This window comes from Amycolatopsis sp. M39 (assembly GCF_001651785.1).
GTDB lineage: Bacteria > Actinomycetota > Actinomycetes > Mycobacteriales > Pseudonocardiaceae > Amycolatopsis > Amycolatopsis rubida.
In genome coordinates, this window is sequence record NZ_LWSF01000042.1 from 1 (window position 1) to 50,284 (window position 50,284).

Consider the following 50,284-nt stretch of genomic DNA (forward strand, 5'->3'; position numbering starts at 1 on the left):
ACCACCGACACACCCAACCGACCACCAGGTTCCACAACACCCTCTCAGAGTCCCCCTCACGTACCAGCGGCCGGGGCGAGCAGCGCGGCGACCGGGAGCGTCAGCCCGCTTGCACCTTCTGCGCCGCCTTCGCGTAGCCGTCGGCCAGGCCGAAGACCTTCTGCGCGTACTCCGTCGAGTTGTTGTACGACAGGATCCCCGCCCACCAGCCCGCCGGGCTGGCCATGTCGCGGCCGCCCGCGCACAGGTAGCGGGCGGCGGTGAGGGCGGCGTCGTCGATCTGCTGCGGATCGGCGCGGCCGTCGCCGGTGGCGTCCGACGCCCATTTCCGCCAGGTGCCCGGAATGAACTGCATCGGGCCGACCGCGCGGTCGGCGACCGGGTCTCCGTCGAGCTGGCCGCCGTCGGTGTCGCCGATCGCGCGGACTCCGGAGGAGCCGTCGAGCGGCACGCCGATGATCGGCTTCGACGGGCGGCCGTCCGCGCCGAGGACCGCTCCGCCGTACTGGCCGTGGTTGGACTCGATGCGGCCGATGCCGGCGAGCGTCGCCCAGGAGATGTGGCAGCCGCGGTCGACCTCGCGCATCGCGAGTTCCGCGTTGCCGTACGCGCGCACCGCCCTCGCCGGGATGCCGGTGACCGGCGCGACCTTGTCCGCCCAGGCCTGCAGCGGGTCGCCGCCGGTCGGGCGCGCCGACTGCGGTGCGGTGCCCTGGTCCGCCGCCCCGCCCGCGGCGACGGCGTTGACCGGCGCGATCGAACCGGGTTTGACGTCGACCGCCTTGACGCTCAGCGCCGGGATGTCCGTCGTGGTCGGGCTGGCCTCCGGGGCGGCCGCCCTGGTGACGATCCAGACCCCGCCGCCCGCGACCGCGAGCACCGCGACGACGACGGCGAGCCGCACCGCGAGCGCGGCGCCATGACCGCGACGGGCGGGCGAGGGGGCGGCAGCGGGAGCCGCGGTCTCGTCCCCGGTCCGCGCGGTGTCGGGGGTCTGTCCGGTGGCGGGCACGAAACTCCGGTCCTCCAGCATGGCTTGGGGTTCGCAACACACAACGAGCCCGCGCAGGTTAGCGTTACGCACGCATCGCCATGGTCCCCGCCACGCCGGTTCACCCGGCCGGGTAGTCCGGTTCCGTCAGGTGGACGGTTGACGCCGCACAAACACCGCCAGCCCCAGGCCGAGGCGGGTGTGATCGAAGCGGCCTCCGGCGCGGTTCGCCGACCGGCCGCGCCAAGCGCTTCGACCGCTGATGGGGTGGCGGCACCGCCGAAGAGAACGTCCGCCGCATGCGGCTTCGGGCACTCCCGATCAAGAAATGCCTTCCGCCGCACCGCGACGGGCGCTTCGCCGTGGTGCCTGGCCGATTCGCCGGCCAGGCACCACAGCTGTCAACCAGGCTTCTTCCCGCGCGAGCCGCGCGGGACGAACGATCAGGCAGGCTTCTGCTGCCGCGCCAAGCGCGCGACGCACCACGCGGGCGCGCTGCCCCGGCGGAGATGCTGCAGCACCGTCATCGGGCCGAGCCGCCGAGCGAGGTCGGACGGCGCGAGACCGGCCGCCCGGTAGTCGAGGGCACGCTGGTCCAGCGGGCTGATCCCGGCGTCCCACCACTGCTGCGCTTCGGCGACGTCGCCGACCATCTGCCACCAGCCCGCGGCGGCGACGAGCAGGTCTTCCGGGACCTCCGGCAGCCGGGCGCGCATCGCGTCGAGGTAGCCGGGGTCGGCGGCCTCGACCGGGGCCCAGCGGGCGGGTCCGGACCGGGCGCGCTGGCCGGGGATGCCGGGCGGAGCGGCCGGCGCGTCGGCCAGCCAGGCCGAGGCGATGCGGTCGACCTCCTGCTCCTCAGGGGTCTTCTCGCGCTCGGCCGACCACTGCCGGATCAACGCGTCCACTCCGGGATCTCCGGTCATCCCTGCCTCCTCATCGGTCCCCGACGGGCAGGCATTGCGATCGCCTGCCCCGTTGCGCGTCCACGATTGGCTCCCCACGCGTGACCGGGCCGAAAACCCGCCGTGACCCGGTTCCCGGGGGATCGGAGAACCGGCTGATCACGCAATGTGAGCACCGTAGGGCGGCACCCGCTTTCTCCGCCATACCCCGGACCCCGGAAATTCCGTGACCAGGCGGTTTCACGGGCCAATCCACCCGGATGGTCGAGCGAAGTGCCCGAATCCCGGGATCCGGTGACAAAGCGTGACTAGTTGGCCGGACGGCGCTCGAAAGCGGTCCGGCGAGGGGAAACCGGGGTCAGGCGAAGAGGCTCTTGAAGAAGGTGACGATCGCTTCGGCGCCGTCCTTGAGCCAGCCGAGCACGCGGTGCACGAAGGCCGCGGAGTTGGTGGGCTGCGTGATCAGGAAGAACAGCACGAGCGCGACCACTCCGACGACGACGATCTTCTTCAGGCCGCTCGACATGGTTTCGTTCCCCTCCGCTCCCCCGGCGCCCGGACCGGCGCCGGCCCCGCCTCGGCAGAGTCGGCTCCCACTGTAGTGACGGCACGCCGGATTGGCCCGTCGCAGGCCCCGATCCAGCCAGAAAGCTCACGGCCGGGTGACCCTGGTCACCATCGGGTGAGCCGGGCCAGGAGGCCGCCCCCGGTACGCTCCGGCGATGGACGACGGCCCAGTGACTCTCCGCCCGGTGCGCGAGTCCGACCTCGGTCTGCTGGAGGCCCTGACCAACGACCCGGAGACGGTCGGCGAGCACCAGTGGTTCGGCTGGCACGACCCCGGCTACGTCCGGCGGCTCTGGCGCGAAAACGGCATGCTGACCACCGACAACGGCATGCTCGTCCCCACGCTCGGCGAACGCCCGCTCGGGCTCGTGTCGTGGCATCGCACGCGGACCGGCCCGCACACCTACTGCTGGAACATCGGCATGGTCCTGCTGCCGGAGGCGCGCGGGCACGGCCTCGGCGCGCAGGCGCAGCGGCAGCTCGCGCGCTACCTGTTCGCGCACACGCAGTTCAACCGCGTCGAGGCCAGCACCGAGGTCGGCAACCGGGCCGGGCAGCGTTCGCTGGAGAAGGCCGGGTTCACCCGCGAGGGCGTCCTGCGCGGGTTCGACTTCCGCGACGGGCAGTGGCGCGATCACATCCTTTACTCGGTGATCCGGTCCGATCTGCCCTCGTGAGTGTTGATCGCGGTTCTAACCGTGATCAGCACTCACGACACCCGCCTCCCTCAACCCCGCCACGCCCTCGCTGTCGTACCCCAGCTCCGCCAGCACCTCCGCGGTGTCCGAGCCCTTCTCGTGCGGTGCTTCCGGCGTGGCCGCGGGCGTCCGGTCGAACCGCGGCGCCGGAGCGGGCTGCACCGTGCCGCCGATGTCCACGAACGTCCCGCGCGCCGCGTTCTGCGGATGCTCGGCGGCTTCCCACGGCGACAGCACCGCGGTGAGGCACGCGTCGGTGCCTTCCGCCCGCGCGACCAGTTCGTCGCGCGTGAACCGGCCGACCGCGCCGGCCAGGATCTCGCGCAGCCGCGGCCACTGGCTCGGGTCGACGTGCGCCGGCAGGTCTTCGTTCTCCAGCCCGAGCACCTTGACCAGGTCGGCCCAGAACCGCATCTCGATCGCGCCGATGGCGACGTACTTGCCGTCCGCGGTCTCGTAGGTGTCGTAGAACGGGGCTCCGCCGTCGAGGAGGTTCTCGCCGCGTTCCCCCGGCCACACGCCCGCCGCGCGCATCCCGTGCAGGCTCGTGGTCAGCAGCGCCGCGCCTTCCACCATCGACGCGTCCACGACCTGGCCGCGCCCGGACGTCGTGCGCTCGTGCAGCGCGGCCAGCACGCCCATGGCGAGCATCAGGCCGCCTCCGCCGAAGTCGCCGACCAGGTTGAGCGGCGGCACCGGGCGTTCGCCTGCCCGGCCGATCGGGTCGAGCGCGCCGGCCACGCCGATGTAGTTGATGTCGTGCCCGGCCGCCGACGCGAGCGGACCGTCCTGGCCCCAGCCGGTCATCCGGCCGTAGACGAGCCGCGGGTTGCGTGCGTGCACCTGCTCCGGGCCGATGCCCATCCGTTCCGCGACGCCCGGCCGGAAGCCTTCGATCAGCACGTCGGCGCGTTCGGCCAGCTTCAGCACCAACTCGACGCCCTCGGGCGTTTTCGTGTTCACCCCGACGGAGCGCCTGCCGCGGGCGAGCGGGTCGTTCGGGATGCCGAGCACGTCGGAGCCCGGGGTGGCGCGGTCGACGCGGATCACGTCGGCGCCGAGGTCGGCCAGGACCATGCAGGCGAACGGAGCAGGCGCGAGCCCGGCCAGCTCCACCACCCGCAGCCCGGCGAGCGGACCTTGCTTCACGGGGAATCCTTTCGCAGCAACGAGTTCAGAGCGTGCGGGAGATGATTTCCTTCATGATCTCGCTGGTGCCGCCGAAGATCCGCGAGATCCGCACGTCCGCCCAGGCCCGCGCGATCGGGTACTCGGTCATGTAGCCGTAGCCGCCGAACAGCTGCAGGCAGTCGTCCACGACCTTGTTCACCCGCTCGGTGGTCCACAGTTTCGCCATCGCCGCGCCCTGCACGTCGAGTTCGCCGCGCAGGTGCCGTTCGATGCACTGGTCGAGGAACGCGCGCGACACCGCGGCTTCCGTCGCCGCCTCGGCGAGCTTGAACTTCGTGTTCTGGAAGGTGAAGATCGGGCGGCCGAACGCCGTGCGCTCCTTGGTGTAGTCGATGGTCAGGTTCACCGCGGCTTCCAGACCGGCCACCGCGGTCACCGCGATGATCAGCCGTTCCTGCGGCAGCTGCAGCATCAGCTGGACGAAGCCCTGGCCCTCGGCGTCGCCGAGCAGGTTCGCCGCGGGCACGCGGACGTCGTCGAAGAACAGCTCGGCGGTGTCCTGCCCCTTGAGCCCGACCTTGTCGAGCACGCGGCCGCGGCGGAAGCCCGGGGTGTCGGTCTCGACCACGATCAGCGAGACGCCCTGCGCGCCGGCGTCCGGGTCGGTCTTGCACGCGACCACGACGAGGTCGGAGTGGAAACCGTTGGTGATGAACGTTTTCGCGCCGTTGATCACGTAGTGGTCGCCGTCTCGGACCGCGCGCGTCTTGATGTTCTGAAGGTCTGAACCAGTGCCCGGCTCGGTCATCGCGACCGCGCCGACCATCTCGCCGGTGGCCATCTTCGGCAGCCACTCGCGCTTGCGCTCCTCCGACGCGTACGCCAGGATGTAGTGCGCGACGATTCCACTGTGGACAGTGACGCCCCACGCACTGTCCCCGGCGCGGGCCTGCTCCTCGTACAGCACGGCTTCGTGCGCGAAGGTGCCGCCGCCCCCGCCGTACTCCTCCGGGATCGACAGGCACAGCAGGCCGAGTTCGCCCGCCTTGGTCCAGATTTCCCGGTCGAGCTTCTTCTCCGCCGCCCAGCGCTCCTGGTTCGGCACGAATTCCTTCTGCAGGAACGACCGGGCGAGCTCCCGGAGGTCTTCGAGTTCGGTGCTGCTCCACGAGCTCTTCTGGGTCTGCAACGGCACGGCTGGGCCTCCCGCGAACTGGAAAACATGACGCTTGGCAGGTAAGTTCTAGCCGGAATGTACATCCCATCCGTCCGGTAGGTAAAGCAGGAGCCGCGATGACCGAGGTCGCCCGGGGACACCGCACCCAGGCCGAACGCCGCGAGCAGACGCGCACCGCCCTGCTGGACGCGACGATCGACTGCCTGGTCGACATCGGGTACTCGCGGGCGTCGGTGCAGGAGATCTGCACCCGCGCGGGAGTCTCGAAGGGCGCGGTGCAGCACTACTTCGCCACGAAGGCGGAGCTGATGGCAGCCGCGGTCGAGCACCTCACCACGAAGCTGCGCACCCAGCTCGCCGCCTCGCTCGGTTCGCTGCCGGGCGGCGCGTCCGGCGTCGCAGCGGCGATCGACCTGCTGTGGGAGGGCTATTCAGGCACGCTGTCCACCGCGGTCACCGAGCTGTGGGTCGCCGCCCGCACTGACCCGGAACTGCGCGCCGCGATCCGGCCGGTCGACCGCGCGCTGGGCCGGGCGACGCTGGAGCACATCAGCGAGGTCGCCGGCGACCTGCCGAAAGAGCGTGCCGAGATGCTGTTCTGGCTCACCGTGAACCTCACCCGGGGCCTCGCCCTGGACGCCGAGCTGGGCGGCGACCCGCGTCGGCGCCGTCAGCTGCTGGAGGAGTGGAAGCGGATCGCCGTGCTGCTGTACTCGGGCGACTAGTGTCCATACCGCCGGTATGGTGTACTCGTCGGTAACACCCGGCCCCGCACGGAAGAAGGTGCGCTCGATGACGAGTACGACCCCGGCGAACCTCACCGGCCAGCCCCTGCCCGCAACCGTCGGCGGCGTAGCAGGCGCCCCGTCCGCGTCCCGCGCGGCCGCACTCGCGGCCCGCGCGACCGGCGGTGCCGACAACGCACCGGTGCAGATGACCGCGCCTTTCACCGGCCAGCCGATCACCTCTCTCCCCCAGGCCGACGACGCCGAAGTGCGCGCCGCTTTCGCCTCCGCCCGCGACGCACAACGCGAGTGGGCAGCGCTGCCGGCGACCCGGCGTCAGCAATTCCTCATGCGACTGCACGACCTGGTGCTCGCTCGCCAAGCGGAAGTCCTCGATCTGGTCCAGGTCGAGGCGGGCAAGGCCCGGATCGACGCGTTCGACGAGGTCAGCGCCACCGTGCTGGTCGCGGCTTACTACGGCAAGCACAGCGCGAAAATCCTCTCCCCGCGCCGCGCGCCCGGCGTGATCCCGGTCCTGACGCGAGCAGGCGAACTGCGGCACCCCAAAGGCGTCGTCGGAATCATCTCTCCCTGGAACTACCCGCTGGCCCTGACCGCGATGGACGTCTTCCCCGCCCTCGCCGCCGGGAACGCAGTCGTGCAGAAACCGGACAACCAGACCGCGCTGTCCGCGCTGTGGCTGCAGGAACTGGCGGAAGAGGCAGGTCTGCCCTCCGGCCTGTGGCGCATCGTGCTGGGCCGAGGTTCCCGAATCGGCGACGCCCTGCTGGAAGAATGCGACTACCTGTGCTTCACCGGCTCCACCCCGACCGGCAAGGACCTGGCAGGCCGCATCGCCCAGCGACTCACCAGCTATTCGCTCGAACTGGGCGGCAAGAACCCCATGATCGTCCTGCCGGACGCGGACATCGCCAAGACCGCCGCCGGCGCCGTCACCGCGTGCTTCTCGTCCGCGGGCCAGCTGTGCGTTTCGGTGGAGCGGATCTATGTGCACGACAGCATCCGCGAGGAGTTCACCCGAGAGTTCGTGGCCAGGACAGCAGCAGTGCGCCTGGGCGGCGCACTGGACTACCACGCCGGAATGGGTTCGCTGACGTCGACGAGCCAACTGGAAACCGTGACCGCGCACGTGGAAGACGCCCGGGCGAAAGGCGCTCGCGTACTGACCGGCGGACGCCCCCGACCAGACCTCGGCCCGCTGTTCTACGAACCAACCGTGCTCACGGACGTGCGGCCAGGAATGACCCCGTTCGCCTCGGAAACCTTCGGCCCAGTGGTGTCGATCTACGGATTCAGCGACATCACTGACGCGATCGAGCGCGCAAACGACACCCCGTTCGGCCTGAACGCCAGCGTATGGACCCGAAACGGCCGTGCGGGCTGGGAAGTAGGCGCACGCCTGAAGGCAGGCACGGTCAACGTCAACGAGGGCTACGCGGCAACGTTCGGCACAGTCGGCGTCCCCATGGGCGGCATGAAGGAATCCGGTGCCGGGCGACGGAATGGTTCTGAGGGTCTGCTGAAGTACACGGAACCGCAGTCGATCGCCCTACAGCGCGGCCTGGCCTTGCGCCCGCCCAAGGGAGTGCCGGGCTCGTTGTGGGCCCGCTTCATGACGCTGAGCATGAAACTCCTGCGCCACCTCCCCGGCCGCTGAGCTGGTCGTGAGGGCCACCCACACAGCCGCTGATTCCCTCAGGGTTCCCCTCACGACCCTCGACGGTCCCGCCCCGCGCCCCGCCGGGATGCGCCCACCGCGGCCGATGCACCCAGCAGTCGAGGCACCCAGCCCCTCCCCCGCACCCCGATACGAAGCCTCCCTGCGGGCGGCGGGTGCTTGTCAAGGCATCTTTCCCGCCTTGACAAGCACCCGCCGCCCGTCAGCACAATCAAGCTTCGGGGTGCCCCACGCAACCACCCGGGCGCGATGTCGCCCCCAGAGCGACGAGCCGCTCACTCCGGAGCAGTAAGCAACCCCCGCTCGTAAGCGATCGCCACAGCCTCAGCCCGCCGGCTGGCCCCCAGCTTCGCCATCACCCGGGAAAGATGCACACTCACCGTCTTCTCGCTGATGTACAACTCCTCCCCCACCTGCCGATTGGTCCGCCCCAGCGCGACCCGCTCCAGCACATCCCGCTCCCGGTCCGTCAGCGGATTCACCTGCGGCCGAGCAACGGGAACCGCCTCGACCCCGGACAACTCGACCCGAGCCCGGCGCGCCACATCCCGCACCGCATCCCGCAACGGAACAGCGTCCAGCTTCACCGCCACCGAATGCGCCGCCTCCAGGGCTTCCGCCGCCCCCGGCCGTCCAGCGGCCAGCAACGCCTCCCCCTGGCGCCACCGGCACACAGCCTGTTCGTAAACCGCCCCATACGAATAAGCCCCGGCCGCCGCACCCCACAGCTCAGGATCAGCCGGACCCTCCAGCCCGGACGCGGCAGCCTCCATCCGGGCCAGCCAAGCCCGCCCCTCCGGCCCCATAGACCCTGACCGGGGGTGCCCTTCGGCAGCGCAACGCCGCCCATGCTCCAGAAGCCGCCGCCCAGCAGCCACAAACGCGTCGGCCGCGGCCAGATCCCCCTTGGCCCGGGCCTCCGCGGCCAACGCCGCCGCCGACGGAATCGCCAGCGCCACAATCCGGATCCCGCCGAGCAGCGCGGTCTCGACCTTCTCCAGCCAAGACACCACTTCGTCGGTAATCCGCAGTGCCTCGGCGTGTTCGCCACGCCAAGCAGCCAGCTCGATCGCAGCGTCGCCCGCCGACAAGGCGATCTGCAGATCCGCCGTCCACTGCTGCCGAAGCCCCGGCAACGCCTTGGCCGCGTCCGCGAACCGCCCGCGTCCCACCAGGAACAGCACCCAGTTGGCCAGAATCCGCGCGGCGACCGCACTGGACACCCCCCGCCGGGCGCGCCCCGCAGCGTCCTCCTTCGGCCAATCTCCGCTGAGGTACCGCAGATAAAGGAGCCGAGCGCGCAACTCCAGCCCGTACGCGCTCCAGGTAAGCCCGACCGCCTCGGCTCTCTCGACCCCGCGCGCGGCGTGAGCGAGCGCTAGATCCATCTCCGCCTGGTCGTCGTAGCTGAGGGCGAGGAAGTACATCGCCCGAATCTCGACGTTCAAGGCACCGGCGTTGTGCGCCTTGCCCTCGGCCTCGCACAACCGCTGACGAGCCTCGACCGGATCACCTGCGCCGTCGGCCAACGTGCCCAGCGTGACCAGCGCCGACGCCTCAGCACCTACCGCCCCGACAGCGCGCGCGTCAGCGACCGCGGTGTGCGCACTGGCCAGCGCCTCGTCCGGCTGATCGAGCAGCCGCTGGAACCCGGCCCGCGAAGCCAGCACCCAGGCCCGCGCCCCGCTCGGCTCCCGATCCGCGACCAGCTCCCAGGCCCGCTCGATCGCCTGAACCGCCTCGTCGAACGTGCCTTCCAAGGTGAGCAGCGTTTCCGCCAGCCGACGCCACACCTTCGCCGCGTGTTCTGGCGACGCGTCCGGTTTGAGAGCTTCGGTCGCTGACCGCGCGTACGCCACCGCGCGCTCCGGCTCGCCCGACGTCCCGGCGAAGTACGACGCCTCGCTGAGCAGCTTCAGTTCGCTAATGCCTTCCGGACGGTTCTCCGGGGCCACCGCGTCCCAAATGGACTGTGCCTGCTCGATATGCCGCAGCGCGGCGCCCGGCGCGCCAAGCTTTTCCGCTTCGTTCGCGGCACGCAGCAACGCGGACAGGGCAGTGTCGAAGTCCCGGCTTTCCAGACTGTGGAAGGCGAGCTTCGCGTCGTGGCCGCGACCCTGCGGCATCGACTGAATCCGCGCGGCGTACCCCGCGTGCATCCGCGTGCGCTCGCCGGGCAGCAGATCGCCATAGACCGCTTCCTGCAGAAGAGCGTGCCGGAAGGTGTAGAAACCGCTCTCGATGACCAGGACGTGGTGCTGCACGGCTTCCCGCAGCGCCTCGTCCAACTCCAAGTCGCCGATCCCCGCCACTTGCGCGAGCGCGGCATGCGACACCGACTCGTTCGCCACCGAGATGACCCGCAGCACCCGGCGCGTCTCCGCGGGGAAGCGTTCGAGCCGGGCGAGGAGGACTTCGGCGAGCCCGGCGGGGAGATCCTGACAGTCGGCGCCGGTGGCGAGGAGTTCCTCGACGAAGAACGGATTGCCCTCGGACCGTTCGGCGATGTCCGCGACCACGTCCGGCGACAGCGGTTCCTCGGCCAGCGCCGCGACGAACGCCCGCGCGTCAGCCGGTCCGAACGGCGCGAGCGTGAGCTGTTCCACGGTGTTCAGCCGGACCAGCTCGGACAGCAGGCCGCGCAGCGGATGCCTGCGGTGGACGTCCTCCTCGCGGTAGCTGCCGACGACCAGCAGCCGCTGCGCGCGCAGGCGGCTGAGCAGGAAGGACAGCAGGTTGCGGGTGGAGGAATCCGCCCAGTGCAGGTCTTCGAGCAGGACGACCACCGGCTGCTCCTGGCCGACCTCGGTCAGCACCCCCAGCACCGCGTCGAACAGCTGGAGCTGGCCGAGGTCCTGCTCGGGCCGCACCCGGCGGAAGCCCTCGCGTTCCCCTTCCGAAACCTGCCCGTGGTCGCCGGTGGCCGCGGGCTGCGGTTCGCCGCCTTGCGGCAGCAGCATCCCGAGCGCGGACCGCGCCCGCACCGCGGCCGACACCGCGGGATCGGCCGACGACCCGAACGGAGCCAGCGCCTCGGCGAAGGGCAGGTAGGGCAGACCGCCGTCGCGCACGTCGATGCACCGGCCGGTGAGCACGAGCCCGCCGCAGCCCGTGACGTGCTCCCCGAGCGCGGTGAGCAGGCGGGTCTTGCCGACCCCGGCATCACCCGCGATCAGCACCGCACCTGCTTCTCCGCGTTCAGCGCGCGCGAAGGCCGCGCGCAGCCGCCGCATCTCCTGTGTGCGGGCGACGAGCGGAATACCAGAACCGAGACGAGGCACGAGATGCATTCTCACCTACACCCCCGACAGTTCCGACATGGATTTCGCCGTGGCGGCCGGTGATCTCCGTCCGACCGGCGGACGAAGGACCCTTCAGGCGACCGGTGCGGGCTCTCCGGGGACCGGCTTTTCCGGGTGGTCCCGGTCTGATGGGCGCGGGGACCGCAGCGAGCTTCCGGCGGGAAGGGAGCCGGATGGCTCGCGGTGGCGCGTCCGATCGGGACGCACCCCATGCCCCATTCGGCGCGCGAGACGCACCCGATGCGGCATGGGGGCAGTCGCGGCGGAGGAGCACCTCGCGCGGGCGATGCGGGATCGGGTCCCTGCTCGGCGAGCGAAGCGGTCCCGGTCCCGAACCGGCGGCGAGCGGTCCGGTTCCCCGTCCCGCCGGGCGAAGCCGGACAAGATCCGGCAGGCGGCACTCGCCCAGGATCCGATCGGGCAGGCAAGGCAGCGAAGCGGAGCCAGACCCGCCCCCCGGACGAAGCCGAACAAGAACCGGCGGGCGGCACTCGCCCAGGACCCGGCCGGGCAGCGGCGCGGCTCCAGATCCGGCCCCGGACGAAGCCGAACAAGAACCGGCGGGCGGCACTCGCCCAGGACCCGGCCGGGCAAGCAAGGCAGCGAAGCGGAGCCAGATCCGGCCCCGGACGAAGCCGAACAAGATCCGGCGGGCGGAGCGGCCGCCCCGGAAACCCGGTTCCGGCTCAGCCGCCCCGCCCGGCCCCCTTACCGTCCCCGACCCGGTCCCGGGGCTCATGCGCTATGTCGCGCCCTGGCCTCCGGCACCGTCGCCGTGCGCCTTTCCTGGCGGGGCACCTCGACGTTCGTGATGCGGTGCGCGCGCACCCAGCGCACGACCCGGTTGCCCCGGCTCATGCGCGCGTGGCGGGCGGCGCGGCGCAGTTCGGCCATCCGGTAGTCGACCTCGGCGCGGGTGGCGTCCCAGTGGTAGTCGCTCATCGTGTTCTCCCCAGCGAGTGGTCGTTCCTTGACGACGTCCACTTTCGTGCTGAGGGACCGCCCCGGGCATCAGGTGATCGCCTACACCCGGACGCGAAAAGACCCCTTACCCGCGCTTTCGACTAGGGAAGTCCAGGTCGAGCGGGGTAAGGGGTCTCCGTGCCGCGATCAGCCGGGCGAACGGATCAAGCCTGCCCCTGGCCGCGCACCGCGTCCAGCAGCGCCTGCCAACCGGCGGCGGGCAGGCGGAACGCTCCGCCTTCCGGGTCTTTGGAATCGCGCACCGCGGCGCCGCCTGCGACGAAGGCGACCTCGACGCAGTCGTTGCCGCCGCCGCTGTAGCTGCTCTTGCGCCACTGGGCACCGGAAAGGTCGGCCATCATGGTCCCCACATCCTCACTGTCTCGGGTCGGTGTTCCTCGGTTTCTGAACCACGGCGGCCTGTTCGGCGAACCGGCCGGCCGCGTCGGTGATCAGCGCCACCGAATCGTCCGGTTTCAGCGCTGCTGCGCGCAGATGGTCGAACATCAGCGCGTAGCGCCGGACGTCGTCGGGCTGTTCGAGGTACAGGCCGCTGGAAGTGCTGTCGTCGACGTAGACCACGTCGGGATCGGCCTGCTCGGGGAAGCCCATGATGAGGAACGGTCCCTCCATGCCGGGGTGCGCCCCGGCTCCGAACGGCACCACCTGGACGGTCACGTTCGGCTTTTCCGCCATCGCGGTGATCCGGTACAGCTGCTCGGCCATCACCTCGGGGCTGTCGACCACGCGGTGCAGCACCGCCTCGTCGATCACCGCCCAGTACTCGACCGGCGGGTCGTCGGCCAGCAGCTGCTGGCGCGCCATCCGCGCGGCGACCCGGCGGCGGGTCTCGGACTCTTCGGCGTCCGGGCGCAGCGCGCGGATCACCGAGAACGCGTAGCGCTCGGTCTGCAGCAAGCCCGGAACCAGCAGCGCCTGGAACGCGCGCAGCGAGCTCGCGTCGGCTTCGAGGCCGACGAAGGTGCCGGTGAAGACTTCGTTGTACGCGTGCCACCAGCCGCGTTTGCGCGCTTCGCGCGCCAGCTGGACGAGCGCCTCCTGCTCGTCGCCGGTGATGCCGTACAGCGCGAGCATGTCCCTCGCGTCGCGCGGGGTGACGCCGACGTGGCCGGTCTCGATGCGGCTCACTTTGGACGCCGAGCACTCCAGCTTTTCGCCGACCTCGTCGATGGTCAGATCGGCGGCTTCGCGCAGCCTCCGCAGCTCGCTCGCGAGGCGCCGGCGGCGAACGGTCGGTCCCTGGCCTCTCGCCACGGCAGCACCTCCGGTCCGTATTGTTGCCCGCACTGCATATCTAACCAGGTGATCGACTTGTCAGTGGAGTAATCACACCGGCGAATTCCGGCGGGCGCTCCGGGAAGTCGCCGAGACCTCGTTCCGACCTGCATTATGCAGAGTGCGCTTGTACTCTGGCATCCTGCGGGCCGAGACGCGGATCCAGCCGCGCCGACCGCCCTGAGCAGCGTAGACGACGGCCGTCCGGGGCCATTCGCGACTACCGCGAAAACCGGATGACGTGGTGTCCGGGGCCGCCCCCCGACCGGCCCCGGGCACCTTCCTTCACCTCGCGGGTATTACCCAAACGTGTTTCCCCGCGCAATTCCGCCACGCCCGCGTGGCAGTTTTCGGTGTTTTCCTCTGCGGACAGCCACGCTGAGTGGTCGTCGGTCCTTATCGGACCCGCAGCAGTCCTTCTTGGACCACGGTGGCGACATGCAGGCCGTCGCGGGTGAAAAACCGTCCGGTGGCGAGCCCGCGGGCACCCGAAGCGCTCGGCGACGTGCTGTCGTAGAGGAACCACTCGTCAGCCCGGAAGGGACGGTGGAACCAGAGCGCGTGGTCGAGGCTCGCGCCGAGCACCTTGTCGACGTCCCAGTACACGCCGTGCCGTGCGAGCACCGAGTCAAGCAGCGTCATGTCCGAAGCGTAGGTGAGCACGCAGACGTGCAGCAGCTGGTTGTCGGCCAGTGCGCCGTCGGCCCGCATCCAGACGCGGTGGTGCGCCGGGCGTTCGCCGGTGGTGCGGGTGACCCACGGCGGCTCGCCGACGTAGCGGATGTCGATCGGCCGCGGGATCTCGCTGAAGCGCAGGCCGTAGCCCGCGGTCAGCTCGGGGAAGGTCGGCAGCGATTCGGGATCGGGCACGCCGGCCGGCATCGTCTCGGCGTGGTCGATGCCCGGCTCGTCCTTCTGGAAGGACGCGGACAGGGAGAAAATCGCCTTGCCGTGCTGGACGGCGACGACGCGCCGGGTGGTGAACGAGCGGCCGTCGCGGATGCGGTCCACTTCGTACACGATCGGGACGCTCGGGTCGCCGCCGCGGATGAAGTAGGCGTGCAGCGAATGGACCCGCCGCTCCTCCGGAACGGTCCGGCCCGCCGCGACGAGCGCCTGCCCGGCGACCTGCCCGCCGAACACCCGCACCGACGAGTGGGCGGGCGAGACGCCGCGGTAGATGTTCTCTTCGATCTTCTCCAGGTCGAGCAGCGCGACGAGCTTGTCCAGCACCGGCTGCCCGCCGCCACCGGGGCTCGTGTCGAGTTCGGTGGCGGCTTCCCTGGCCATCTCAGTCATGCCGAAAATTTACAGTGGCGCGCAGCGCCTCCGTTGAGGGTGGCGGAGGGGAGGAAGGCGAAGCCTCTGCAACCGGGTTCCGGCAGGTCCCTTATGCGTGGTCGTCTTCACCGAGCCGGTGGACGTGGATCAGGTTGGTCGACCCGACGGTCCCGGGCGGCGAGCCCGCGACGATCACCACGAGGTCGCCGCGCTGGTACTTGCCCATTTCGAGCATCGCGTGGTCGACCTGCTGGATCATCTGGTCGGTGGAGTCCACCCTCGGCACGATCTGCGTCGTGGTGCCCCAGGTCAGCGCCAGCTGGCTGCGGACGCTCTGCTCCGGCGTGAACGCCATCAGCGGCAGCCGCGTGTGCAGCCGCGCGAGGCGGCGCACGGTGTCCCCGGACTGGGTGAACGCGACCAGCGCCTTGGCGTTGAGCCGCTCGCCGATGTCGCGGGCGGCGTAGGAGATCACGCCCCGCTTGGTGCGCGGCACGTGCGACAGCGGCGGCACGACCGGCGAATCCGTCTCGACGGCCTCGACGATCCGGCCCATGGTCTGGACCGTCTCGATCGGGTACCGGCCGACGCTCGTCTCGCCGGACAGCATCACCGCGTCCGCGCCGTCGAGGACCGCGTTGGCGACGTCGGAGGCCTCGGCGCGGGTCGGGCGGGAGTTGCTGATCATCGACTCCAGCATCTGCGTGGCGACGATGACCGGCTTCGCGTTCTCGCGGCAGATCTGGATGGCGCGCTTCTGCACCAGCGGGACCTGCTCAAGCGGCAGCTCGACGCCGAGGTCGCCGCGGGCGACCATCACCGCGTCGAAGGCCAGCACGATGGCCTCGAGGTTGTAGACCGCCTCGGGCTTCTCGATCTTCGCGACGACCGGCAGCCGTCCCTTGCCTACGCGGTCCATCACCTGGTGCACGAGGTCGATGTCGGCGGGCGAGCGCACGAAGGACAGTGCGATGAAGTCGACGCCCAGCTGCAGCGCGAACTCCAGGTCCTCGATGTCCTTGCCGGACAGCGCGGGCACCGAGACGTCCATCCCGGGCAGCGACACGCCCTTGTTGTTGCTGACCGGGCCGCCCTCGGTCACCTCGCACACGACGTCCGGGCCCTCGACGTCCTTGACCACCAGGCCGACCTTGCCGTCGTCGACCAGCAGCCGGTCGCCCGGCTTGGCGTCCCTGGCGAGTCCCTGGTAGGTGGTCGAGACCCGGTCGTGGGTGCCCGCGACGTCCTCGACGGTGATCCGGACGACGTCGCCGGTGCGCCACTCCGCCGATCCGCTGGCGAACGTGCCCAGCCGGATCTTCGGTCCCTGCAGGTCGGCGAGGATCCCCACCGCCCGGCCACTTTCGGCGGCCGCGGACCGGACCAGGTCGTAGACCTGCTTGTGGTCGCTGTGGCTGCCGTGGCTGAAGTTCATCCTCGCGACGTCCATCCCGGCGTCGACGAGTGCCCGCATCTTCTCCGGGGTGGAGGTCGCGGGACCCAATGTACAAACGATCTTCGCGCGTCGGCTCACGTCCGGAGAGCCTAGTCGCTCGGGCCGCTCGCGTCTGTACCGATCCCGAAACTCCGGCCGGAGATCGCGGGAAGGATTCAGTCCGGGCACCGGCGAGCGCTGGGCGCCGCCGCCTCCCCGCCGGTCCGGAACCACCCGCGCGGGGGATGCCCGGATCAGCGGCACGGCTGCTCGCTCGCCCCCACGCGGTCGCGTGCCCACTCGTTGAACTTCCGCAGCTGGCGCCACGATTTCCGGACTCGGTCCAGCGCCTCGCGCTCGTGCAGGAAGTCGTCCGGCTCCCAGCCGCGTACGGCGTACACCGAGCGGTGCCGCAGCAGGTCGAGGCGCGGATGGTCCTCGGCGAACCCGCGCGGTTTGGACTTCAGCCGGTCGCCGAGAATTTCCCAGCCCGCCTTGCACAGGCTCGCCAGGATCTTCTCCAGCGCGGGCCCGTGCAGTTCGGTGTCGACCGCCGTGCGGTACCGGGCCAGCTGGTCCGGGGCCAGGTGGAAGCAGCCGCCGCCGACGCGCAGCCCGGCCGGGCCGACCTCGACGTAATAGGCTCCCCCGCCGCGGCCGGACTCGATCACGCCGCCGCAGTGGGTCTTGTACGGCGTCTTGTCCTTGGCGAACCGGACGTCGCGATAGGGCCGGAACACCTTCGCCTCCCCGAAGCCCGCGCCGAACTCCGGCTCCAGTTCGGCCAGCAGCGCCTCCATCGGAGCCCGGACGTGCTCCTTGTAGATCGCCACGTGGTCGTCCCAGTAGGCCTTGGTGTTGTCCGCGAGCAGCCCGTCGTAGAACTCGACGGCGTGCTCCCCGAATCCGCTGAACTTCACCCGCAGCACGATAAACCGGGGCGCCGACAGAACCGGCGCCCCGGCTGCGTCGAGCGGGCTTACTTGGCGAGTGCCGTGATCAGCTCGCCGTTCGAGGTGTCGCCGGACAACTCCCAGAAGAAGGTGCCGCCGAGACCCTGGGACCTCGCGTAGGAGGTCTTGCCCGCGATGGTCGACGGGGTGTCGTAGCTCCACCAGTTCGAACCGCATTTGGCGTACGCGGTGCCCGCGACGGTTCCGGTCGCCGGGCAGCTGGTCTTCAGGATCTTGTAGTCCTCGATGCCCGGCTCGTACTTGCCAGGGGCCGGTCCGGTCGCGGTGCCGCCCGGCGCGCTCTGCGTGACGCCGGTCCAGCCGCGGCCGTAGAAACCGATGCCCAGCAGCAGCTTCGACGCCGGGACGCCCTTGCTCTTGAGCTTCTGGATGGCCGCGTCCGAATAGAAGCCCTGCGTCGGCAGGCCGTTGTACGACGTCAGCGGCGAGTGCGGCGCGGTCGGGCCCTGCGCGGCCCAGCCGCCGAAGAAGTCGTACGTCATCACGTTGTACCAGTCGACGTACTGCGCGGCACCCGCGTAATCGGCGACGTCGAGCTTGCCGCCGTCGCTGCCGTCGGCGGTGATCGCGGCGGTGACGAGCTTCGACGAGCCGAACTTCGCCCGGACTGCCGCGAGCAGCTTCTTCAACGCGTCGGGACCGCTCGTGTCACACGTGAGACCACAAGCGTTCGGGTACTCCCAGTCGAGGTCGATGCCGTCGAACAGCCCGGCCCAGCGCTTGTCGTTGACCAGGTTGTAGCAGGAATTCGCGAAGGCTTCCGGGTTCTTCGCGGCCTGGCCGAAGCCGCCGGACCAGGTCCAGCCGCCGAACGACCAGATGATCTTCAGCCCGGGGTGCTTGGCCTTCAGCTTCTTGAGCTGGTTGAAACTGCCCGCGAGCGGCTGGTCCCAGGTGTCGGCGACGCCGTCGACGCTGCCCGCCGCGTCGTAGGTTTTCTGGTAGTCGGCCCACGCGTCGCCGATCGCGCAGCCGCCGTTCGCGACGTTGCCGAAGGCGAAGTTGAGGTGCGTGAGCTTGTTCGCCGACCCGGACGTTTCGACGTTCTTCACGTGGTAGTCGCGGTCGTAGATGCCCCAGTCGGTGAAGTAGCCGACCACCTTGCCGGACGCGGCCTCGGTTCTCGCGGGCGCGGCCGTCGACGCGGCGGGGACGAGCGCGGCCGCGGCGGCGAACGCCGCGGTCGCCAAAGCCAGCAGGCGTGTTCTGCGCAAGCGAAGCATCGTTGCTCCCTTCAGGAGTCACCGTCGGTGACGAACTGGCAACGGCAGGGACAAAGGCACCGTAAGTGGACTAGACCACCAGGTCAATGGTTTAGACCATAAAACGGACATTCGGCGGTACGCGCATTCCTTGACAGGCATATGCGCCGCGAGGCAGATTTCCGGGGTGATGCAGACCTTCGACGTGCTGGCCGAACCCCGCCGCCGCGCGCTGCTCGACCTGCTGCTGGAGGGCGAGCGGTCGGTCGGCGAACTGGTGGCCGAACTGCGGCTCAGCCAGCCCGCCGTGTCCAAGCACCTGCGCGTCCTGCGCGAGGCCGGGCTGGTGAGCGTGCGGGTGTCCGCGCAGCGCCGCTGTTACCGGCTGCGTGCCGAGCCGCTGGCCGAAGTGGACGCGTGGCTCGCGCCCTACCGGCAGTTCTGGGCGAACCGGCTCGACGCGCTCGAACAGCGGCTCGACGAAACCGAGTGAGGAGCACGCCGTGATCCGAGTGGACGGCCGGACCCTGCGGTGTGCCGACGTGGTCACGGCGGCACACACCGAAGGCCCGCTGGCGATCGACGTGTCCATCGCCGCGCTGCGCGCCGCCGAGCACTCGTGGAAGCTGGCCGAGGACCTGAGCACCCGGCGAGTGGTCTACGGCCGCACCACCGGCGTCGGCGCGAACAAGGACGACGCGGTGGACGAGCCCGCCGAACACGGCCTTCGCCTGCTGCGCAGCCACGCCGGCGGCAGCGGCGAACTGCTGCCGGACGGCCAGATCCGCGCGATGCTGCTGATCCGGCTCAACCAGCTGCTGGCCGGCCGGTCCGGAATCAGCCCGGAACTGATCGGTGCGCTCGCCGAAGCCGTGCGCACCGGAGCACTGCCCGTGGTGCACCGGCTGGGCGCGATCGGCACCGGAGACCTCGCTCCTCTCGCGGAAACCGCGCTCGCGTTGGCTGGGGAACGCGATTGGGCGATCGGCGCGGTGCCACCGGTTCCGGTGCACGCGGGCGACGCGTTGGCGTTCATGAGCAGCAACGCCGCGACGCTCGCCGAAGCGACTCTCGCCGCGATGAGCCTGGACACGCTCACCCGCGCGAGCCACGCCGTCGCCGCGCTCACGTACGTGGCTCTCGACGGCAACCCCGAGGCGTACGCGACGCCTGTGCACGAAGCGCGTCCGCACGCCGGACAGGTGGCGTGCGCAGCCGAGATGCGTCGGCTGTTGGGCATGCACGGCACGCCCAAGCCGGGGCGTCGGCTTCAGGATCCCTTCGGGCTGCGCGCTTTTCCTCAGGTGCAGGGTCCCGCGTTGGACGCGATCCACTATCTGCGTGACGTGCTCGCCGTGGAGATCAATGCCAGTACGGAAAATCCGATGATCTCCACGGTGCACGGCGACGCGTACCACCACGCGCACTTCCACACCGCGTATGTCTCGACTGCACTCGACCAAGCCCGCGCGACGGTGCATCAGGTCGCGGAGCTGTCCGTGGCCCGGTTGGGGGACTTGGTGGAACCGGAATTCACCGGCTTGCGGCCGTTCCTCGCGGTCGGGCCGCCGGGGAGTTCCGGGGTGATGATCCTGGAGTACGTGGCGCACGACGCGCTGACCGAACTGCGGCAGGCGGCGTTGCCCGCGACGCTCGGGACTGCGGTGGTGTCGCGTGGGATCGAGGACCACGCGAGCTTCTCGACCCAGGCCGCCCGGGCAGCTGCCGCGGCTGCGGCGGCTTATCGGCAGGTGCTGGCTTGCGAACTGGTGGCGGCGGTACGGGCGTTGCGGATCCGGAGGGCGGAGCTGGTGGATCTGCCGGTGCGGGCGGCGTTCGCGGCTGCGGCGGGGGTGCTGGACGAGCGGCTGGAGGATCGGCCGTTGACTGAGGACATCGCGAAAGCTGCTGGGGTGCTCGACGAACTGGCTCGGATCTGACTGACCACAGTGGGCATTCGCTCCCACCGACGTCCGTGCGGGGAAATCTGCTTCCCCCGGGGTTCCCCGCACGGACGGATCACTCCTCCGCCAAGGCATCCCGCCGCAAAGCCGTGAACAACTCCTCCGCCCGCTCCCGCTCCCGAGCCGCGGCCACAGAGTCCCCGAGGCGGTCCGACAGCTCGGCGTGCGCCGCACTGACCCGTGCGAGCAGATAAGGCGAAGCCATCCGTTCCGCCAACGAACGCGCCTCCGCCATACTCTCCTCCGCCGAGGAAAGGATCCCGCACCGGAGAAAAGCCAGCCCCTGCACCCGGAAAGCATCCGTGCGGGCCAGGATGTGGTCGATATGCTCAGTACACGCGACAGCCTCCGCAGCGGTCTCCCCGGCGGCAACCGGGTCACCGGCGGCCAGTTGCGCTTCGGCGAGGAACGGCAAGGCGTCGGTCATCTGCCAGCTCCGTTCCCCTCGCAGCGCGAGCAAAGGCAGCAACCTCCGTACTCCTCGCTCAGGGCGGCCCGCGCGCACGTCGTTCTCCGCCAGCTGGGCGGACGCGTTGCAGATAATGTCGGCATTGTCGCTTTCCTGGCCCAGTCGGATCACTTGGGCCAGGTCGTCGGCTGCCGCGTCGTAGCGGCCGCAAGCTGACCGCAGGCCGCCGCGCCCGATGAGGGCCATCGCGCCGCACATGGGCGAGCGGCCGTGTCCGGCCAGTTCCAGTGCCTGGCTGAACCGCCGTCGGGCGTCGNGGGCGTCGCCCCAGCGGCCGACGTAGATCGCGCTCGCGCCGACGTTGCAGACCGATCGGCTGAGCAATTCCCGGTCGCCGAGTTCTTCGGCCAGCCGGAGGATTCGCGCGAACTGGCGGTCGGCCCGGGCCAGTTCGCCGCGGTAGTGGTGCAGCACGGCGACCCCGGTCAGCGCGCGGACGACGATCTCCCGGTCGCCGCACAGCTCCGCGGTGGCCGCGGCGGTGTGCAGATCCGCCAGCGCTTCCTCGTTGCGGCCGAGCAGGCGCAGCGCGAGTCCGCGGCGCAGGTGTCCGCCCGCTAGGCCATGCTCGTCTCCCGCCGAACCTGCCGCGACGATCGCGGCCGTGGAGACCTCGACGGATTCTCGGTAGCGCGTGCTCTGGTAGAGATTCGCGGCGCGAGCCAGCCGTAGCCGTACGGCCGATCCGCCGGGCCGGTCCTCGGTCAGCGTCGGAGCGATCCGGGCCAAGCCCTCGCGCGGAGTACCGCGTTGGTAGTGCAGGTAGCCGATCCTCGCGATCACGAGACGTTGCCGTTCCTCGTCGCCTTCCTTGCGGTACACCAAAAGCGCCCGTTCGGCGGCGGCGAGCGCGGCGTCGTACCGACCGGCGGCGGCGAGCGCGTCCGCCCAGGCTTCGGCGGCTTCGGCGACCGCGGCCTGGGAACCGGTGCGGTCCAGCAGGTCGGCCAACGCACCCAGGTGCTGGGCGGCCGTGTCGTGCGCGGCTTGCCTGCTGGCTTTTTCCGCTGCGTGCCGCAAGGTCTGCGCGGCGCGTTCGGTGTCCTGTGCGTGCGTGTAGTGGTAGGCCGCCGCCGCGCCGCCCAATGCCTCGGCGAGCCTGCGGTGCAGCACATGCCGACGGCTCGGCGGCAGGTCCGCGTTCACTACCTCGGCGACCAGTTCATGCGTGAGCCGGACACCCTCGGCGTTCTCGTCCAGCAGCCGCGCGGTGTGCGCGGGAGCCAGCACTTCGGACAATTCGGCCGGATCCAGCCCGGCAGCCGCGGCCAGGACGTCCGGGTCCATCCGCTGCTGCCCCACTGCCAGCAGGGTGAGCACTTCGGCCGTGCGTTCGGGCAGCGAACCGACCTGCCGCCGCACCGCGTGTGCGAGCCCCCACGGCAGTTCCGCGGGCGGTTTGCCGGATCTGCCCAGTACGTGCCCCAGTTGGACCAGGAACAACGGGAGTCCGCCGGCGAGCCGGAGCACCCGGTCGCGGGCGGACTGCCCGACCTCGGTTCCGGCACTGTGGTGCAACAGCGTCGTCGCGTCGTCGTCCGCCAGCGGGGCCAGCGAATGCTGTGTCAGCAAACCTTTCCGGTACAAATCGAGCAGCGTGTCGGCCAACGGCTCGGCCGCGGCGATTTCGGTGTCGCGGTAGGCGGCGAGGAAGCGGACGCGGTCCGGCCGGACGTCCTGGACCAGCGAAGCCAGCAGCGCCAGTCCGTCCGGACCGGCCCATTGCAGGTCGTCCAGGATCACGAGCACGCCACGGCGCCGCGCCAGCGTGTCGAGAAACCGCGCTGCTTCGGCGAACATCAGCCAGCGGGCAGGAGCCGGTTCGGCGGTGCGCTGTTCGGGAAGCAGGAACGCCAGACCACCTCCGGCGGGATGCTCGGAAACGTGCCGCGCGAACGCTTCGGAGAGCGGCGCGTACGGCTCTCCGCCATACCGGGAGCACGCCGTCGAGAGCACCGCCGTTCCCCGCGCTTCGGCCAGCGTCGCGGCTTCGGCGAGCAGCCGGGTCTTGCCGATTCCGGTTTGTCCCGCGAAGACCAGAAACGGCCTGCCTGTGCCGGAAATGTGCTTGTCCAGCAAGGCGTGTTCCTCGGTGCGGCCGATGAGGTCCGGTGCCGGCCGAGGCGGCGGGACGGGGTGGTCCGGCGGCTGTCGCCTGCCGCGCCGGGCGGCTGCGAGCAGTTCCGCCCGGCTGTCCTCGGGCAGCGCGAGACCGTCGGCGAGCAGCTGCACGGTGACTCGCCGCGGATGCCGTTGCCCGCGTTCGAGATTCCCCACGCCGCGCGTGCTCAGCCCGCAGCGCTGCGCCAGTTGTTCCTGGGTCAGCCCGGCCGCCCGGCGCAACCGGACCAGCGTCCGGTCGAACGTTTCCGTCGCGCCGTCCGGCATGTCCCGCACCTCCCGCCGGTCCATGGTCGCTCGCCCGGGGACGGGCGGCCATCCTCCGAAGGTCGGGTTCCTCCTCCCGGCACAACGGCCGGTTGTGCCGGTTGTTCCTGGTTCCGCACCGCCTCGGTGAAATCCAATGGCGGCACCGCTTTTCGCCCGTCTTCCGGGCAGCGGCGTACGAGGAAGGACGCGATGATGCGTGCAGGAATGACCTTGAGACGGCTGGCCGCCGCCGGTGCCGCGCTCGCTCTCGGAGCGGGGGTGGCGGCGATCTCGGCCCCGGCCGCGGACGCCGGACCCCAGCTGAGCCCGGCGTCGTGTGCCAACGCGCCCGCCGGTTACGCGAAATGCCAGGCCGTGCAACTGGTTTCGTCCGGAGCCCGCCCGGCCAGCGCGATGAGCCCGGCCGACCTGCAGAAGGCCTACGGCGTCGCCGGGATGAAGAGCGGCGGCACCACCGTCGCGATCGTCGACGCCTTCGACGATCCGGGCATCGAGAAGGACCTGAACGACTACCGGTCGCACTGGAACCTGGGCTCCTGCACCAAGGCGAACGGCTGCCTGACTGTGGTCGGCCAGGACGGCACGAGCACGCTTCCGTCCAAGACCGACTCCGGCTGGGCGACCGAGATGGCCATCGACGTCGACGCGGTCAGCGCGCTCTGCCCGGACTGCAAGATCCTGCTGGTGGAGGGCAACAGCAACGAGGACAGCGACCTCGCGGCGGCGGTCGACAGCGCGGTCCGGCTCGGCGCGAAGATCGTGTCGAACAGCTACGCCGACCATGAAAGCGCGATCCCCTCAGACGCCGAGCAGCACTACAACCACCCGGGCGTCGCCATCCTCGGCGCCACCGGCGACTGGGGCAGCGAAAGCGGTGCCCAGGCCGAATACCCGGCGACCTCGCCCGAGGTGGTCGCGGTCGGCGGCACCACGCTGACCGCGTCCGGCGGCGGCTACTCCGAAACCGCCTGGAACAAGGCGGGCAGCGGCTGTTCGAGCAAGTTCAGCAAGCCCGCGTTCCAGAACGGGATCAGCACCGCGTGCGACAATCGGGCCACTTCGGACATTTCAGCCGACGCGGATCCCAACAGCGGCATCACGATCTACGTCAACGGCCAGCAGTCGCAGTACGGCGGCACCAGCCTCGCCACCCCGATCGTCGCCGGCATCTGGGCACTCGCGGGCACGCCGAAGGACGGCGACAACGCCGCGTCGTACCCGTACGCGCACACCGGCGACTTCAACGACGTCACCTCGGGCAGCAACGGCAGCTGCGGCACCGTGATCTGCAACGCGGGCACCGGCTGGGACGGCCCGACCGGCCTCGGCACCCCGCACGGCGTCACCGGCCTCACCCCCGGCGGCGGCACCAACGGCAAGCTGAGCGTCAGCAACCCGGGCACCCAGAACAGCGTGGTGGGCAAGGCGGTTTCGCTGAAGGTCACAGCCTCCGGCGGCACCTCGCCCTACACCTACTCGGCGGACGGCCTCCCGGCCGGGCTGGCCATCGACGGCAAGACCGGCTCCGTCACCGGCACGCCGAGCGCCGCGGGCACCAGCGACGTCACCGTGACGGCCACCGATTCCGCCGGGGCGACCGCGCAGGCTCCGTTCACCTGGACCGTCACGACGGCCCCGGTGGGCAAGCTGACCGCGAAGTTCACCACGGACTACGACTACGGGTTCGGCGCCTTCGCGCACTTCACGATCACCAACGGCGGTTCGTCGGCGGCGAACGGCTGGACGCTGTCGTTCGACCTGCCCTCGAACGAGTCGCTGTCGATGACGAACCCGGGCACCGCGTCCGCCTCCACCGGGCACGTCGTGATCACCGGCCAGAACAGCGTCCCGGCGGGCGGCAGTCTCACCGTGACGCAGTTCTACCAGGTGTCGGGCGGCGCGTTCACCGCTCCGGCCAACGTTTCGGTTTCCTGAACCGGCGGCCGCCGTGCCGTGGCCTTCACCGGCACGGCGGCTTCCTCAGTCCAGGCAGAACTCGTTGCCTTCGACGTCCCGCATCGGGATGCAGGACTCGTTCACCTCGTCCGCGACCAGCACCTGCACCACCGACGCCCCCAACGCCGTCAGCCGTTCGGCCTCGGCCTTCAGCGCCGCCAGCCGTTCCTCGCCCACCAGACCGGTGCCCACGCGCACGTCGAGGTGCACGCGGTTCTTCACCACGCGGCCTTCGGGCACGCGCTGGAAGTACAGCCGCGGACCGACCCCGTTCGGATCGACGCAGGCGGACGCCGCGCCCTGGTGCTCGGCAGGCAGCGAACGGTCGAACTCGGCCCAGTCGGCGAACCCTTCCGGCGGCGGCGGCACGACGTACCCCAGCGCCTCGCACCAGAAGCGGGCGACGCGCTCGGGTTCCGCGCAATCGAAAGTGACCTGGAACTGCTTGACCGACCCCATGCGCTCACCTTACCGGCGGGCTGCGGCCAGCGCCGGGTCTCTTCCGGCGGCGAGGTCGTCCGGGGCGAAAACCGGGACCCGGAGGTCCGGGCCGATGCCGGTGCCGTCGTAGGCGCGGCCGCGGGAGTCGAGGTACTCCTCGTTCGGCAACGCCACCGTCCAGCCCGGCTTCGGCAGCGTCCGCTCCAGCAGGTCCGAGAAGGCGCCCTGAGTGGACTGTCCGATCAGGACCGGCCGCGGATGCCGGTTCAGCAGTGCTTGCAGGAAGGTCTCCCCCGCTGAGACGTCCAGGCTGCCGGTCAGGACCGTCAGCGGGCCGGTGTAGCGCGGCGCTGCGGCAGGTCGGACGAAGAACGGTTGCGGCACGGTGAACCGGGTCGGGTCGTCCGGGTCGTTGCGCGCGCGTTTGGCGTAGGCGAAATGCGGGACGCCGGTCAACCGGGCGGCGACTTGCAGGCCGAGCGGGTCGTCCCCGCCGCCGTTGACGCGCAGGTCGAGGATCAGGCCGCGCAGCGTGTGCACCCGGTCGGCGGTGAAGATTTCGTCCAGCGCTTTCGCCAGGACCTTGCTGCTGGCAGCGAAAGTGCCGGCGTAGTCGTGGAATCCGCTGATCCGCAGGTATCCGCGGCCCTCCGGCAGGTCCGCGTAGGCGATGGCTCCGGATGCCCACCGCTTGATCGGCGCGCCGAGATTCGCGTCGGCTACGGCGATCGCGCGCGGGACAGTCGTGTTCAGCTCCGGAGTGCCTGGTCGCGGAAAAGAGCAGTGCCGGCCCGCCGCGAGCAGGCCGGCATGAGCGTCGTGCAGCGGACGGATCAGTCCACAAAGGATGTCGAAGAGCCGTTCCGGATGTGCGGCGGCCTCGCGGCGGGCAGCGTCCCCTTCGGACTTCCAGTCGACGCCTTTCGCGCCGAAGAAGGGATAGTTCTCGGCAAAGGTGCGCCAGAAGACGTCGAACACGTCCGCTCCCGAAGCCTGGCACGCGGACGGCAGACCCCCCGGCACCCGACGCAACGACCGCGCGCCGAGGTTGTCGTCGAAACTCATCCTGCCCGCCCGGACGGTGACGACCGAGCCTTCGTTCGTGGAAAACGTCGTGCCGTCGCCAGTTCCGGAAAGAGTGCCGGGCAGGCAACTGGCCTTGGTCACGTCGTAGGTCGTCAACTTGCCGCCGGACACCTGGACCAGCTGCCCGTAGCCGTCGGTCCGCCAGACACCGTCCACAGTGGAAGGAGGGGCCGCGGTCACCGAGAGCATCGTCAAGCCCGCCAGAAAGATTCGCACGAGCCGAGGGTAGAAAAAAGCCGGGGGCGCACGGAATACCGCGCGCCCCCGGCACTGTGGTGGGGTTGCCCCCACCACAGGAGAGCCTCAGCCGAAGAAGACTTCGGCTTCCTGGTACCGCTCCAGCGGAACGGTCTTCAGTTCGGCCGTCGCCTCGGACAGCTTCACGCGCACGATGTCGGTGCCCTTGAGCGCCACCATCACGCCGAAGTCGCCGTCGGCGACCGCGTCCACCGCGTGCAGGCCGAAGCGCGTCGCGAGAACCCGGTCGTAGGCGGTCGGGGTGCCGCCGCGCTGGACGTGGCCGAGCACGACCGCCCGCGATTCCTTGCCGGTGCGCTCGGAGATCTCGTCGGCCAGCCAGTTGCCGATACCGCCGAGCCGGACGTGCCCGAAGGCGTCCTTCTCACCGGTCAGCAGCTTCTCCTCGCCGCCCTCGGGCAGCGCGCCCTCGGCCACGACGATGATCGGCGCGTACTCCTTTTCGAAGCGGCGCTCGACCCACTGCACCACCTGGTCGACGGAGAACTGGCGCTCCGGAACCAGGATCACGCTCGCGCCGCCGGCGAGGCCGGAGTGCAGCGCGATCCAGCCCGCGTGCCGTCCCATGACCTCGATGACCAGCGCCCGGTGGTGCGATTCGGCCGTGGTGTGCAGCCGGTCGATCGCCTCGGTGGCGATGGAGACCGCGGTGTCGAAGCCGAACGTGTAGTCGGTGGCCCCGAGGTCGTTGTCGATCGTCTTGGGCACGCCGACGACGCCGATGCCGTCGTCGGTCAGCCGCTTGGCGACGCCGAGGGTGTCCTCGCCGCCGATCGCGACCAGCGCGTCCACGCCCTGGTCGGCGAGCACCTTGCGGATCTGGTCGACGCCGCCGTCGACCTGGTACGGGTTCGTCCGCGACGACCGCAGGATGGTGCCCCCGCGGGTGAGGATGTCCTCGACGTCGGCGAGGCCGAGCGGCCGGCTGTCGCCGGTCAGCGGGCCCTGCCANCCCTGCCAGCCGTTGCGGAAGCCGACGAACTCCCAGCCGTGCACCTCGACGCCCTTGCGGACCACCGCGCGGATGACCGCGTTCAGGCCGGGGCAGTCGCCGCCCCCCGTCAGCACACCGACACGCATCTGTTGCCTCCGTCTTTCCTCGCAGGGAGAGTGCAGTCACAGTCCGCGGACAGCGTAGCGGCTCGGATCTGGATCGGTGCAGGGCGGACCACCTGCCAATCCGGTCCGGATCGGGACGGTTCGAGGGTGTGTTACCGTGGCGGCGTGCAGCGCTATTTCTGGTTTACGAAGCCGGCCCCGGGTGGGCACGGCGGCGTGAACCTGCGCTGACCTCCACCCCGAGCCGGATCTCGAACCGGCTCGGCGAATCCCCCGCGGGTCGGTGTCCACCAGGAAGGAACCACCCGCTCATGAGCACCCGCCTCGTCGCCGCCCCCGCCGACGCGAGCACGCTGGACAACCGCCGCACGACGTCGGTCAGTCCCCTCATCTCGCCCGCGCTGTTGCGCGAAGACCATCCCGCGGACGCCGCGGTCGCGAAAGTGGTGGAAAACGGCCGCACGGAAACCGTCGACGTCCTCGACGGCCGCGACGACCGCCTGGCCGTGATCGTCGGCCCGTGCTCGGTCCACGACCCCGAAGCCGCTCTCGACTACGCCCGCCGCCTGGCCGCCAAGGCTGAGACTCTGCGCGAAGACCTGCACCTCGTGATGCGGGTGTACTTCGAAAAGCCGCGCACGACGCTGGGCTGGAAAGGCCTGATCAACGATCCCGGCCTGGACGGCACCTTCGCCGTCAACAAGGGCCTGCGCCTGGCCCGGAAACTGCTCCTGGACGTCTCCGAACTGGGCCTCCCGGTCGGCTGCGAATTCCTCGACCCGATCACCCCGCAGTTCATCTCCGACATCGTCACCTGGGGCTCGATCGGCGCCCGCACCGCGGCCAGCCAGGTCCACCGGCAACTGTGCAGCGCCCTGTCCATGCCGGTCGGCATCAAGAACTCGACCGAAGGCGACATCCAGGTAGCCGTGGACGCGACCCGCGCCGCCGCCGCCTCGCACGTCTTCCCCGGCATCACCATGGACGGCCTGGCCGCCCTGGTGACGACCTCCGGAAACCCGGACTGCCACGTCATCCTGCGCGGCAGCTCCGCGGGCCCGAACTACGACCCGGCCTCGGTCGGGGAAACCCTCGCCCGCCTGGCGAAGTCCGGCCTCCCGGAACGAGTGGTGGTCGACGCGAGCCACGGCAACAGCGCCAAGGACCACGTCCGCCAGGCGGAAGTCGTCCGCGACCTGGCCGGCCGGATCGCTGCGGGAGAACGCGGAATCGCGGGCCTCATGCTGGAAAGCAACCTGGTCGCCGGACGCCAGGACCTGGTGCTGGGCCGCCCGGCGGACCTGACCTACGGCCAGTCGATCACCGACGCCTGCATGGACTGGGACACCACCGACGACCTGCTGGACACCCTGGCCGCCGCCGTCCGCACCCGCCGCCGCTGACCCGCTGTCCGTGAGGGGAACCCGCACGAACTCTGATTCCCTCAGGGTCTCCCTCACGACCCTCAACCGGAGGCGCGAGACCCCCTCACGGACCACTCCGCCCATCGCCGCCACCACCCCCACCCGCAGCCAGTGCACCCGCCCCACCAGGCACCCACACCACCCCCGCACCCCGATCCGAAGCCCCAAATGCGCACCATCAGCTTCGGGGTGCCCCACGCAAGCGACCGGGCGCAAGGTCGCCCCCAGGCGACGAGCCGCCCCCGTCACCGCCGCCGAAAAGCCTCCTCGATAACCCCCCACCGCTGCAAGTTATGCCGAGCATCCGCCAACGCGTCATGCTGATCCCCAGGCGCAGCAGGCAACTTGGGCTTCCCGGCGTCCTCCCACCGCTGACGGAGATCCCGGGTGAACCGAGGCAACTGCCGAGGCAACGCGGGCATCGGCCCCCACAACTGCGCCAACGCCACATGGTCGTAAGCCGCGAACCAGGCCCACAGCTCGATCCCCCCGGGCGGCTTCCCGAAGAACTCCAGCAGGTCCGCCCGGATCCGCTCCCGGCTCCGCCAAGCCGGATCCGCCGGAGACGGCAGTTTGGGCAGGACATTCTCCCGGACCCAAGCCCCGGCCCGCCCGGGGTCGAAGTCAGTGGACACGGCGTAGAACTCGCGCCCGCGCTCGTCAACGACACCGATCGACACCAGGTCAATCGTCACGCCGTCCTCGATAAACTCGGTGTCGTAGAAAAAACGCACCGGGGAACTCTAGTGGGGCCTTAGCCGGCCTTTGTCTCCGGCACCCGATCGGCGTCCAGAGCCCGCGGCTGAGCCGGCACCGCGGGCTCCACTCCGGCCGCCTCGGCGGCGAGCAGCTCCTTGGCCTTGGCCGCGTAAATGTCCACGTACTCCTGGCCGGACAGCTCCATCAGCGCGTACATGATCTCGTCGGTGATGGACCGTTCGATGAACCGGTCGCCGGCCAATCCCTCGTACCGGGAGAAGTCGAGCGGCTTGCCAAAGCGCACCTCAAGCCGCCGCGGCCACCACATCTTGGAACCGATCGGATTGACCTTGTCGGTGCCGACCATCGCCACCGGGACCACCACGCCGCGCGATTCGAGCGCGATCCGGGCGACGCCGGTCTTGCCCTTGTACAGCCGCCCGTCCGGGGAGCGGGTGCCCTCGGGGTAGATGCCGAGCAGGTGCCCGTCCTTGACCAGCCGGGTCGCGGTGTCGAGCGCGGCCTGCGCGGCGTTGCCGCCGGAGCGGTCGATGGGGAACTGGCCGACGCCGGTGAAGAACCACTTCTTGAGCAGGCCCTTGAACCCGGGCTCGGTGAAGTACTCCGACTTCGCCGGGAAGGTGACCTTGCGCTTGACCCGCAACGGCATGAAGAACGAATCCGCGACCGCGAGGTGGTTGCCCGCGAGGATGGCGCCACCCGTCTCGGGGATGTTTTCGGCACCGACGACTTTGGTGGGCCACAGCGTCTTCAGCAGCGGCCCGATGAACACCCACTTCATCAGCCAGTACAGCACCGGGTTCCAGTCCTTTCCTGCCCGCGCGGGCCCCGGCAGGTCAGCGTACGGAACAAGCACCGGCCCGCACAACGCGAGAGCGGGCGGTCACCCGGCGGCAGCGACCGATCTCACAGCGGGACCGGAAGGGCCCCCGCTTCCGGAGTAGGCCCCACAACCCGGCTTCGGCGTGAGAGCATGGGGAGACTCCACCGCTTCGATTCGGAAGGGCGTTCGTGATGGGCGTGCTCGCCGGCGCGGAACCGTTCTCCCACCCGGGTTCCTCCGGGGCCGGCTTCCTGCTCTGCCACGGATTCACCGCGACGCCCGACGGCATGCGCGCCTGGGGCGGGCACCTGGCCGCCGAGGGCTTCGCGGTGCGCTGCCCGCTGCTTCCCGGCCACGGCACGCACTGGCGCGAGGCGAACCGGACGACCTGGCAGGACTGGTACGCCACAGTCCGCGAGGCGCTGCTGGCGCTGCGCGCGGACTGCGACCAGGTGTTCGTCGGCGGGATGTCGATGGGCGGCACGCTCGCCCTCCGCCTCGCCGAGGAGTTCGGCGCGGACATCTCCGGCATCGTGCTGGTCAACCCGTCGGTCACGCGGCTCGGCCTGGACGCCAAGGTGCTGCCGCTGCTGTCGCGGGTGGTCCCCTCGATCCGCGCGATCGGCAACGACATCGCGAAGCCCGGCGAGGTCGAACTGGCCTATCCGCGCACCCCGGTGCGGGCCGCGGCGAGCCTCGCCCGGCTGTGGAAGATCGTGCGGGCCGACCTGCCGAAGGTGACGCAGCCGGTGCTGCTGCTGCACTCGCGGGTCGACCACGTCGTCGAACCCGAGAACTCGCAGATCGTCCTGGACGGCATCTCGAGCACGAAGGTGACCGAGGTGGTGCTGGAGAACAGCTTCCACGTCGCGACGCAGGACCACGACGCGGAACTGATCTTCAGCCGCAGTGTCGACTTCGCCCGGCAGCTGCGGGCGGGACAGGTGGGTGCCGGATGAACCGGGGGAAAGGCGCGGACGGACCCGAGGACGTCGACGCCACGTTCGCCGAGATCGTGGCCGACCTCCGGGCCGAGGGCGTGGGCGTGTTCCTGGACGAGGACCCGTTCTCCGGCTCCTCGTCAGCCGGACCCGAGGCGTCCCCCGGAACCGAACCCGAAGCGGGCGAGGCCAAGCCGAAACCCGCCGCGGACCCGCCTGCCCCGGCCGCTCCCCCGCCGCCGTCGCCGGAGGGCTGGCGCACCGGCGGCACCGACTGGGACACCACGATGTTCTCCGGCGACCCGGCCGAGGACGACGAGCACTACGTGCCCCCGGAGCCGCCGCCGCTGCCGCGCTGGCGCAAGGGCGCGTTCATCGTGCTGCTGTTCTTCGTCGTCGGGCTCCTGCTGCTGATCGTGCCGAACCTGATCGGGGTCGNGGGGTCGGCCCCGCGCTCGCCACGCCGCTCGGCATCCTCTCGCTCGCCACCGGCATCGCGCTGCTCCTGCTGCGCGTGCGCCAGGGCCCGCCGCCGGGCGCGGACCCCAGCAACGGCGCCCAGGTCTGACCGGGCGGGCATGCGGATCGATTTCCGGGCGTCCCGGCGTTCCACCGTCGGCGCGGAATGGGAACTCGCGCTGGTGGACCGGCGCAGCGGCGAACTGCGGTCGGTCGCGGAGGAACTGCTCGCCGCGGTCCGCCCGGACGGAGCCGCCGAGCATCCCCGGATCAAACAGGAACTGCTGCTCAACACGATCGAGGTGGTCAGCGGCGTCTGCCGCACGGTCGGCGAGGTGAAACACGACCTCGCCGAGGCGCTCGACGAGGTGCACCGGGTCGCCGACCCGCTGGGCGTCGAGCTGTTTTCCGCGGGCTCGCATCCGTTTTCCTCGTGGTACCGGCAGAAGGTGACCGACCAGGAGCGCTACGCCAAGCTGATCGACCGCACCCAGTGGTGGGGCAGGCAGATGCTGATCTACGGCGTGCACGTCCACGTCGGGCTCGACCACCGGGACAAGGTGCTGCCGGTGCTCGACGGGCTGCTGCGCTACGCGCCGCATCTGCAGGCGCTGTCCGCGTCGTCGCCGTACTGGTCCGGCGAAGACACCGGATACGCCTCGAACCGGGCGCTGATGTTCCAGCAGCTGCCGACCGCCGGGCTGCCGTTCCAGTTCCGCGAATGGACGGAGCTGGAAGGCTACGTCGAGGACATGTTCACCACCGGCGTGATCGACCATTTTTCGGAGATCCGCTGGGACATCCGCCCGGCCCCGCATTTCGGCACCGTCGAGATGCGCGTGTGCGACGGGCTGCCGACGCTGCAGGAGGTCGGCGCGATCTCGGCGCTCACCCAGTGCCTGGTGGACGACTTCAGCGCCCGGCTCGACAAGGGCGAAACTCTGCCGGTGCTGCCGCCGTGGCACGTGCAGGAGAACAAGTGGCGCGCCGCCCGCTACGGCCTCGACGCGATCGTCATCCTGGACGCCGCCGGTCGCGAACGCCTCGTCACCGAAGACCTCGCCGAGCTGCTGGACCGGCTGGAACCGGTCGCCAAGCGGCTGGACTGCGTCCGCGAGCTGCGCGATGTCGAGAACATTCTCCGGGTCGGCGCGAGCTATCAGCGGCAGCGGGCGGTCGCGAAGCAGTACAACGGATCATTGAAGGCCGTGGTCGCCGCGCTGGTCACCGAGATGCGCGACGGCGTCCCGCACGCTTAGCTGCGTTGGGTCTAGGAGGCAGCGATGTCGCATACGTTCAGCACGCTGGTCGAGCTCAACGGCAAGACCGCCACCGGTTTCCGGGTCCCGGCCGAGGTCGTCGAGGCGCTCGGGCAGGGGCGGCGGCCGAAGGTGCGGGTGACCGTCGGCCCGCACACCTACCGCAGCACGGTCGCGGTCTACTCCGGCGAGTTCATGCTGCCGCTCAGCGCGGCGAACCGGGCGGCGGCCGGGGTCGCCGCCGGGGACACGGTCGAGGTCGCGCTCGAAGCCGACCTCGCCGAGCGGACCGTCGAGATGCCGGACGATCTGGGTTCGGCGCTGGCGGAACGGACCGGCGCGCGGGCCGCGTTCGACAAGCTTTCCTTTACCGCCCAACGGGAACGGACTGAAGCCGTCACCTCGGCCAAACGCGCCGAGACCCGGGAGCGGCGGATCGCGAAGATCGTCGCCGAACTCGCCGGGGACGGGCTCCTCTAGCCCATCGTCACGCCGGGTTTGCCGAACCCGCCGAGCACGGTGTCGACGACGCGGGTGGCCAGCGCGTCCGGGTCGTCGGAGCCCTGGTCCTGCGCTGCTTCGTGGATGAGCGCGCAGTACACGCGACGCGCCCAGACCAGGTCGACGCCGGGTCGCAGCGCGCCGCTTTCCTCCAGCCGCCGGAAGAAGACGTCGCATTGGGCGAGCACGTCCGGGGTCAGGACGCCTTCTTCCGCCGGGTGCGCGTTCATCGCGAATCCCCACCGGAGCTTGACGCTCAGCACCTTCGCGGTCACTTGGTAGAGCGCGACCAGCGGCGGCGTGACGTCGGGCCGGACGCTGGCGAGCGCGTTGTGGAACTGCTGCGTCGCCCACAGAGTCATGGCGTCGACCAGCGCCTCCCGGCTGGCGAACCGGCGGTGCACAGTCGTCCGCGAGACGCCGGCGGCCTCGGCGATCTGCTCCATCGTCGCCGCCGGGTTGTCGCTGAGCACCCGTTCGGCCGCCTCGAGGATCGCCTGGGCCGTCCGTTCCGAGTCCGCGCGCAGGGCCCGTTTCTCCATGGTGCCCAGTTTACGTCATGGTTGCCACTCGGTTCATAGTTGCTACATCGGTGTTGCAACTGCTAGCTTAGCCGCATCACCTTTGACACGACTTTGGGGGTTTTGCGATGGACCTGCAGCTGGCTGACAAGACCGCGGTAGTCACCGGAGCGAGCCGGGGAATCGGCCTGGCCACGGTGTCCGCGCTGATCGGCGAAGGGATGCGCGTGGTGGCCGCGGCCCGGACGATCACCCCGGAACTGAAGGAAACCGGCGCGGTGCCGATCGCGGCGGACCTCTCCACGCCCGACGGCCCCGGGCGGGTGATCGACCAAGCCGTCGCGGAGTTCGGCGGGGTGGACGTCCTGGTGAACAACGTCGGCGGCGGCGACAGCGCCCGCGGGCAGGCCGGTGGTTTCCTGTCGCTCGCGGATCGGCAGTGGACGGACTTGCTGGAGCTGAATTTCCTCGCCGCGGTCCGGGCTTCTCGTGCCGCATTGCCGCATCTGGTCGAACGCCGGGGCGCGATCGTCACGGTGTCCTCGAATGGCGCGCGGATGCCGCATTCGGGCCCGATCGCTTACACCACCGCGAAAGCCGCGCTGACCGCGTTCGGTAAGGCATTGGCGGAGGAGTTCGGGCCGCAGGGAGTCCGGGTCAACACGGTCTCGCCCGGACCGGTGCGCACCGCGCTGTGGGAAGGCCCGGACAGCTACGGTGCCGAGCTGGCTTCGTCGATGGGGTTGACGCACGAGGATTTGCTGGCCGCGCTGCCTGCCGGTGCGGGAATGCTGAATGGACGGCTGATCGAACCGGGTGAGGTGGCAAACGTTGATCGCGTACCTGGCGTCGCCGCTGGCTGCGAGCATCACCGGGACGGACCACCTCGTGGACGCGGGTTCGGTGAAGACCGTGTGACGGCGGCCGGGGAGCGCTGATGCGTCGCTGACCTGATCGCGAGGGTCACGGCCGACCGCCAGCACGACAACGCGATCGGCTGGAAACGCTGCCGAGCGGCGAAGCGATGGCGACTGCGCGGCGGTTGCTGCCGAGTTCCCGCAACCGAGTTCCCGGGCCGAGCGCGCAACCGTCGCCACCAGGACACGTTCCGCCCGGAATACCGCCGCCTGACCGCGGAGCGATCATGCCCGCGCGGCGCTCAACGGCCCAGCTCCCGCAGCACGGTCCCCGGCCTGAACACGCGCGCGCCGAGATCCCCGACCACCCGACGCCCGGCCATCCCCCGCTACGGAGGTGATCCCCCGAAAACCACCGGACAACAACCGAGACCGCGCCACACCCGCTCAACCACCCAGCTCCCGCAGCAGGCTCCCCGGCCCGAGCACCAACGCACCAAGCCNCCTACCCAACAACAACCGAGACCGCGCCACACCCGCTCAACCGCCCAGCTCCCGCAGCAGGCTCCCCGGCCCGAGCACCAACGCACCAAGCCCCCGACCACACCACTCGCGGTCAGCCACCACGGAAGCGACCCCCGACGCCCTACCCGACAACAACCGAGACCGCGCCACACCCGCTCAACCACCCAGCTCCCGNACCACTCGCGGTCAGCCACCACGGAAGCGACCCCCGACGCCCTACCCAACAACAACCGAGACCGCGCCACACCCGCTCAACCACCCAGCTCCCGCAGCAGAGTCCCCGGCCCGAGCACCCGCGCACCGAGATCCCCGACCCGGCCACGCAACTCGCGGTCAGCCGTCACCACCACGACGTGGTCGTCCGGGCGTCGGCGGGCGGCGGCGGTCACCTCGACGATCTTCGAATCGCCGTCCGTCTCCGCCGCGACGACCTCGACGCCGGGAATCGGTTCCACTCCCCTGGCCTTGCCCTCGACGACCAGCACCACCCGGGGCCACCAGGACCACGCCGGGCCCGCGCCGATGCCCGTCACGTCGTCGCTCAGGCCGCGTTCGCCCACCTCGGTCAGCTGGTCGCGCAGGCGTTCCGCGGCGCCGTGGCGGTCGCGCCACCAGCCGTCGGGGCGGGAGCCCATCACGTTCGCCGCGTCGACCACCAGCACGAGTTCGCGGCCCAGCTGCTCGCGCAAGACCGGCCAGGCGGCGGCGAAATCGCGGTGGAGGTCCAGTGCGGCCACCTCGTCCGGCGGGACCCAGCGCATCTCGGCGCTTTCCTCGTTCGCGACCCGGGCCTGCAGCGCGCTGTCGGCCAGACCGAGGACGGTCGTGTACTGCCATTCGCCGTGGTCCAGCACGGACGCGGACATCGCGCGGAAGGCGGACGCGGGAATGGCGGCTTCTTCCCGCGCCTCCCGGGCAGCGGCCTCGTGCACGGTCTCGCCGGCTTCGATCGCGCCGCCGGGCAAGGCCCACGTGCCGCCGTTGTGCACCCACGACGCGCGCTGCTGCAACAGCACGCCGCGGCTGGGATCGCACAACAACAAGCCGGCCGCGCCGAACGCGCCCCAGTGCTGCCTGCCGCAAGAACACCGCACGAAGCGGTTGGCGGTCATCGGCGTCACCCGGCCCAGCCTTCCACAGAACCTCGCGAGTGTTAATCCCGGTTGGAACCGTGATCAGCACTCACAACGTGTCCATCGCCAGGGCTGCCGCCCCGACGATCGCCGTGTCGTCCCCGAGATGCGCCGTGCGGATCCGCGCCAGCGGACGGTGCCGCGCGCCGGTGATCGCACCGGCGTAGTGCTCCCGGGCCTCGTCCAGAAACAGCGGCGCGGACTCCGACACTCCGCCGCCGATCACGATGATCTCCGGGTCGAAGACGTCCGCCACCAGCGCCAGTCCCTCGCCCAGCCATTTCGCCAGTTCCGCCATGGCGCGCAAGGCGATCGGGTCGCCGTCGCGGGCCGCGCGGGCCACCCGGCGGCCGGTGACCGAACCGGGGTCGCCGGCGATTTCCCTGGACAGCACGGTGGACCGGCCGGGGTACCGGGCGAGCAGCTCGACGGCGGTCGCGGCCAGTGCGGTGCCGCTGCAGTAGCGCTCCCAGCAGCCGTACTTGCCGCACGGGCACGCGCGGCCGTCGCGCACCACCGTGAGGTGGCCGAGTTCCGGCGCGACCCCGTGGGCTCCTCGGTAAATCTCGCCGTCCAGCAGCAAACCCGCGCCGATTCCGGTGCCCAGCGCGACCAGCGCGGCCACCCCCGCACCGCGCGCGGCGCCGAAGTGGTGTTCGGCGACGACCGCCGAATTGACGTCGTGCTCCAGCGTCACCGAGAGGCCGACGCGCTTCGCGATCCGGTCCGCCACCGGGGCGTCGCGCCAGGCGAGATGCGGCGCGAACATCACCGAGCGGCGGTCGCGGGTCACGAAACCGGCCACGGCAAGGCCGACCGCGGCGACGTCGTGCCGGTTGCGCAGGGTCTCGACGACCCCGGCGATGGCGTCTTCGAGCGCGTTCTCCTCGCTCGGCGTCCCGACGCGCGCCGTGTCGAGCAGCGAACCGCGCTCGTCCACGACGCCGGCGCGCACGCTGGTGCCGCCGACGTCCACCCCTACGGTCAGCAATCAGTTCTCCCGCTCCGGCTGCCAGTCCGCGCGCTTGCGGACGACGATGTGCTGGACCCGCGACGACGGCTCCGTCGAGGACGCTGCCGCGGTCGCGGGCGGGTGCGCGGCGGGCCGGAACCCGGGCATGTGCACGCCCTCCTCCGGCTCCCACCGGTCCGCGAGCACCGCCCGCAGCAGCGCGACGAGCTGGGCGGCCTGTTCGAGAACCTTGGCCACGAACTCCGGCCGCTCGCCGCGCACGACGGCGACGATCGCACACAGCGGGCACCACCCGCATCCCGAAGTGCTGTCCTCCACACCGGACGCGCCCGGCGCGCCCGCGTCCTCCGGAGAACCGTGCCCGGCGGCCATGACGCCTTCCAGCCACGGCGCGGCTCGTTCGATCACCATCTCGACCAGCAGCCGGATCTCCTCGGCCAGCTTCAGGCTGTCGGAAAACGACCCCGCCTCGTGGTCGTCGCTGTGTTCTTCGCTCATCCGGATTCCCGGTTCCCGGCCAGGCTGACCACCAGGCCGTCGGCGTCGGATTCCGCGCCGGTGATCCGGCACGGGCGCAGCGTCTCGGGCAGGGCGACCAGGCGGCGGAACCCGTCCACGGTGATCGCCAGGTCGTCGCCGACGCGGGCCAGCTCGACCGCCGAATCCCGGTTCAGCGGGAGCGCGACCCGCAGCCGGAAGCCGTCCTCGCCGTCGGCCACCGACAGCAGCGGCGTGACCGGTTTTCCGTTGCCGGACAACGGATCCCGGCTGCCGTACAGTTCGCGGGCCAGTTCCGTGAGCGCGTCGGCGCCCACGGGTTCGCTCGCCCGGTGCTCGACGCGGGCCAGCTCGCCGGGGCCGAAGCCGGCCTCGGCCAGTTCCGCCAGCACCGCGTCCTGCTGGTCCCGCCGGGTGCGCAGCCACTTCGCCGCCGAACCGCGCCAGAATCCGGGCGCGGGCATGAGCCGGTTGGCGATCAGGCCGTCGACCGCGATGCCGCGCAGCGCCAGCGAAGTCAGCGTGCGCCGCGCCTCGGCGACCACCACTCGTTCCGGCGTCAGCACCAGCCGCACGGTCGTCACCCGCGGGTCGGTGAGCAGTTCGCGCAGCGCGTCGAGGTGCGCGCCGAGCTGACGCACCGAAGCCGCGACGCGCCGGTTGCCGAACACCCGGCCCAAATAGCCCGACACGGCTTCCGGCAGCGAAAGCAAGCGCAGCGTTTCAGCGGTCGGACCGCAGTCGACCACCACGGTGTCCCACGGCCCCTGCGAGGCCAGCCGCCGCACCTCGCTCAGCGCGAGCAGTTCGTCGACGCCGGGCAGCACGGTCAGTTCTTCCGCGTCCAGCACGTCCAGACCGGCTCCGGCCAGGACTTTCCGCAGTTCGGCGCGCAGTTCGTGCCAGGTGCGGTCGGCCAACGCCCGCGAGTCGACCTGCGCCGCCCAGAGACCAGCCGGCGTGCCGTCGCGGCGGATGTCCACTTCGGAGGGTTCGGCGCCGAGCGAAGTGCCGAACGCGTCGCCGAGCGAATGCGCCGGGTCGGTGGACACGACGAGCGTCTTCCTGCCGCGGCCGGCGAGCGCGGCAGCGGTGGCCGCGGCGAGCGTCGTCTTCCCGACACCCCCCTTGCCGGTGAACAGCAGGATGCGCATCTAGCCCTCGGCCCTGCGCTTGAGCTCCTTGAGCGCGGTGTCCATGACCATCTTCTCCGCCTTGCGCCGCAGCAGCCCGATCATCGGCAGCGCCAGCTCCACCGACAGCGTGTAGGTGACGCGAGTGCGTCCGCCGCCGAGCGGTTCGAGCGCGTACCGGCCGTTCTGCGCCTTCTGCATCTGGCCCTTGACCAGGTGCCAGCTGACGCCGAGGCCGGAATCGTCCCAGTCGTATTCGAGCGTGTACACGTCCTTGATCGGCCCGGCGTCGAGGGTGAGCTTCACCTGTTTCGCCCGGCCCGCGTCGTCGGCCGCGAGCACCTCGGTCTCGCGGACCGCCTTGGCCCACTCCGGGTACGCGGGGAAATCGGAGATCACCGACATGACCCGCGCGGGCTCGGCGTCGACCTCGATGGACTGCGTGGACTGCTCGGCCATGGGACGAAGCGTAGCCGGACAGCACAGTCACCAGCGCAGCACGTAGGGCTGCCCGGTCTCCTTGAAGTGACCCACGTTACGGCACTCGGTGTGCCCGACCCGGCGCCGCACGGCCAGCGGCTGGTGCACGTGCCCGAACACCGACCAGCGCGGACGCTGCCGCCGGATCAGGTCCAGCAGCGCCTTCGACCCGAGTTCGGCGCGGCGCGCGACCACGTCGTAGGTCAGTTCGGGCACCGCGGGCGGAATGTGCGTGCACAGCACGTCGACCTCGTCCAGCAGCGAAACCGCCGCGTCGAACTCCTCGCGCGCCCGCAGATACGGCCGCCACGCCGCGCCCTTGCGCGGACGCGGGAGCACGCCGTCCGGCAGCACCGCGCCGCCGGCGAAGCCGAACCGCAGGCCGCCGATGCTGACGACCTCGCCGTCGACCAGGTGCACGCCCTCGCCGGCGAACTCCGGCCATGCCGAAGGCGCGTCGACATTGCCGGGGATCGCGTACGTCGGCGCGGTCATCGAAGCGAACAACGTGGAGTACTGCTCCCGGACCGCTTCGTCGACCGCGGCGGCCGGGTCGTCCAGGGTGGCCCACAGCGTGCGCGAATAGGCGACCGTCTCGTCCCTGGTGCCTTCGCGGCGCAAGCGGGCGAATTCGCCGACCTTCTCCGCGCCGAACAGCACGCCCATGATGCCTTTGTCGTGGTCGTGGTAGTCGACGAAGTCGAGCAGGTCGCCGAGCACGACCAGCGCGTCCGCCCCGTCCCCCGCCCGCTTCAGCGCGTCGGCGTTGCCGTGCACGTCCGAAACGACGTGAACCCGCACAAGAGCCTCCTACTCGACGGGCCGGGGCGGAATCCCCGGCTCGCGCCCGTCCTCGAGGATCTCCTTCAGTCCCAGCGCCACGTCCTTCGCCGCGCGCGCCCGCCGGTCGAATTCGCGGCGCAGTTCGCGCGGGCTCAGCTCGCGCGCGACGCCGCCGGGACCGGCAGGCGTGGCCCGGAGGAAGTAGTGCAGCACCGTGCCGTCGAGAACAGGTTCCAGCCAGACCTCCATGGTACCGATCAAGGCGCCCGTGACGGTCCAGCGCAGGCCCTTGTCCCCCCGGTCGGTGTAGACCTCCAGCTCCAGGTCGGGCCAGTAGCGCCGCCACGAGCGCGGGTCGGCGAACGCCGCCGCGACGGTGGCCGGGGGCACGACGAGGAAGGTCTCGTCGACAAGATCGAGAGCGGGCGGTTCGTGCACCCGGACACGATGTCACGACCTCGCCGCGCGCCCCGTGCCAGCATGGTCTTAAGGTCTACGGCACGCTAAGTTGACTGGCGGGTAACCGCACGCGTCGAACACGGAGGTCCACGTGCGCGAATACAGCGCCCCCGCCGGGAAGCCGGTGACCGACGACGAGAACCTGGCCGATGTCGTCTGGGCGAACGCGGAGCGGTTCTCCGACGTGGTCAGTTTCCGGAGGCAGGTCGAGGGCACCTGGCTGGACGTCACCGCGAAGGACTTCGCCGACCAGGTCGCGGCCGTGGCCAAGGGCCTGATCGCGGCGGGCGTCGGGCACGGCGACCGGGTCGCGCTGATGTCGAAGACCCGCTACGAGTGGACCCTGGTCGACTTCGCGATCTGGGCCGCGGGCGCGGTCACGGTGCCGATCTACGAGACCTCGTCGCCCGAACAGGTGTACTGGATCCTTTCCGATTCGGCGGCCAAGGCCGTCGTCGTGGAGACCGGCGCGCACCGGAAAGCGGTCGAGGAGATCAGCGGGCGGCTCAGCACGCTGGAGCACACCTGGCAGATCGAGGGCGATTCCCCCGCGGTCGACGAGCTGACCGCGCTGGGCGCCGAGGTCTCCGACGAGGACCTGCACACCCGCCGCCGCGGCGTGACCGCGAACGAGACGGCCACCATCGTCTACACCTCGGGCACCACCGGGCGGCCCAAGGGCGTCGAGCTGACCCACCGGAACCTGCTCGCCGAGATCCGCGCGGACATCGAGGCCTTCCCGGAGCTGATGGAGCAGGGCAACTCGCTGCTGTGCTTCCTGCCGCTCGCGCACATCCTCGCCCGCGCGATCGCCGTCACCGCGCTCACCGCCCGGGTCACCCTCGGCCACACGCCGGACGTGAAGAACCTGGTCCCGGACCTCGGCACCTTCCGGCCGACGTTCGTGGTCGCCGTGCCGCGCGTGTTCGAGAAGGTCTACAACACCGCCAAGCAGAAGGCGCACGCCGACGGCAAGGGCAAGATCTTCGACGCCGCCGAGGCCACCGCGGTCGCCTACAGCGAGGCGCGGGAAAAGGGCGGTGCCGGGCTCGGCCTGCGCGCGAAGCACCTGGTGTTCGACAAGCTGGTCTACGGCAAGCTCCGCGCAGCTTTGGGCGGCCGCTGCATCGCCGCCGTGTCCGGCGGGGCCCCGCTGGGCGCGCGGCTGGCGCACTTCTTCCGCGGCATCGGCGTGCCGGTGTTCGAGGGTTACGGCCTCACCGAAACGTCCGCCGCGGCGAACGTGAACACCAGCGCGGCGTTCCGGGTCGGCACCGTCGGGCGTCCGGTCGCGGGCACCTCGGTGCGCATCGCCGAGGACGGCGAGGTCCTGTTGAAGGGCGACGTCGTGTTCGGCCGGTACTACAACAACCCGGAGGCGAGCGCGGAAGCCCTCACCGACGGCTGGTTCCACACCGGCGACCTCGGCGAACTGGACGCGGAAGGCTTCCTCAAGATCACCGGCCGCAAGAAGGAGATCATCGTGACGGCGGGCGGCAAGAACGTCGCCCCGTCCGGACTCGAGGACACCATCAAGGCCGCGCCGCTGGTGAGCCAGGTGATGGTGGTCGGCGACCAGCGGCCGTTCATCGCCGCGCTGGTGACGATCGACGAGGAGTACTTCCCGGCCTGGAAGTCCCAGCACGGCAAGCCGGAGGCGGCGACGGTGTCCGAACTGGCCGAGGACGCGGACCTGCGCGCGGAGATCCAGGCGGCGGTCGACGAGGCGAACAAGCAGGTGTCGCACGCGGAGTCGATCAAGAAGTTCACCGTGCTGGCGAACGACTTCACCGAGGCGGGCGGCGAGATCACGCCGAGCCTGAAGCTGAAGCGCAATGTGGTGAACAAGAACTACGCGTCCGACATCGAGGCGCTCTACCGGAAGTGATCCGGACGAGAAAGCGGGCCCGCGCCATTCTCCGGCGCGGGCCCGTTTTCGTTCGTCAGAGCGGGATCGGCTCCGCGAGCTTCGGGTTGGTGAAGTACTCCAGCATGAGGTTTTCGCGGATCTGGTCCGCTTTCCCCTGATACCGGGGTTCCTTCAGCATTTCGTTGATTTCTTTCAGCATGGCCTGGTTGCGTTCCCGAACCTCTTTGTTCGGCATGTGGTTGATCTCGTCGACCATGTTCTCGTAGGTCTCGCCCGGTTTCGGCTTCGTGCCCGGCTTGAGCGTGTAGTTGTCGCGAAGACCGTCGTTGACCAGGTTCTCGTTCTTGAGCACGTTGTGGTATTCCAGCAGGGAACCGTTGGTGTTGTTCTTCGTGTACCCGCCGTGCTGGTTCTGCTGGGCGTGCCCCAGTTCGTGCGCGATCTCGTTGTCGCTCTTGCGCGGATCCATGCAGATCGCGTTGTCGCGCGGGTTGTACCCGGCGCCGCCCTGCTGGTCGACGAGATCGCTGGCTTTCGCCTCCCTGCCGAATTCGGTGGGCTTGCCGTCCGGGCCGATGATGTCGGACCGTTTCTGCCCGAGCATTTCGCCGAGCGTCTTGTCGTTGTCGCCCGGCCGGAGATTGTGCTTGAGGTAGTCCGGCAGCTCCGACACCTTCGTGCTCGCGGTGAATGTGGGGTCGTCCGGGATGCGCAGCACCGGCGGCCGGTCCTTGAGCGGCACCTTTTCCAGGGTCTGGTCGATCTTCGTGTCGATCCGCTGTTTTTCGGCCTTGGCCTCGTCTCCGGTCTTCATCTTGTACGGCGGCGGGGTTTCCTTGGGCGGTTCGGCGGGGGGCCGCGCCGGCCGTTTCGCGAGCGGCTTCGGCGGCAGCTTCGCACCGCCGGGCGGCGGAGGCGGCGCGGCAGGCGCTTTTCCGGGAGGGGGCGGCGGAGGCGGGGGTGCGCCCGGCGCCTTGCCCGGCGGAGGAGGCGGCGGCGGTGGAGGGGCCGACGACGCCGTGGTCGGCTCCGGAGCCGGCTCCCGGGGCGGCGGGCTCGGCTCGCGCGGCGGCGGGGTGGGTTCGCGCGGCGGAGCCGAGGACGGGTTGGTGTCCTGCACGTGCCCGGCGTTGTTCCCGCCGCCCGGAGTCTCGTTCGGGCGCGCTTCGTCGTCCGGGCCGGATTTCTGCCGCCCCAGGCAGTTGCCGAGCCCCAGCGGGTCCGCGCAGGCGAGCGGGTTGGGCACGTAGGCGGCCGGGTTCGGGGCCGGGGCCAGGCCCAGCGGGTCCTGGCTCAGGTAGCGGCCGGTGCCGGGGTCGTAGTAGCGGAAAACGTTGTAGTGCAAGCCGGTTTCGTCGTCCGCGTACTGGCCGGGGAACCGCAACGGCGTGCCGCCGGGCCGGGTGCGGCCCCACAGCGAGCCCGACGCGCGCCAGGCGACGGTGCCGTAGGCGTCCACCAAACCCACCGGGGTGCCGACCGGATCGGTGACGAACGAGAAGAACCGGGCGCTCGTGCCCAGCAGTTCGATCTGCGTCACCGGGCGCACGGTGCCGGGCAGGTGGTCCCACGTCAGCGTGAGCGGGGCGGCACCGGCCAGCCGGTGTTCCTGTTCGACCAGCAGCTGGCCGCTCCAGGAGAACAGGGTTTCCTCGGCGGGGGCGTCCGCGCCGGGCAGCCAGCGTTGTTTGGCGATGCGGCGGCCCAGCGGGTCGTAGCGGTAGCGCCATTCCACGCCGTCCGGGGTTTCCACGGCCAGCAACCGGTCCTGCGCGTCCCAGCGGTAGGTCCAGGTTCGGGAGTTCTCGTGGCGGGCGACGAGCCTGCCCTGATCATCGTGGACGTACCGCACCGCGCCGGCCGCGGTGAGCCGGTTTCCGGTGTAGCCGCGGGAACCGGAGTCCGGTTCGGCGAACGGCAGCCGCGCGTGCCGGATGTTGCCGGACGGGTCGTATCGGTAGGTCTCCTGGCCCTCTCGCCGGGTCACTGTGGTGACGCGGCCAGCGGCGTCGAGCTGGTAGCGCGTGCTGCCGGACAGCGAGTCGTCCACGCCGGCCAGGTGGCCGTCGGGGCGGTAGCGGTACTCGCGCCGCTGCCGGATCTGGTTGCCAGCAGCCAAAGTCTGCCCGACCAGCTGATGTTCCGCGTCGAAAGCCTGTGCCAGCACGACGCTTCCGCCCAGCACGCGCTCGACCTCGTGGCCCGCTTCGTCGTGACGGAAGACCACCTCGTGCCCGGCGGTCGACAGCGCGACCGCCTTCCCCGCGTCGTCGAAGCTCCACTCGCTGACCGAGCCGGACGGAGTGGTGCGGCGGATGCCGGAAGCCTCGTGCGCATACGAAACCGTGCGGCCGTCGACCGATTCCCGGACCACGCGGCCGTCCTCGTCGCGCTCGATCTCCAGCACGCAGGAACCTTCGGTGGCGCGCGAGAGGAAGCCGACGGGGTCGTACTCGTAGCGGACGGTCCCGGCTTCCGAGCGACGCTCGATCACGTTGCCGAGCGCGTCGTAGCTGTACCCGGTGACCGCGCCCAGCCCGTCGACCGACCGCACGAGCTGGCCCGCCGCGTCGTAGGCGAACTGCCGCTCGCGGCCGTCGAAGTCGGTTTCCGCGACGAGCCTGCCGTCAGCGTCGTAGGTGTAGTTCCAGGTCAGGCCTGCCGGATCGGTGATCCGGACGAGCTGAAGCTCGGTGTCGTACTCGTAGGAGGTGCGGGCGCCAATGGCGTCGGTCTTCGCGACCGGCAGGTCGAAGGGGCCGTATTCGAATCGCGCGTCGGCACGTTCCACGAGGTTTCCCTCGGCGTCGTAACGCCATTCCTCGCGCCGTCCGGACGGGCCGGTCCGGCTGGCCTGGCTCCCGTCGACCGTCCAGCCGAAGCGGGTTCCGCCGGCCACCACGCGCGGGCGGCCGAACTGGTCGCGTTCCACCGGATCGGGCTCGGCGCGTGCCGGTTCTCCCCCGGTCAGCTGACGGTCCTGGGCGAATTCGGCCGCGGCGATCCCGGCCTGCGCGGTGAACAGATCCGGCGCGGTACCGGGCGGATAGACCCGCCGCCAGGAGCGTTCGGCACTCTCGACGGTGACGGTCAGCGTGCCGTCCGGCGCGGAGCTGACCTGCGCGCGGCTGCCGTCCGGGCGGACGACCGCGGTGAGCAAACCCTCGGCGGTGTACTCGAAACCGGTGGTGCGCCCGAGCGGATCGGTGCGCGACAGCAGCCGGTCGTAACGGTCCCACGTGGACACTGTGGCCGCGCCGAGCGGGCTGACGTCCTTGATCGGCTGCGAGGCCTCGTTGAAGTGGAATTCCGTGACGTGGCCCAATGCGTTGGTGTAGCGGGTGATCCGCTGCTCGCGGTCGTAGGCGAACTCGCCGTCGTACACGCCCCGGTCGCCGACCGTGCGGACACAGCGGCCGTCGGCGTCGTAGATGTAGCGGTACCAGCTGCCGTTGCGGTCCTGCCAGCCGGTGATCCGGCCGTCGGCGTCGTAGTCGTAGTGCGTTGCCAGGCCGGAGGAATTGAAGACCCGGACCAGCCTGCCGAGCCTGTCGTAGCCGAAGGTGCGGACCAGCACCGGTTCCTGTCCGTCGCCGAGCACCCGGATCGCGGTGACGCGGCCCGCCTCGGCCTCCAGCGCGACGCGGTATCCCGCGGAATGCCGGATGAGCCGGGGAGCGCCGCGGTCGTCGTACTCGAAGTCCATCCGGTCGCCCGCGGCGCCGGTCGCCGTACGCAGCGGGAAGACGCCGCCTCGGCCAGGGGCGAAGCGCAATTCCGTGCCGGTGACCGGATCGGCGAGCAGGTATCCGTCGTCGGTCGCGGTCAGCGGACGGCGCGGGCCTTCCAGCGGCAGCACCGGCTCTCCGGCCGCGGCCCGCGGGTACACCAGGATCCGGCCGTCCGCCGCGTAGAACCGGACAGCGCCGGAGCCGGCTTCGAGCCGCTGGTCCACCGTCGACGTCCAGCTCGGGCCGAACCAGCGGCCGGACCGGTAGGACGAGACGTGCAGCCGTTCGAGCACGAGCGGGCTCGGCAGTTCGAGGTCGACGTCCGCGATCAGGACGGAGCCGCGCACGACGTCGACCGGGTCTCCGGCGGTCTTGCACTCGTCCTTGCCGCCCCGGGTGTCCCCCGCTTTCGGGTCGTCCTTCGGCGGTGTCTTGCCGGTCTCGCCCTGGTTGCCGCTCCGGTCCGACGGGGCAGGCTCCTCGCCCCTCGGCTGCTCGGAGTGGCTGCCCGGCGGTTTGGTCTCGTCCTTCGGCGGCGGGGAATGGTCGCCCTGAGGTTTGACCTCGTCCTTCGGCGGCCCGGAGTGGTCGCCGGAGGCAGTCGTCGAATCGCCGCCCTTCTCGTTCTCCGGCTGGGGTTTCGGCTTCGTCTCGATGTTCTTCGGCGCGCCCGGCGGCTTGGCTTTGCCGCCTTTGATGCCTTTCAGCGCCTTCGCGGCGTCCTCGAACAGGACACCCGCCTTCTTCAGCAGCGGCATCAACGCCTTGAGCGCGGAGACCAGCTGCTTGGTGATCCGGGCCAGCTCCGCGGCGGTCTTGGCGACGGCGGCGGTCACCTGCGGCAGCACCCACGCCATCCCGATGCCGGCGGTGAACAGCACCTGCAGCGCCCAGCTGATCAGGTGCCCGACGAGCTGCGCGATGATGTCGCGCACCAGCATCCGGACGGCCGCGACGACCTCGCCCGCGGTTTTCACCCCGGACGCCGCCCCCTCGGTGCCCTTCTGCGCCGCGCCGAGCAGGTTCGCGACGTCCTCGGTGCGCTCGCGGTAGGCGTCGGCGGCTTCGCCGGTCCAGCTCTGCAGGTCCTTCTCCACGCAGGAGGTCAGGTCCTTGCCGATGCTTTCCAGCTCTTTGGCGACGTTCTGCCAGGTCTCGGCCTGCGCCTTGATCTCGTCGGCCTTGCCGGTGAGCGCCTCCAGCGCCTCCTTCAGCGGCCCGACGTGCTCGATCAGCCAGCCGACGCCCGCAGCCAGGATCGACCCGAACGGGTCCATCGCGGTCGACAGCACGTCCAGCGCGACCCCGACCGCCCCCATCGCGATCGAAGCCCAGTCGCCGGATTCGATGCCGGACTTCACCATCTCGCCCGATTCGAGCAGCGTGATGCCCGAATACGCCTTGGTCGAGTCCTTCGTCTCCGCGATCAACGGGTTGCTCACCCGGTTCACGCTATCCGGGGCGGAGCACACCCCTCCCGGCCCCGCCCGCTAGGTGCCCGTGCATCCACCCGGCGGCCGGACGCACGGGCAAGCCGCTCGCGGGCTCAGGCCTGCGGCGGCTGAGCCTGGTACTGCTGCTGCTGCTGCTGCGCCTGCGCGTACTGCTGCGGGGCGGCCTGCTGCTGTTGCTGCTGAGTACCGTCCGGGACCACGTACACCGCGGTGCCGTACGCGGCGATCTCGCTGGCCGTGCCCGCGATCTCGTTGCAGTCGAAGCGCAGCGCGAGCACGGCGTTGGCCCCGTGCTGCATGGCCTCCTGGCACAGCCGGAAGAGGGCTTCCTGGCGCGAGTCCGACAGCAGCTTGGTGAGGCCCTTGAGCTCGCCGCCTCCCATCGCCTTGAACCCGGACCCGATGTTGGAGAACATGTTGCGGCTGCGGACGGTGAGCCCGAAGACCTCGCCGAACACGCGGACTACGCGGTACCCGGGCAGATCGTTCATGGTCGACAGCAGGATCGGGAACTGCTGAGGTGGCGCGGCTTGAGTCATGCGCGGATCGTATCGCCGGCGAGCCGCTCACGCTGTGATTCGCGCGGTCCAGTCCAGATGATGCCGGTATGCCCAGCCTCGCTCGCCGCCGACGTCCTTGCCCGCGCTGGCCGCCACGAGCTTCTCGACCCGGGCGCGGCGCAGCCGGTCGTAGGCCGCGAACGCGGCGGGCGCGTCCGGCAGGTCACGGAGGCACTGGCCGAGCACCACCGCGTCTTCCAGCGCCATCGNGCCATCGACGCGCCCTGCCCGGCCGCTGGGGAGGCTGCGTGCGCGGCGTCGCCGGCCAGCACCATCGACGGCGTCGACCACACGCGGGTGGTCGGCAGGTCGTAGGAGTGGCCGCCGTGCACGTCGTCGCCGGTCGCGGCCACGATCGCGGCGCACGGCAGCGGGTCGTCCGCGAAGGCGGCGCGGGTGAACTCACGCCAGCCCTCCGGAGTGACGGCGGCGATCTCGGCGCGCGAACGTTCGGTGTCGGGGACGCGGGCGAACCAGTACGTCGTGCCGTCGGGGGCGGTGGTGTAGCCGAACGCGGCGCGGCTGCCGCGGAGCATCCGGTAGCTGCCGGGCGCGGCGGGAAATCCTTCGGCGCGGGTGGAGCCGTAGACCACGGTGAGCCCGGTGAAACGCGGCGGCTCGGCCTGCGGGTCGATGAGCGTGCGGACGACGGAATGCAGGCCGTCCGCGCCGACGAGTACATCGCCGGATGCGGTGGTGCCGTCCTGGAAGGTCGCGGTGACGCCCTCCGTAGCGGAGACGAGGCGTTTGCCGTGGACGATCTCGACGCCGCGGCGTTCCGCTTCCTGTTGCAGCGCACGGTAAAGCGCGGCGCGGGTGAGAGTGCGCGGGCCGTCGAGCTCGCGATCGAACTCGCGCACGCCGAGCGTGGTTCCGTCCGGGCCGACGAGTTCCAGGCCGGTCGAGGCGAAGGACGCTTCGATCACTGGACGGTCGGCGTCGATCGCGCGCAACGCGTTCATGCCGTTGTGCATGACGACGAGGAACGCGCCCGTGTCCGCTCCCCCGCTGGAATGCGCCTCGTACACGACCGGCTCGTGCCCGGCGAGCCGCAGCGCCATCGCCGTCACCGTGCCCGCGACTCCGCCGCCTGCGATCAACACCCGCATCGCGCCCCCTGGAAACGACTGTGCCGCGCCGCGCGCGGGGTTTGCGGTTCGTGAGGGGAACCCTGAGCTTAAGTTTTAACCTTTGGTGTCCGTTTTCTTGG

41 protein-coding genes and 2 pseudogenes are annotated in these 50,284 nt (G+C 70.6%); 13 read left to right on the forward strand and 30 right to left on the reverse strand.

Features of this window, described 5'->3' with window-relative positions:
- Nucleotides 1-100: 100 nt before the first annotated feature.
- From A4R44_RS43445 to A4R44_RS49760, 3 genes are all read right to left on the reverse strand, one after another.
- On the reverse strand, nucleotides 101-1,033 hold the full coding sequence (locus tag A4R44_RS43445) for a lytic transglycosylase domain-containing protein (protein ID WP_067595097.1): 933 nt from the start codon (nucleotides 1,031-1,033) through the stop codon (nucleotides 101-103).
- A gap of 401 nt (nucleotides 1,034-1,434) precedes the next feature.
- Nucleotides 1,435-1,917: a hypothetical protein gene (locus A4R44_RS43450; protein ID WP_067595099.1), complete on the reverse strand. Its 483-nt coding sequence runs from the start codon at nucleotides 1,915-1,917 to the stop codon at nucleotides 1,435-1,437.
- A 337-nt stretch (nucleotides 1,918-2,254) separates the two neighbouring features.
- Nucleotides 2,255-2,422: a hypothetical protein gene (locus tag A4R44_RS49760; protein ID WP_162836029.1), complete on the reverse strand. Its 168-nt coding sequence runs from the start codon at nucleotides 2,420-2,422 to the stop codon at nucleotides 2,255-2,257.
- A gap of 196 nt (nucleotides 2,423-2,618) precedes the next feature.
- Here A4R44_RS49760 and A4R44_RS43455 point away from each other — a divergent pair, with 196 nt between their 5' ends.
- On the forward strand, nucleotides 2,619-3,140 hold the full coding sequence (locus A4R44_RS43455) for a GNAT family N-acetyltransferase (RefSeq protein WP_067595102.1): 522 nt from the start codon (nucleotides 2,619-2,621) through the stop codon (nucleotides 3,138-3,140).
- Between the two features lie 15 nt (nucleotides 3,141-3,155).
- On the opposite strand, the gene A4R44_RS43460 is transcribed toward A4R44_RS43455, so the two are convergent.
- Both A4R44_RS43460 and A4R44_RS43465 read right to left on the reverse strand, forming a co-directional pair.
- Nucleotides 3,156-4,310: a CaiB/BaiF CoA-transferase family protein gene (locus tag A4R44_RS43460; RefSeq protein WP_067595105.1), complete on the reverse strand. Its 1,155-nt coding sequence runs from the start codon at nucleotides 4,308-4,310 to the stop codon at nucleotides 3,156-3,158.
- A 25-nt stretch (nucleotides 4,311-4,335) separates the two neighbouring features.
- Nucleotides 4,336-5,487: an acyl-CoA dehydrogenase family protein gene (locus tag A4R44_RS43465; RefSeq protein WP_067595108.1), complete on the reverse strand. Its 1,152-nt coding sequence runs from the start codon at nucleotides 5,485-5,487 to the stop codon at nucleotides 4,336-4,338.
- A gap of 98 nt (nucleotides 5,488-5,585) precedes the next feature.
- Between A4R44_RS43465 and A4R44_RS43470 the strand changes: the two genes are divergently transcribed.
- Together A4R44_RS43470 and A4R44_RS43475 are read left to right on the forward strand one after the other, a co-directional pair.
- On the forward strand, nucleotides 5,586-6,194 hold the full coding sequence (locus A4R44_RS43470) for a TetR/AcrR family transcriptional regulator (protein WP_067595111.1): 609 nt from the start codon (nucleotides 5,586-5,588) through the stop codon (nucleotides 6,192-6,194).
- A gap of 67 nt (nucleotides 6,195-6,261) precedes the next feature.
- The gene (locus A4R44_RS43475) at nucleotides 6,262-7,872 is read left to right on the forward strand and encodes a succinic semialdehyde dehydrogenase (protein WP_067595114.1); all 1,611 of its coding nucleotides are present in this window, start codon (nucleotides 6,262-6,264) and stop codon (nucleotides 7,870-7,872) included.
- A gap of 296 nt (nucleotides 7,873-8,168) precedes the next feature.
- Here A4R44_RS43475 and A4R44_RS43480 read toward each other — a convergent pair whose 3' ends face one another.
- The 8 genes from A4R44_RS43480 to A4R44_RS43515 form a co-directional block, all read right to left on the reverse strand.
- Nucleotides 8,169-11,183: a helix-turn-helix transcriptional regulator gene (locus A4R44_RS43480; protein WP_067595116.1), complete on the reverse strand. Its 3,015-nt coding sequence runs from the start codon at nucleotides 11,181-11,183 to the stop codon at nucleotides 8,169-8,171.
- 747 nt (nucleotides 11,184-11,930) lie between these two features.
- Nucleotides 11,931-12,137, reverse strand: coding sequence for a hypothetical protein (locus tag A4R44_RS43485; RefSeq protein ID WP_067595118.1), 207 nt, complete (start codon nucleotides 12,135-12,137; stop codon nucleotides 11,931-11,933).
- 185 nt (nucleotides 12,138-12,322) lie between these two features.
- Nucleotides 12,323-12,520 carry a DUF397 domain-containing protein gene (locus tag A4R44_RS43490; protein WP_037809881.1) on the reverse strand — a complete coding sequence of 66 codons (198 nt, stop codon included), beginning with the start codon at nucleotides 12,518-12,520 and terminating at the stop codon, nucleotides 12,323-12,325.
- 13 nt (nucleotides 12,521-12,533) lie between these two features.
- Nucleotides 12,534-13,433, reverse strand: coding sequence for a helix-turn-helix transcriptional regulator (locus A4R44_RS43495; protein ID WP_067595120.1), 900 nt, complete (start codon nucleotides 13,431-13,433; stop codon nucleotides 12,534-12,536).
- 417 nt (nucleotides 13,434-13,850) lie between these two features.
- Nucleotides 13,851-14,753, reverse strand: coding sequence for an acyl-CoA thioesterase II (locus A4R44_RS43500; protein WP_067595123.1), 903 nt, complete (start codon nucleotides 14,751-14,753; stop codon nucleotides 13,851-13,853).
- A gap of 91 nt (nucleotides 14,754-14,844) precedes the next feature.
- Entirely contained in the window at nucleotides 14,845-16,269 is a 1,425-nt protein-coding gene (gene pyk, locus A4R44_RS43505) for a pyruvate kinase (RefSeq protein WP_067595126.1), read from the reverse strand.
- 155 nt (nucleotides 16,270-16,424) lie between these two features.
- Nucleotides 16,425-17,090, reverse strand: a complete 666-nt coding sequence (locus A4R44_RS43510) for a DUF2461 domain-containing protein (protein ID WP_067595198.1) — start codon at nucleotides 17,088-17,090, stop codon at nucleotides 16,425-16,427.
- Nucleotides 17,091-17,149: 59 nt separating this feature from the next.
- Complete coding sequence (locus tag A4R44_RS43515) at nucleotides 17,150-18,367, reverse strand: glycoside hydrolase family 18 protein (RefSeq protein ID WP_067595130.1); 1,218 nt, start codon at nucleotides 18,365-18,367, stop codon at nucleotides 17,150-17,152.
- Between the two features lie 169 nt (nucleotides 18,368-18,536).
- Here A4R44_RS43515 and A4R44_RS43520 point away from each other — a divergent pair, with 169 nt between their 5' ends.
- Nucleotides 18,537-18,839, forward strand: coding sequence for a helix-turn-helix transcriptional regulator (locus A4R44_RS43520; protein ID WP_202506792.1), 303 nt, complete (start codon nucleotides 18,537-18,539; stop codon nucleotides 18,837-18,839).
- A gap of 10 nt (nucleotides 18,840-18,849) precedes the next feature.
- Complete coding sequence (locus A4R44_RS43525; RefSeq protein ID WP_067595136.1) at nucleotides 18,850-20,286, forward strand: aromatic amino acid ammonia-lyase; 1,437 nt, start codon at nucleotides 18,850-18,852, stop codon at nucleotides 20,284-20,286.
- Nucleotides 20,287-20,365: 79 nt separating this feature from the next.
- Here the strand turns inward: A4R44_RS43525 and A4R44_RS43530 are convergent, their stop codons facing one another.
- Nucleotides 20,366-23,191, reverse strand: a complete 2,826-nt coding sequence (locus tag A4R44_RS43530) for an AAA family ATPase (protein ID WP_067595138.1) — start codon at nucleotides 23,189-23,191, stop codon at nucleotides 20,366-20,368.
- A gap of 171 nt (nucleotides 23,192-23,362) precedes the next feature.
- On the opposite strand from A4R44_RS43530, the gene A4R44_RS43535 reads away from it, so the two are divergent.
- A complete protein-coding gene (locus A4R44_RS43535) occupies nucleotides 23,363-25,105 on the forward strand; it encodes a putative Ig domain-containing protein (protein WP_232792058.1) in 1,743 nt (580 codons plus the stop codon).
- Between the two features lie 45 nt (nucleotides 25,106-25,150).
- On the opposite strand, the gene A4R44_RS43540 is transcribed toward A4R44_RS43535, so the two are convergent.
- The 3 genes from A4R44_RS43540 to A4R44_RS43550 all read right to left on the reverse strand — a co-directional run bounded on the left by A4R44_RS43540 (nucleotide 25,151) and on the right by A4R44_RS43550 (nucleotide 27,991).
- Entirely contained in the window at nucleotides 25,151-25,585 is a 435-nt protein-coding gene (locus tag A4R44_RS43540) for a VOC family protein (RefSeq protein WP_067595143.1), read from the reverse strand.
- Between the two features lie 9 nt (nucleotides 25,586-25,594).
- Nucleotides 25,595-26,869, reverse strand: a complete 1,275-nt coding sequence (locus A4R44_RS43545) for a S41 family peptidase (protein WP_232792059.1) — start codon at nucleotides 26,867-26,869, stop codon at nucleotides 25,595-25,597.
- An 87-nt stretch (nucleotides 26,870-26,956) separates the two neighbouring features.
- Nucleotides 26,957-27,991 (reverse strand): 6-phosphofructokinase, encoded by a 1,035-nt coding sequence (locus tag A4R44_RS43550; RefSeq protein WP_067595147.1) that lies wholly within the window; start codon nucleotides 27,989-27,991, stop codon nucleotides 26,957-26,959.
- Nucleotides 27,992-28,281: 290 nt separating this feature from the next.
- Between A4R44_RS43550 and A4R44_RS43555 the strand changes: the two genes are divergently transcribed.
- Nucleotides 28,282-29,373, forward strand: a complete 1,092-nt coding sequence (locus tag A4R44_RS43555) for a 3-deoxy-7-phosphoheptulonate synthase (protein WP_067595150.1) — start codon at nucleotides 28,282-28,284, stop codon at nucleotides 29,371-29,373.
- A gap of 266 nt (nucleotides 29,374-29,639) precedes the next feature.
- Here the strand turns inward: A4R44_RS43555 and A4R44_RS43560 are convergent, their stop codons facing one another.
- On the reverse strand, nucleotides 29,640-30,128 hold the full coding sequence (locus tag A4R44_RS43560) for a polyadenylate-specific 3'-exoribonuclease AS (RefSeq protein WP_067595152.1): 489 nt from the start codon (nucleotides 30,126-30,128) through the stop codon (nucleotides 29,640-29,642).
- Nucleotides 30,129-30,148: 20 nt separating this feature from the next.
- On the reverse strand, nucleotides 30,149-30,910 hold the full coding sequence (locus tag A4R44_RS43565; protein WP_067595154.1) for a 1-acyl-sn-glycerol-3-phosphate acyltransferase: 762 nt from the start codon (nucleotides 30,908-30,910) through the stop codon (nucleotides 30,149-30,151).
- A gap of 218 nt (nucleotides 30,911-31,128) precedes the next feature.
- Here A4R44_RS43565 and A4R44_RS43570 point away from each other — a divergent pair, with 218 nt between their 5' ends.
- The 4 genes and pseudogenes from A4R44_RS43570 (at nucleotide 31,129) to A4R44_RS43580 (ending at nucleotide 34,076) form a co-directional block, all read left to right on the forward strand.
- A complete protein-coding gene (locus tag A4R44_RS43570) occupies nucleotides 31,129-31,896 on the forward strand; it encodes a carboxylesterase (protein ID WP_067595159.1) in 768 nt (255 codons plus the stop codon).
- Nucleotides 31,893-32,446 (forward strand): annotated as a pseudogene (locus A4R44_RS47130) (hypothetical protein). The gene A4R44_RS43570 and the pseudogene A4R44_RS47130 overlap by 4 nt, the downstream one beginning before the upstream one ends.
- A gap of 10 nt (nucleotides 32,447-32,456) precedes the next feature.
- Nucleotides 32,457-33,596: a glutamate--cysteine ligase gene (locus tag A4R44_RS43575; RefSeq protein WP_067595205.1), complete on the forward strand. Its 1,140-nt coding sequence runs from the start codon at nucleotides 32,457-32,459 to the stop codon at nucleotides 33,594-33,596.
- Between the two features lie 24 nt (nucleotides 33,597-33,620).
- Nucleotides 33,621-34,076 carry a YdeI/OmpD-associated family protein gene (locus tag A4R44_RS43580; protein WP_067595162.1) on the forward strand — a complete coding sequence of 152 codons (456 nt, stop codon included), beginning with the start codon at nucleotides 33,621-33,623 and terminating at the stop codon, nucleotides 34,074-34,076.
- On the opposite strand, the gene A4R44_RS43585 is transcribed toward A4R44_RS43580, so the two are convergent.
- The gene (locus tag A4R44_RS43585; RefSeq protein ID WP_067595165.1) at nucleotides 34,073-34,639 is read right to left on the reverse strand and encodes a TetR/AcrR family transcriptional regulator; all 567 of its coding nucleotides are present in this window, start codon (nucleotides 34,637-34,639) and stop codon (nucleotides 34,073-34,075) included. The genes A4R44_RS43580 and A4R44_RS43585 overlap by 4 nt on opposite strands.
- 107 nt (nucleotides 34,640-34,746) lie before the next feature.
- Between A4R44_RS43585 and A4R44_RS43590 the strand changes: the two genes are divergently transcribed.
- Nucleotides 34,747-35,556, forward strand: coding sequence for an SDR family NAD(P)-dependent oxidoreductase (locus A4R44_RS43590; RefSeq protein ID WP_338080402.1), 810 nt, complete (start codon nucleotides 34,747-34,749; stop codon nucleotides 35,554-35,556).
- 695 nt (nucleotides 35,557-36,251) lie between these two features.
- Here A4R44_RS43590 and A4R44_RS43595 read toward each other — a convergent pair.
- The 7 genes from A4R44_RS43595 to A4R44_RS43625 form a co-directional block, all read right to left on the reverse strand.
- The gene (locus A4R44_RS43595) at nucleotides 36,252-37,121 is read right to left on the reverse strand and encodes an NUDIX domain-containing protein (RefSeq protein WP_067595168.1); all 870 of its coding nucleotides are present in this window, start codon (nucleotides 37,119-37,121) and stop codon (nucleotides 36,252-36,254) included.
- A 61-nt stretch (nucleotides 37,122-37,182) separates the two neighbouring features.
- Entirely contained in the window at nucleotides 37,183-38,109 is a 927-nt protein-coding gene (locus A4R44_RS43600) for an ROK family protein (RefSeq protein ID WP_067595173.1), read from the reverse strand.
- 15 nt (nucleotides 38,110-38,124) lie between these two features.
- Nucleotides 38,125-38,604 (reverse strand): hypothetical protein, encoded by a 480-nt coding sequence (locus tag A4R44_RS43605; protein WP_067595176.1) that lies wholly within the window; start codon nucleotides 38,602-38,604, stop codon nucleotides 38,125-38,127.
- Nucleotides 38,601-39,758, reverse strand: a complete 1,158-nt coding sequence (locus tag A4R44_RS43610; protein ID WP_067595179.1) for an ArsA family ATPase — start codon at nucleotides 39,756-39,758, stop codon at nucleotides 38,601-38,603. The genes A4R44_RS43605 and A4R44_RS43610 overlap by 4 nt, the downstream gene beginning before the upstream one ends.
- Nucleotides 39,759-40,196 carry an SRPBCC family protein gene (locus tag A4R44_RS43615; RefSeq protein WP_067595182.1) on the reverse strand — a complete coding sequence of 146 codons (438 nt, stop codon included), beginning with the start codon at nucleotides 40,194-40,196 and terminating at the stop codon, nucleotides 39,759-39,761.
- Between the two features lie 27 nt (nucleotides 40,197-40,223).
- Complete coding sequence (locus A4R44_RS43620) at nucleotides 40,224-41,018, reverse strand: metallophosphoesterase (protein WP_037809840.1); 795 nt, start codon at nucleotides 41,016-41,018, stop codon at nucleotides 40,224-40,226.
- A gap of 9 nt (nucleotides 41,019-41,027) precedes the next feature.
- The gene (locus A4R44_RS43625) at nucleotides 41,028-41,438 is read right to left on the reverse strand and encodes a polyketide cyclase / dehydrase and lipid transport (RefSeq protein ID WP_067595185.1); all 411 of its coding nucleotides are present in this window, start codon (nucleotides 41,436-41,438) and stop codon (nucleotides 41,028-41,030) included.
- Between the two features lie 112 nt (nucleotides 41,439-41,550).
- Between A4R44_RS43625 and A4R44_RS43630 the strand changes: the two genes are divergently transcribed.
- The gene (locus tag A4R44_RS43630; RefSeq protein ID WP_067595188.1) at nucleotides 41,551-43,347 is read left to right on the forward strand and encodes a long-chain fatty acid--CoA ligase; all 1,797 of its coding nucleotides are present in this window, start codon (nucleotides 41,551-41,553) and stop codon (nucleotides 43,345-43,347) included.
- Between the two features lie 55 nt (nucleotides 43,348-43,402).
- Here the strand turns inward: A4R44_RS43630 and A4R44_RS43635 are convergent, their stop codons facing one another.
- From A4R44_RS43635 to A4R44_RS43645, 3 genes and pseudogenes are all read right to left on the reverse strand, one after another.
- Entirely contained in the window at nucleotides 43,403-48,502 is a 5,100-nt protein-coding gene (locus tag A4R44_RS43635) for an RHS repeat-associated core domain-containing protein (RefSeq protein WP_157905163.1), read from the reverse strand.
- 104 nt (nucleotides 48,503-48,606) lie between these two features.
- Nucleotides 48,607-49,053, reverse strand: a complete 447-nt coding sequence (locus A4R44_RS43640) for a YbjQ family protein (protein ID WP_067595195.1) — start codon at nucleotides 49,051-49,053, stop codon at nucleotides 48,607-48,609.
- A 27-nt stretch (nucleotides 49,054-49,080) separates the two neighbouring features.
- A pseudogene (locus tag A4R44_RS43645) lies at nucleotides 49,081-50,183 on the reverse strand (FAD-dependent monooxygenase).
- Nucleotides 50,184-50,284: the final 101 nt, after the last annotated feature.

Bases quoted from the DNA above. Each gene is read 5' to 3' on its own strand.
- A4R44_RS43580 (WP_067595162.1), top strand. From the start codon at position 33,621: ATGTCGCATACGTTCAGCACGCTGGTCGAGCTCAACGGCAAGACCGCC.
- A4R44_RS43490 (WP_037809881.1), bottom strand. From the start codon at position 12,520: ATGATGGCCGACCTTTCCGGTGCCCAGTGGCGCAAGAGCAGCTACAGC.
- A4R44_RS43445 (WP_067595097.1), bottom strand. From the start codon at position 1,033: ATGCTGGAGGACCGGAGTTTCGTGCCCGCCACCGGACAGACCCCCGAC.
- A4R44_RS43615 (WP_067595182.1), bottom strand. From the start codon at position 40,196: ATGGCCGAGCAGTCCACGCAGTCCATCGAGGTCGACGCCGAGCCCGCG.
- A4R44_RS43570 (WP_067595159.1), top strand. From the start codon at position 31,129: ATGGGCGTGCTCGCCGGCGCGGAACCGTTCTCCCACCCGGGTTCCTCC.
- A4R44_RS43515 (WP_067595130.1), bottom strand. From the start codon at position 18,367: ATGCTTCGCTTGCGCAGAACACGCCTGCTGGCTTTGGCGACCGCGGCG.
- A4R44_RS43555 (WP_067595150.1), top strand. From the start codon at position 28,282: ATGAGCACCCGCCTCGTCGCCGCCCCCGCCGACGCGAGCACGCTGGAC.
- A4R44_RS43485 (WP_067595118.1), bottom strand. From the start codon at position 12,137: ATGAGCGACTACCACTGGGACGCCACCCGCGCCGAGGTCGACTACCGG.
- A4R44_RS43585 (WP_067595165.1), bottom strand. From the start codon at position 34,639: ATGGAGAAACGGGCCCTGCGCGCGGACTCGGAACGGACGGCCCAGGCG.
- A4R44_RS49760 (WP_162836029.1), bottom strand. From the start codon at position 2,422: ATGTCGAGCGGCCTGAAGAAGATCGTCGTCGTCGGAGTGGTCGCGCTC.
- A4R44_RS43500 (WP_067595123.1), bottom strand. From the start codon at position 14,753: ATGACTGAGATGGCCAGGGAAGCCGCCACCGAACTCGACACGAGCCCC.
- A4R44_RS43590 (WP_338080402.1), top strand. From the start codon at position 34,747: ATGGACCTGCAGCTGGCTGACAAGACCGCGGTAGTCACCGGAGCGAGC.
- A4R44_RS43535 (WP_232792058.1), top strand. From the start codon at position 23,363: ATGCGTGCAGGAATGACCTTGAGACGGCTGGCCGCCGCCGGTGCCGCG.
- A4R44_RS43470 (WP_067595111.1), top strand. From the start codon at position 5,586: ATGACCGAGGTCGCCCGGGGACACCGCACCCAGGCCGAACGCCGCGAG.
- A4R44_RS43575 (WP_067595205.1), top strand. From the start codon at position 32,457: ATGCGGATCGATTTCCGGGCGTCCCGGCGTTCCACCGTCGGCGCGGAA.
- A4R44_RS43520 (WP_202506792.1), top strand. From the start codon at position 18,537: ATGCAGACCTTCGACGTGCTGGCCGAACCCCGCCGCCGCGCGCTGCTC.
- A4R44_RS43450 (WP_067595099.1), bottom strand. From the start codon at position 1,917: ATGACCGGAGATCCCGGAGTGGACGCGTTGATCCGGCAGTGGTCGGCC.
- A4R44_RS43480 (WP_067595116.1), bottom strand. From the start codon at position 11,183: ATGCATCTCGTGCCTCGTCTCGGTTCTGGTATTCCGCTCGTCGCCCGC.
- A4R44_RS43640 (WP_067595195.1), bottom strand. From the start codon at position 49,053: ATGACTCAAGCCGCGCCACCTCAGCAGTTCCCGATCCTGCTGTCGACC.
- A4R44_RS43455 (WP_067595102.1), top strand. From the start codon at position 2,619: ATGGACGACGGCCCAGTGACTCTCCGCCCGGTGCGCGAGTCCGACCTC.
- A4R44_RS43475 (WP_067595114.1), top strand. From the start codon at position 6,262: ATGACGAGTACGACCCCGGCGAACCTCACCGGCCAGCCCCTGCCCGCA.
- A4R44_RS43605 (WP_067595176.1), bottom strand. From the start codon at position 38,604: ATGAGCGAAGAACACAGCGACGACCACGAGGCGGGGTCGTTTTCCGAC.
- A4R44_RS43610 (WP_067595179.1), bottom strand. From the start codon at position 39,758: ATGCGCATCCTGCTGTTCACCGGCAAGGGGGGTGTCGGGAAGACGACG.
- A4R44_RS43540 (WP_067595143.1), bottom strand. From the start codon at position 25,585: ATGGGGTCGGTCAAGCAGTTCCAGGTCACTTTCGATTGCGCGGAACCC.